Origin of the sequence: Oscillatoria nigro-viridis PCC 7112 (genome assembly GCF_000317475.1) — a bacterium.
In the GTDB taxonomy this organism is placed as follows: Bacteria; Cyanobacteriota; Cyanobacteriia; order Cyanobacteriales; family Microcoleaceae; genus Microcoleus; species Microcoleus nigroviridis.
The window spans coordinates 1,322,230-1,379,900 of the sequence record NC_019729.1 but is presented as its reverse complement, the minus strand read 5'-3'; the positions used below and the strand labels follow the sequence as shown (position 1 = coordinate 1,379,900).

General features: G+C 46.1%; 40 protein-coding genes and 1 tRNA gene (2 of these 41 only partly in view). 13 read left to right on the top strand and 28 right to left on the bottom strand.

Features of this window, described 5'->3' with window-relative positions; all coding sequences use genetic code 11:
- Positions 1-511, top strand: the 3' portion of a protein-coding gene (locus OSC7112_RS05920) for a DUF3598 family protein (RefSeq protein ID WP_015175051.1). It extends 338 nt beyond the left edge of the window; 511 of the gene's 849 nt are visible here — the last part of the coding sequence; the start codon falls outside the window, past its left edge; its stop codon occupies positions 509-511.
- A 200-nt stretch (positions 512-711) separates the two neighbouring features.
- Here the strand turns inward: OSC7112_RS05920 and OSC7112_RS05915 are convergent, their stop codons facing one another.
- From OSC7112_RS05915 to OSC7112_RS05905, 3 genes are all read right to left on the bottom strand, one after another.
- Positions 712-1,389, bottom strand: a complete 678-nt coding sequence (locus OSC7112_RS05915; protein ID WP_015175050.1) for a GIY-YIG nuclease family protein — start codon at positions 1,387-1,389, stop codon at positions 712-714.
- 282 nt (positions 1,390-1,671) lie between these two features.
- Positions 1,672-2,535 carry an aldo/keto reductase gene (locus tag OSC7112_RS05910; protein ID WP_015175049.1) on the bottom strand — a complete coding sequence of 288 codons (864 nt, stop codon included), beginning with the start codon at positions 2,533-2,535 and terminating at the stop codon, positions 1,672-1,674.
- Positions 2,536-2,761: 226 nt separating this feature from the next.
- A complete protein-coding gene (locus OSC7112_RS05905; RefSeq protein WP_015175048.1) occupies positions 2,762-3,556 on the bottom strand; it encodes an ABC transporter permease in 795 nt (264 codons plus the stop codon).
- Between the two features lie 352 nt (positions 3,557-3,908).
- Between OSC7112_RS05905 and OSC7112_RS39415 the strand changes: the two genes are divergently transcribed.
- Entirely contained in the window at positions 3,909-4,091 is a 183-nt protein-coding gene (locus OSC7112_RS39415) for a hypothetical protein (RefSeq protein WP_041622392.1), read from the top strand.
- Between the two features lie 47 nt (positions 4,092-4,138).
- Here the strand turns inward: OSC7112_RS39415 and OSC7112_RS41645 are convergent, their stop codons facing one another.
- The 5 genes from OSC7112_RS41645 to OSC7112_RS05880 all read right to left on the bottom strand — a co-directional run bounded on the left by OSC7112_RS41645 (position 4,139) and on the right by OSC7112_RS05880 (position 9,463).
- On the bottom strand, positions 4,139-4,261 hold the full coding sequence (locus OSC7112_RS41645) for a hypothetical protein (protein WP_263053585.1): 123 nt from the start codon (positions 4,259-4,261) through the stop codon (positions 4,139-4,141).
- Positions 4,262-4,285: 24 nt separating this feature from the next.
- On the bottom strand, positions 4,286-4,504 hold the full coding sequence (locus OSC7112_RS39410) for a hypothetical protein (RefSeq protein ID WP_190274335.1): 219 nt from the start codon (positions 4,502-4,504) through the stop codon (positions 4,286-4,288).
- 124 nt (positions 4,505-4,628) lie between these two features.
- On the bottom strand, positions 4,629-4,826 hold the full coding sequence (locus OSC7112_RS39405; RefSeq protein ID WP_015175047.1) for a hypothetical protein: 198 nt from the start codon (positions 4,824-4,826) through the stop codon (positions 4,629-4,631).
- Entirely contained in the window at positions 4,826-6,643 is a 1,818-nt protein-coding gene (gene ltrA, locus OSC7112_RS05885; RefSeq protein WP_015174099.1) for a group II intron reverse transcriptase/maturase, read from the bottom strand. The genes OSC7112_RS39405 and ltrA overlap by 1 nt, the downstream gene beginning before the upstream one ends.
- An 849-nt stretch (positions 6,644-7,492) precedes the next feature.
- Positions 7,493-9,463, bottom strand: coding sequence for a calcium-binding protein (locus OSC7112_RS05880; RefSeq protein ID WP_015175046.1), 1,971 nt, complete (start codon positions 9,461-9,463; stop codon positions 7,493-7,495).
- A gap of 641 nt (positions 9,464-10,104) precedes the next feature.
- Between OSC7112_RS05880 and OSC7112_RS39400 the strand changes: the two genes are divergently transcribed.
- Positions 10,105-10,275 carry a hypothetical protein gene (locus OSC7112_RS39400; protein WP_190274334.1) on the top strand — a complete coding sequence of 57 codons (171 nt, stop codon included), beginning with the start codon at positions 10,105-10,107 and terminating at the stop codon, positions 10,273-10,275.
- Between the two features lie 369 nt (positions 10,276-10,644).
- Here the strand turns inward: OSC7112_RS39400 and OSC7112_RS05875 are convergent, their stop codons facing one another.
- The 5 genes from OSC7112_RS05875 to OSC7112_RS05855 all read right to left on the bottom strand — a co-directional run bounded on the left by OSC7112_RS05875 (position 10,645) and on the right by OSC7112_RS05855 (position 21,347).
- Complete coding sequence (locus OSC7112_RS05875; RefSeq protein ID WP_015175045.1) at positions 10,645-12,234, bottom strand: glycoside hydrolase family 57 protein; 1,590 nt, start codon at positions 12,232-12,234, stop codon at positions 10,645-10,647.
- Between the two features lie 450 nt (positions 12,235-12,684).
- On the bottom strand, positions 12,685-13,776 hold the full coding sequence (locus OSC7112_RS05870) for an RNA-guided endonuclease InsQ/TnpB family protein (RefSeq protein ID WP_015175044.1): 1,092 nt from the start codon (positions 13,774-13,776) through the stop codon (positions 12,685-12,687).
- A gap of 266 nt (positions 13,777-14,042) precedes the next feature.
- Positions 14,043-17,252, bottom strand: coding sequence for an EAL domain-containing protein (locus OSC7112_RS05865; RefSeq protein ID WP_015175043.1), 3,210 nt, complete (start codon positions 17,250-17,252; stop codon positions 14,043-14,045).
- A gap of 370 nt (positions 17,253-17,622) precedes the next feature.
- Entirely contained in the window at positions 17,623-20,898 is a 3,276-nt protein-coding gene (locus OSC7112_RS05860; RefSeq protein ID WP_015175042.1) for a PAS domain S-box protein, read from the bottom strand.
- A 98-nt stretch (positions 20,899-20,996) separates the two neighbouring features.
- Positions 20,997-21,347 (bottom strand): hypothetical protein, encoded by a 351-nt coding sequence (locus OSC7112_RS05855; protein WP_041622390.1) that lies wholly within the window; start codon positions 21,345-21,347, stop codon positions 20,997-20,999.
- Positions 21,348-21,440: 93 nt separating this feature from the next.
- Here OSC7112_RS05855 and gatB point away from each other — a divergent pair, with 93 nt between their 5' ends.
- From gatB to OSC7112_RS05830, 5 genes are all read left to right on the top strand, one after another.
- Positions 21,441-22,931 carry an Asp-tRNA(Asn)/Glu-tRNA(Gln) amidotransferase subunit GatB gene (gene gatB / locus OSC7112_RS05850; protein WP_015175041.1) on the top strand — a complete coding sequence of 497 codons (1,491 nt, stop codon included), beginning with the start codon at positions 21,441-21,443 and terminating at the stop codon, positions 22,929-22,931.
- A gap of 374 nt (positions 22,932-23,305) precedes the next feature.
- Positions 23,306-24,472, top strand: a complete 1,167-nt coding sequence (locus tag OSC7112_RS05845; protein WP_015175040.1) for a pentapeptide repeat-containing protein — start codon at positions 23,306-23,308, stop codon at positions 24,470-24,472.
- Between the two features lie 39 nt (positions 24,473-24,511).
- The gene (locus OSC7112_RS05840; RefSeq protein WP_015175039.1) at positions 24,512-25,096 is read left to right on the top strand and encodes a Uma2 family endonuclease; all 585 of its coding nucleotides are present in this window, start codon (positions 24,512-24,514) and stop codon (positions 25,094-25,096) included.
- 195 nt (positions 25,097-25,291) lie between these two features.
- On the top strand, positions 25,292-25,930 hold the full coding sequence (locus OSC7112_RS05835) for a Uma2 family endonuclease (protein WP_015175038.1): 639 nt from the start codon (positions 25,292-25,294) through the stop codon (positions 25,928-25,930).
- 107 nt (positions 25,931-26,037) lie between these two features.
- A complete protein-coding gene (locus OSC7112_RS05830; RefSeq protein ID WP_015175037.1) occupies positions 26,038-27,270 on the top strand; it encodes a pentapeptide repeat-containing protein in 1,233 nt (410 codons plus the stop codon).
- Positions 27,271-27,343: 73 nt separating this feature from the next.
- On the opposite strand, the gene OSC7112_RS35395 is transcribed toward OSC7112_RS05830, so the two are convergent.
- From OSC7112_RS35395 to OSC7112_RS05775, 13 genes are all read right to left on the bottom strand, one after another.
- Positions 27,344-27,541: a hypothetical protein gene (locus OSC7112_RS35395; RefSeq protein ID WP_015175036.1), complete on the bottom strand. Its 198-nt coding sequence runs from the start codon at positions 27,539-27,541 to the stop codon at positions 27,344-27,346.
- A 220-nt stretch (positions 27,542-27,761) separates the two neighbouring features.
- Entirely contained in the window at positions 27,762-28,088 is a 327-nt protein-coding gene (locus tag OSC7112_RS05825) for a response regulator (RefSeq protein WP_015175035.1), read from the bottom strand.
- Positions 28,089-28,466: 378 nt separating this feature from the next.
- Entirely contained in the window at positions 28,467-28,847 is a 381-nt protein-coding gene (locus OSC7112_RS05820; protein ID WP_041622944.1) for a response regulator, read from the bottom strand.
- Positions 28,848-28,948: 101 nt separating this feature from the next.
- Positions 28,949-29,407 carry a hypothetical protein gene (locus OSC7112_RS05815; RefSeq protein WP_015175033.1) on the bottom strand — a complete coding sequence of 153 codons (459 nt, stop codon included), beginning with the start codon at positions 29,405-29,407 and terminating at the stop codon, positions 28,949-28,951.
- 116 nt (positions 29,408-29,523) lie between these two features.
- Positions 29,524-29,904 (bottom strand): response regulator, encoded by a 381-nt coding sequence (locus OSC7112_RS05810; protein ID WP_015175032.1) that lies wholly within the window; start codon positions 29,902-29,904, stop codon positions 29,524-29,526.
- 184 nt (positions 29,905-30,088) lie between these two features.
- Positions 30,089-33,520 (bottom strand): PAS domain S-box protein, encoded by a 3,432-nt coding sequence (locus tag OSC7112_RS05805; RefSeq protein ID WP_015175031.1) that lies wholly within the window; start codon positions 33,518-33,520, stop codon positions 30,089-30,091.
- 261 nt (positions 33,521-33,781) lie between these two features.
- Positions 33,782-35,710, bottom strand: a complete 1,929-nt coding sequence (locus OSC7112_RS05800) for a response regulator (RefSeq protein WP_015175030.1) — start codon at positions 35,708-35,710, stop codon at positions 33,782-33,784.
- A gap of 152 nt (positions 35,711-35,862) precedes the next feature.
- Positions 35,863-36,033 carry a hypothetical protein gene (locus tag OSC7112_RS39395; RefSeq protein WP_190274333.1) on the bottom strand — a complete coding sequence of 57 codons (171 nt, stop codon included), beginning with the start codon at positions 36,031-36,033 and terminating at the stop codon, positions 35,863-35,865.
- Positions 36,023-39,358, bottom strand: a complete 3,336-nt coding sequence (gene dpdE, locus OSC7112_RS05795) for a protein DpdE (RefSeq protein WP_015175029.1) — start codon at positions 39,356-39,358, stop codon at positions 36,023-36,025. Before dpdE ends, OSC7112_RS39395 begins: the two co-directional genes overlap by 11 nt.
- A 357-nt stretch (positions 39,359-39,715) precedes the next feature.
- A complete protein-coding gene (locus tag OSC7112_RS05790; protein ID WP_015175028.1) occupies positions 39,716-40,372 on the bottom strand; it encodes a glutathione S-transferase in 657 nt (218 codons plus the stop codon).
- A gap of 588 nt (positions 40,373-40,960) precedes the next feature.
- Complete coding sequence (gene trhO / locus OSC7112_RS05785; protein WP_015175027.1) at positions 40,961-41,908, bottom strand: oxygen-dependent tRNA uridine(34) hydroxylase TrhO; 948 nt, start codon at positions 41,906-41,908, stop codon at positions 40,961-40,963.
- Between the two features lie 54 nt (positions 41,909-41,962).
- A tRNA-Gly gene (locus OSC7112_RS05780) sits at positions 41,963-42,034 on the bottom strand.
- Positions 42,035-42,309: 275 nt separating this feature from the next.
- The gene (locus tag OSC7112_RS05775) at positions 42,310-44,877 is read right to left on the bottom strand and encodes a calcium-binding protein (RefSeq protein WP_015175026.1); all 2,568 of its coding nucleotides are present in this window, start codon (positions 44,875-44,877) and stop codon (positions 42,310-42,312) included.
- Positions 44,878-45,184: 307 nt separating this feature from the next.
- Between OSC7112_RS05775 and OSC7112_RS05770 the strand changes: the two genes are divergently transcribed.
- Both OSC7112_RS05770 and OSC7112_RS05765 read left to right on the top strand, forming a co-directional pair.
- Positions 45,185-47,884, top strand: coding sequence for an O-linked N-acetylglucosamine transferase family protein (locus OSC7112_RS05770; protein WP_015175025.1), 2,700 nt, complete (start codon positions 45,185-45,187; stop codon positions 47,882-47,884).
- 581 nt (positions 47,885-48,465) lie between these two features.
- The gene (locus tag OSC7112_RS05765) at positions 48,466-49,827 is read left to right on the top strand and encodes a chemotaxis protein CheB (protein ID WP_015175023.1); all 1,362 of its coding nucleotides are present in this window, start codon (positions 48,466-48,468) and stop codon (positions 49,825-49,827) included.
- Here the strand turns inward: OSC7112_RS05765 and OSC7112_RS05760 are convergent.
- Entirely contained in the window at positions 49,814-51,013 is a 1,200-nt protein-coding gene (locus tag OSC7112_RS05760; RefSeq protein ID WP_083888119.1) for an ISAzo13 family transposase, read from the bottom strand. The two genes, OSC7112_RS05765 and OSC7112_RS05760, sit on opposite strands and share 14 nt — an antisense overlap.
- A 46-nt stretch (positions 51,014-51,059) precedes the next feature.
- Between OSC7112_RS05760 and OSC7112_RS05755 the strand changes: the two genes are divergently transcribed.
- Positions 51,060-53,522, top strand: a complete 2,463-nt coding sequence (locus tag OSC7112_RS05755) for a PAS domain-containing protein (RefSeq protein WP_223300768.1) — start codon at positions 51,060-51,062, stop codon at positions 53,520-53,522.
- A gap of 414 nt (positions 53,523-53,936) precedes the next feature.
- Here the strand turns inward: OSC7112_RS05755 and OSC7112_RS05750 are convergent, their stop codons facing one another.
- A complete protein-coding gene (locus OSC7112_RS05750) occupies positions 53,937-55,724 on the bottom strand; it encodes an efflux RND transporter periplasmic adaptor subunit (RefSeq protein ID WP_015175020.1) in 1,788 nt (595 codons plus the stop codon).
- A gap of 526 nt (positions 55,725-56,250) precedes the next feature.
- Between OSC7112_RS05750 and OSC7112_RS05745 the strand changes: the two genes are divergently transcribed.
- On the top strand, positions 56,251-57,462 hold the full coding sequence (locus OSC7112_RS05745; protein WP_015175019.1) for an RNA-guided endonuclease InsQ/TnpB family protein: 1,212 nt from the start codon (positions 56,251-56,253) through the stop codon (positions 57,460-57,462).
- A gap of 100 nt (positions 57,463-57,562) precedes the next feature.
- Positions 57,563-57,671: the start of an AI-2E family transporter gene (locus OSC7112_RS05740; RefSeq protein ID WP_015175018.1), read on the top strand. The gene runs 1,025 nt beyond the window's last position; only the first 109 of its 1,134 coding nucleotides appear in the window; the start codon lies at positions 57,563-57,565; the stop codon falls past the right edge of the window.

Below are 57,671 nucleotides of genomic sequence, written 5' to 3'. Positions count from 1 at the left end.
GTTGCGCTTCGTTCAGCTCTACAATACCGGCGGCAATTTATCAAATCTTACCTTAATTCGGGAAAAGCAGCTTGATAAAAATGTCCCCGAACGTCCGCCTTTAACAGTTGACGATTTGCTGGGAGAGTGGCAGGGCGAGGCCGTGACAATGTATCCAGATTCGCGTTCTCCTGACTTTTATTCTACCAAGATGCAATTGCATTTAGAAAGTAGGGATCGCCTAGTGCAGAAAATTACTTTTGGCAGTAATGCTACTGTTATCACTTCTAGCGCCACCATAGACGGTTCAGTTCTGCACTTTAACGAAGGTGCTTCGCCGGTGCAAGTTGTGCTGGTTCCTGACGGCGGTTCTTGCACTTTACCTGTCAAGATTGAATCCAGAAAACCTATATTTTTCGAGGCCGGTTGGTTGGTAGAACCTGACTTGCGGTTTCGGATGATTCGCAGCTACAATGAGCGGGGTGAATGGGTAAGTTTAACTTTAGTTACTGAACGCAAAGTTAGTCCTTAATTTTGTAGGGGCGGGTTCACCAACAATTTTTAATTCCATCCCAAATATTAATAAACCCGCCCCCACCCAACCAATAAATTTTGATTGCGGAACAGGTTTGTCGGTATCTAGGATGGGTGGGGCGGGTTTGTTAATTCTGCTATTTCATGATATAAACTTTGGTGAACCCGCCCCTACCAATCTGGGTATTTTTGCGAATGTTATTCGGCGGATTTTGTTTCCTGGGTTTGCGATTGAATCACGGCACTCCAGTCATCATTGTTAACAGCAGCTTCCAGATGTTGGTGTCGTTCGCCGTCACTTTTGGCGGCTGTTTCTAACTCTTTGGTAAGAGTGGAATCTGCCATTGCTTTCCGCAATTTCAGCTTCTTTTCCTCATAAGCTTTTTGTTCATCCGCAGACATTGCCGATCGCGCTGCTTGGCCTACCGTAGCCGCCCACATTTCACTTTCCGCACCGTTTCCAGGTGGAATGCTGCCAATTTCTGCTATCCAAGCATCCCGCAAACTTTCCATTTCTTCCCGCTTCGGGAATTTGAAAGTTTGCACGCGCAGGAAAGCACAATTTTCGGCTCCGTTTTGGGCGATGTGACCGTTGATTGAAAGCAGGATATTTCGCGAATAACCTATAAATTGAGTGTTGCGGGAAGTGTCCATTACAGCGTAAACACCGGCGACTTTCGCGTTAGTTGCCAAATCGCGCCATGTATCGATCGACATTACTTGCGTGCCGTCATTTTCTAATTCAGAAATAGCGACCGCTGCGCTGTGTTCTGAGTCGGAACTGTATAAAAAATTGTGCAGTCCTTCATGGGCGACAGGTACGTTTTGATGTTCAATTGCTACGTCTCGCTCGGCATTCACTTGATTAGCTTCCATTAAATTCAATTCCTCAAAAGATGTCAACTTTACTCATTAAATCCCGCTTTCAGAGGTGGGCAAGATGCCCAACCCCTACTGCCCACAATCAAGTTCTGTTTGTGGAACAGGCATCTTGCCTGTTCTATTGTTTTTTTGCCCTTATATAGCAATCCTCGCATCATTTGTGTGTGTAATTTTTGTAGGGTAAACCGCCCGTGGTTGCCCCCATAAGGTCGGGGTAGGCAAAGAAAGGCACTACCCCTAAATCTTTGTACGACTCCTGCAAGGATTGCTATATACTTAACTTACGGCAATTTGTTGCAATTCCTCGTCAGTCAATTTAACTTCGAGCGCCTGCACAGAGTCTTCAATACTCGATACTTTTGTCGCACCGGGAATCGGAACGATGCAGGGCGATTGGGCCATCAACCAAGCTAATACTATACAGTAAACTGAAACGTTTTTTTCTGCTGCTAATTTGGCGATCGCGGGCATATCTTGCAAGCTGGTGGCGCGGCGGCTTCCTCCTAAAGGGCTCCAAGGAAAAAATGTCAGTTTTTCGGTTTCGCAATATTCCAAAACGCCGTCTGATTCTGGCTGTCTGTGCCAAGGATTGTATTGATTCTGAACAGAGACAATTTCTACTGTATCGCGGGCGCGTTCGATCTGCTCTACAGAAAAGTTGGAAACTCCAATAAATCGAATCATTCCTGCTTCTACTGCTTCTTTTGCAGGTGCTAGGGCTGCTTCGATGGTATAAGCGGGATCTGGCGAGTGATATTGCCAAAGGTCGATCGGTTTCTGGCCGCCCAATGCTTCAAAACTTTCCCGAATTGTCTTGCGTAAATGGTGGGGGTTGCCATTGCGCGTCCACGCACCTTGAGGCCGCATTAAGCCGCCTTTAGTGGCCACAGTAACTGCCCGAGTATCTCCGGTGTACTGTTCCAAAGCTTTGGCAATCAGTTGCTCATTGTGGTGTTTGTCGAATTCATCCTGGCAGTAGGAATCTGCGGTGTCAATTAGGGTGACACCCAAATCGAGGGCGCGGTGAATTACTGCAATTGATTGCGATTCTGGCGGCCGGTTGCTTAAGGACATTGGCATACCTCCAAGACCGATCGCGCTGATAGTAAAATTACTGTTCCCCAGTTTTTTTCTTTTCATTGGTTTGCCTTCATTTGCGTAGTTTATTTCCAGTTTACCTTTCCAGGATAGGTTGAAATCTTACATTTATTTAACTATCTAAGTAAATAGAAACAAATATTTTTTAGATAAGCTGTTTGGCCTTAAAAATGTATATTTCCATTCCCTATTCCCCCCGTGTCAAATCCTCTCCCTCTCAAACATAATAGACAATCTAGATGTGCAGCAGCCAACCCTACCTACTTCACTAGCTGGAAGCGCTGGTGTAAAAGCGGAGTGCAAACTGCCAGAAGTAGCGGGAGAAAAATAACAGCCCGATCGCCAATATTCCCGCCCCTGCGATCCAAACGATTTCACCTCTTCCCAGCATGGCTTCTGCCGGCACAGTCGTCAAGAAGGCAACGGGAACTACGAAAGTGAAGAAAAATCGATAAGCAGCAGGATAAGCTGCCATGGGAAATCTACCCGCTTCTAACAATCCTTCGAGAACTTCGGTGACATTGTAAATTTTGACAAACCAAATGCTGGTTGCCCCTAACATAAACCATATACTGTAAAGAGTAATAGTTCCGAATAACAGCGGTATTGCTGTTAAAAAATAGTTGCCGATTGCTACTCCCAATTTGTTAGCAGCATACAGCAGCAATACGGTGCCCAAGATTAAATCGGGGATTCCCCAAGGCGAAACTGTGTTTGCAGACAGCCAGAATTGGGAACTGATGGGTTTGAGGAGTACGAAATCGAGAGTACCTTGCTGGACTCGATCGACAATACGGCTGAGATTAGGTGCTAGAAACGTTGACGAAAACCCCTGCAAAATCGTAAAAATACCTAGTATAACTAAAGCCTCTTCCCATTTCCACCCAGAAAACGTGTAACCGGTACGGTAGAACAAAAACAGCCCAAACAAGCTGCCCGCAAGATTGCCGAGGCTGCTGATGGCCGCGAGCACAAAGTTGATTCGGTATTCTAGTTCCGCTGCGATCGCCGCACCCCAGAACAATTTCAGTACGTGCAAATATCGTCCCATGTTTGTCGCCATTTTTTGCCGTGTAAATGCTTAGATTTCATCCTATTGTAAAGCTTGTGTGAAGTTAACTGCTGTACTGGCCGATCTTTTCACTATAATTTTAAATTATTGAGATCCCTTAGTTAAGTAGTTTTACTAACACGCCATATTAACTTATATAACAATATTTAAACAAAAATTACCATAAAAATTACAATTATTAATTTCAGTCCATCTTAAGCCAATATCTTTTGGCAATTATTAAGAATAATTGATTTTTTCACACCAAGAATCGCTTGATTAATTGGAAATACTAATATGTTAAAGTTCTTAAGTTTATAAAGATTTGACAAATATCTAACCCTAGGGTGGGTGACGGTGAAAAATGATTGTACCGCAGCCCTTTACTATTGACTCTCACGCACCGCTTTACCTGGGGAATATTTTTCTTACCAGCAGCAGGATTCTGGGGGAGATTTTTCTCGCCAGTGGCAGGATACGCAGTATCAACAGGCTGAATATTAAACCGAAAAGCAAACTCCCGATCGTCGTTGCCGCTAAGGGATGAAGCGGGAGGAAAAAAATCAGGTTGCCATTTAATCGGTGTATCTTTGATTAGGGGATAGCCGGCCCAAAAGATTTGTCCGCAGCCGATCGCAGTTCCGACAAAAAGATGATATTCTCAAGTTGGCGAGATCGCTTTTTCTCTTTGTCTTCATTCTTCCTGCCGATTTCCATTTGTTCTCGATCGCGCTCTTTCTGCTATTGTTCCTTTTGCTTGTATAATTCTATTTGTTCGCGATCGCGCTGACCTTCCCTCTCTTCCTGTTCCCGTTTCAATTCCACCTGTTCGATTGCCACCATCCCGCGAATTGTGGATATTGTCTGCTGGAACAAATCTTGATTAGCAATCAGGTAGTTTAAGAATTTTTCAATTTGGCTTTGATATTTGCGCGATCGCAAACTGAGGAACTTCTGCAAAAACACCAGTTGCCGCCTTCAATGGAGAGACTTTTAATTTTAACATAACTTTAGACCTAATTTTCCGCATTAACATCAACAGTATTGCGATCTGCCTCCCCACAGCAAACAAGCTTCCTATCATTTAAGGAGATAGTGGAAGAAGCGAGTCAATATTGGCTAGGGCAAAATTGAGAAAGTATTCTGTCCGCGATATCAGTTGTTCGGCATCGGTTTCTGTTATAATTAAAGTCAGTGAAGGAGTCGCCTCCTCCACTGCTCTCCAAAACGGAACGTGATAGTTTCCCATCATTCCGCTCCTCAATAAAACGGCTGTTGTCATCAGTACGTCATTACCAACATATCGTTTTCCCAAGCCCAAAGGCTTGGTTCCACTGGTGGCTTAGGTTTAGCACTTTTGCAGCTAGATTTGTTACCAAGACTGCCATCATTGGCAGTCTTTGTGTCGTGGCAATGTCGATGGAGTAGCTGCCAATTATCATACGATTCCTTTCCACCTTTCGATTTGGGGGCGATGTGGTCAACCTCTATCGAATCTCCATCTTTGAAGTAGTTATCGCAGTGAGCGCATTTCCCTTTTTGTCGCTTGAGTAGTTTGGCTACTCTTACGGGTATTTCTGGGTGTACTCCCATTCTTGAACTCCAATATATCCAGTCACCGTCATAGGGTGATGCCATCCCTTTTACTTTTACATAGCGCTTTATTTCAGTGGAACTATGTTGTATGAGCTTTAGAGGATTGTTACCCTCTCCGGTTGCGAACACCCAGTTATTGCCTTCTACGGTTTTGAAGTATTTAAGGCGTGTCCATCCTCTGCCCTTGTTCCTATGACGATGGCGACCCCATTTGAGAAGCTTCCAAACCACTAAGTGCCACAGCCTATCAAATATTTTCTTGCTGACGACTGTTGAGAAGTAGTTACACCAACCCCTAATGATAGGATTGAGATTTTTTATTAAAGTCGCTTGGTTTAACCCACGCGATTTATTTATTACTTCCGCAACTTTTCTGTAGTGCCTTTTCTGACTTTCCTTGCTAGGGCTGATAATAGTTTTAAAGCCCAATAAAGTGCCTCTAGTTCCCTTACTTGAGTTGTGTTTTCCTACTGGAAACTGCCTGATGTTGAATCCTAGAAAGTTAAATCCAGGTTTTTCATCATCTAGTTTATTCAGGGTGTGGGCTAATCTTGTTTTACTCGGCTTTAATTCTAACCCAATGTCACTTAACCACTTCTCTATCTCAACCTTACACAGCTTCACAACTTCTACATCCTCATGGAGAACTACGAAATCGTCCGCATATCGTATCAGTGAAATCGATTTGATTTTGTCTCGTAATCCATAAGTATGACCACGAGAGTCTCTCATCTCGAATTTTGGGGCTAAACCCATAATCAATTCCTCAATCCCATGTAAGGCGACATTGGCAAGTAGAGGTGAAATCACCCCGCCCTGTGGTGTCCCTTCATCAGTTGGGAACAGCTTGTTTCCATCCATAACACCAGCTTTTAACCAAGCCCGGATTTGTCTCCGTAGGGTAGGATAGGTATTTAATTTTGAGAGAAGTACATCATGGTTAATGCGGTCGAAGCATTTACTGATATCGGCATCCAGCACATATTTTGATTTCTGACTTACCGCACTGAATATTGCTCCTATTGCATCGTGGCACGAGCGTCCTGGTCTGAACCCGTATGAGTTAGGTTCAAATCGCGCTTCCCATTCTGGTTCTAACACCAGTTTGACTAACGCTTGCAAGGCTCGGTCTTCCATTGTCGGTATGCCTAACGGTCTTTCCTCATCTGTCCCTGGTTTGGGTATCCAAACTCGGCGTGTTGGCTTAACCTTTGAACCCAATGATATTTTATCTATCAGTGCGAGACGTTGCTTTGGGGTCAGCGATTTAACACCGTCCACGCCTGCCGTCTTCTTTCCTTGATTATCTTGTGTTACCCGACGAACCGATAATGCTTTTGCTGCCCAAGAACTTATCAACAGTTTCTGGAGTCTGCGTACTAGCTTGACATCACCACGATTAGACGCTTGATATATCCGCTTTTGCAATTTAAAAACGTTACGCTCTAGCTTTCGCCAGTTGATATCGTTCCATTCATACATCGGTTTTTCTACCGTGTTCATAACATATTCATTGCTACTTGTAGCTATACCATCCGTATTACCGTAAGTCCGTTAGCATATCCTCACCATTGCAGTGAGGCGTTGGCTTTTGACTCAATCTCTACCACCTGTTACCTGGAAGTCCAGATGTTTCGTCTTAGCTGACTGCTCGAAGTATTCGACCTCTTCGAGAGTAATCAGGTGGGTTACTTCGTTCCTCATAACCATTGGTCTGTTCCGTTAGGATGTCACCTCTTCACCGAGTTTTTGGGTAACGTAGGTATGTCGGGCAAAATTCTCATACCACCCTGTACTAATGCCCTTTTGGGACTACCAGCGCATAAAGCCTTATTTCGCTGGTTCGCCGTAACGGTGATTCAGGCAGTGACTTCGCATTTGCTATCCGTAGGAACTTGCTCACGGGATACCACTTTTAGGCTAGTGGCTCTTTCCGCTTTTATCTCCGCTTCACCGATTGATGGCTAGTCTCTACAGTGGGAGATATGCTTTCACCTCTACGTCTGAGGGGCAGGACTTATCGTTTTCTAGGATACTAACGCTCACCTGCAAGGTTATGAAGTTGTCATCTACAAGGGATTAAAGTGCGAACTCAATCCTCATGGATTACCCTGTAGAAGCCAGTCATCCCCCAATTTCTCGGTTTCGACTGAACGAATCGCACTTTGGAGCGACATTATAATCCAATGCGGTTCAGTTAAGCTCGATCTCCCTGGCGCCTAGGGCGGGCACGGGGGCACCGCCCCTACAAAGGGGGGGACAAGAACTTACTCTTGCGTCCCCTTTCTTAAGGGGGATTTAGGGGGATCGGGTGTTTGGTACAAATCAGAGAACCAGTGAGTCTCGCTCCCCTTAGACGAAGCGCAAAGAGTTGCTGTCAATAGCCAGGAAAGAAACTGATTGGACGATCGCAATCAATTCATCCGCGCCCGAAGTCTTCTTGAAAATAGCGGTACCAGCAGGCAATCCTTCGGGTGAAGCACCTAACTGATAAGTGCTAGGAGCACCTTGAAGTTGGAGGATATCTTCACTCGGGTTAAAACCGACAATCAAAGCGTAGTCGCCGCCGCCCGTGGCGGTATCGACACCATCGTTGTAATAGAACTTGGTGGCATCTCCCAGCAAGAAAGTATCATTGCCTTCAGCGCCAATCAGCGTATCGATTTCGCCTCGCCCTGGATTAGCAGCAACTCCGTCAACGCCAGTCAGAATGTCATTGCCTTCTTTGCCGTAGAGGAAATCGTTGCCAGTACCGCCGAGCAAAGCATCGTTATCTTTACCGCCGTAGAGGTTGTCGTCTCCAGCTTCGCCGGCTAAAGTATTGTTGCCTAGATCGCCGCTGATGGCATCGTTACCGTCGCCGCCATACAAAACGTCCTCACCTTTTCCTCCTAACTCGATATCGTTACCGTCGCCTCCAATCACGGTGTCATTGCCGTCGTTGCCAAATAGGAGATCGTTGCCGTCGTCGCCAAATAAGGCATCGTCACCTTTGCCTCCGAAGAATGTGTTGTTTTCGCTATTGCCGATTAAGGTGTCGTTGCCTTTGTTGCCGTAGACGGGAATGTTAGCGTCGATCGCCACGATCGCGTCATTGCTGTTGCTGCCGATATTCCCTGACGCTGAGCCTGTCGGTGCGGGTGCGTTGGTGACTGTGAGTGCGATCGGCAGTGCGATCGTCACAGGCGGTGCGGGAGTGAAAACGGGTGTGGGTGCAACCGGTATCGGTGTGGGTGTTGGCGCCGTGGGTGCAACTGGTATCGGTGTGGGTGTTGGCGCCGTGGGTGCAACCGGTGTCGGCGTAGTTGGTGTCGGCGCCGTGGGTGCAACTGGTGTCGGCGCGGTTGGTGTTGGCGCCGTGGGTGCAACTGGTGTCGGCGCGGTTGGTGTCGGCGCCGTGGGTGCAACTGGTGTCGGCGCGGTTGGTGTCGGCGCGGTTGGTGTCGGCGCGGTTGGTGTCGGCGTCGTGGGTGTTGGCGTGGTGGATGCGTCTGATAAATTAGCCGCGAGAATCTCGGTACCAGAGAGGTTTTTGATGGTTTCGATGAAGCCCGTACCCGCGAGGGTTGGGGAAGTACCAAAGAAGTCTAAAATTACAACTTCTTTTTCAACATCCGTAGCCAGCGCGATCCCGTCTTCGTTAGTGTCAATCACTAAACTCGTGCCTTGTCTGGCCAAGCCTGTATTTCCCCGTGACAATGACAGGGAGAGGGTAGGGCTGGTAGTGATTCTGTAGCCTGTAAAATCAGTAAAGTCTAAGCGATCGATCCCACCAGCATCCTGAATTTGCAGTTGATTCGCCCGCTCAGTATAGATTAGATAGCGATCGTTACCTGCACCGCCTCGCAGCACCGAGTCGCGATATTGGTTGCCGCCATATACGTCATTGAGCGTATCATCGCCAGCACCCCCTTCTAAGGTGTTAGCACCACCTGATGTGAGGCTGTCATTGCCCGCACCGCCATCCAAAGTTTGATTGGCGCCACCACCTTGTAGCGTGTCTTCGCCATCGCCACCCGCGAGACTGGAATTGCCACCGAAAACTCCACTGAGGCTGTCATTGCCAGTACCGCCATCCAGGGTGTCCTTGCCACCGCCGGCGGCATCCAGGGTGTCATTGCCCCCACCCCCACTGAGACTGTTGTTTCCTGTCTCGCCATACAAACTGTCGTTGCCCTCAAGGCCAACGAGCGTGTCATCGCCATTGCGGCCATAGATGTCGTCCTTACCGGCCGTGCCTGTGAGGGGATCGTCGCCGGGAGTACCGTAGATTCTATAGATGCCGTCCGTATAGGATACAGAGATTGCTTCGGGTGTTGCCATATTTTTTTCCTCCTTTTGGGGTAGGAAAGAAAGCAAACAGCCAAACTCGCAAAAGCTTAATACCAGTAGAAATAGGTAGCCCTCTATAAATTTGGCTATCTAAAATAATTATAAATCCGTGCCACCAGACTATGTTGCCAAACTGGCAGAAATTGACAATTATTTACCTATTAATTTTATTAGATACCCAGGCGAACCGCTAAGATGTAAAAAGCCACATTCCGCACCCACTACCTATAGCGGTGTCACATGGTCTTTATGGGCTATCTATAGCGTAATTCTAAAGACTCAATTGCTATAGATAGCGGACAAATAGTTTGGCTTCCCCTATATAGCAATCCTAAGTGATTTTCTAGATACGTAAAATCTGAAAGTTTTGCTATACAACAAGTTTAGGAAGAAAAGAGGGCGTTGTGCTGTGAGACTCAGATCGGATTGCTATAGATAGCGTATGTGACACTTTAGGGTGAGGAATGTGGGTAAAAACATTGTTACAACTGGCTGATATCTATCTAGATTCCTATCCCTAAGCCGGTGCAAATTCGACGGTAGATCCCTTAGAAGTTGGATTACCAATAGTAGTGAGGGAGGGCAATAATTTGCGTTCCCGACAAGGGGCGGCAATCCTGAGAGACATCTAGTTGTTTGATTTAATTGCTGACAGCGAAGAGTCTTATATTAACTTGAGTGTCGCACTCGGAATTAATGGGGAATTGAAAGCAAAAGCGCGAGAAAATCGAGCAAAAGATGCAGCAGCAACCGAGGTTTCTGGACAGTCGCGCTTATTCGGCTGCTTTGGGTTCGGTATTTGAAAAAATGCTAATAGTCAATCAACTTTAGAAGTCATGTTACCTACTCAACTACGAACGGTCAAAAGAGAGGAAGGTCGTCCTCGCTACAAAGGGTTTTTTATGAGAATGGGTATTCTCTTTGAAGCGATCGCCCGTTTAATCTTTCATCAGTAGTGAATTTTGTCAACTTTCTTGTTAAGAAAGATGTCGATCGAGTATAGCTGGAGAAGGGGGACTTGTTGGGTTTGAGCCCTCGTCATAGTTGGGTTTGAGCCCTCGTCATAGTTGGGGCCAGATCCCCCCTAACCCCCCTTAATAAGGGGAGTAGGGGGTGGGACAGGAATCTTCTCAAAGTCCCCCTTCTTAAGGAGAATTTAGGGGGATCTCGCCTTAAAGCGATCGATAAACGCGATAGTTAATTTCAGGGAAAATATTATCAATCTCCTCAACCTTCTCCAACCAACCCGAATCAACTTTCCCTTCTTTCACTTCATCGTAAAGCTTGTGAAAGCGCATTAAGTGCGATCGAGTCCGCCGCACTGCATAGGGCACCATCGTCCCTGTACGCATGATAAACGCCCAGTCAGAAGATTGAGCTAGCAGCACTTCCCGCGCCGCTTGGTTCAAAGCGCGCCACTGCAATTCATCCGCAGGTTCCATGCTTCCCAACTCAATCATCCGTTCCGCTGCTTTGTGCAAGTGCGGGTAAATCCAAGCATTGGTATCGTTGAGCCAATATTCGTGGAAACCCCGGAAACCCCAGCTAGACTGAGACGGGCGGCACACTTGCTGAGTCGGATTTCCCCGCAAATAATCGGCTAAGTGCGTCATGTCGTAGGTATTTTGGTCGTACCAACTCTTGCGGAACAAGTAATCTAAGAACCAAGGCCCTTCGTACCACCAGTGACCGAAAAGTTCGGCGTCGTAAGGCGAAACAATAATCGGCGGACGCTGCATAATGCCGTTGAGGTGTTCGACTTGGCGTTCCCGGTTAAAAGCAAAGTTGCTGGCGTGTTCGGCTGCTTTTTCCCTTGCCCAGTAAGGATCGTACAACTGTTTATCGCCTAAACCCAATCCGCGACCGGTGATTTTGTGATATTTAATCCCGGTATTTTTCCGCTGGCCGTTGGGCATGATGTAGGGCTTAATGTAATCGTAGTCAGCTTCCCAGCCCAAATCTTTGTAGAATTCGCGGTATTCGGCGGCCCCTGGATAGCCGACTTCGGAAGACCAAACCTGCTGCGAGGATTCGTGATCCCGGCCGAAGGCTGCGACTCCGCATTCGGTGAAAATTGGGGCGTAGCTGCCGTAGCGGGGACGCGGGCGGGCGTAGAGGATGCCGTGACCGTCTGTGAGAAAGTAGCGGAGGCCGGCGTCGGCTAACATCCGCTCTAACCCTTCATAGTAGGCGCATTCGGGCAGCCAAATACCTTTTGGTCGGCGGCCGAAGTTGGCTTCGTAGTTGTCGCAAGCTACTTGAATTTGTGCCCAAACTGCTTCGGGGTACATTTTCATCAGCGGTAGGTAGCCGTGGGTGGCACCGCAGGTGATGATTTCGAGGTTGTTGGTATCTTGGTGTTCTTTGAAGGCTTTGACTAAATCTCGATCGTACTTTTCCCAAAAGTTGCGGACTTGAGAGAAATGGGCGGCGTAATGTTCTGCCAAGTAGCGGAGGTGACCGTTGCCGCTATTGTGTTCGATTTCGAGATCCGCTAATTCTTCGAGTTTAGCCAAGTGGTCGTCGAAACGGTCTTGCAGCAAGGGATCGCGCAGCATGGCAACCAAGGGCGGCGTCATGCTCATGGTAATTTTAAAGTCGATGCCGTCGCGCTTGAGCCCCTCAAAGACTTGCAACAGGGGAATGTAGGTTTCCGCGATCGCCTCAAACAGCCATTCTTCTTCTAAAACGTAGTCGCTTTCGGGGTGGCGGACAAAAGGCAAGTGGGCGTGGAGAACGAGGGCGAGGTAGCCAATAGTCATAAAAAAAATCGGTAAGTGGGTTCCTCAGCGTCTTTAGGGCTGAGAGGGAAACGGGTCGGCGGTTTGAACCGCCGTGAATCTTTCCATTACACGGGGATTGCTAGATGGGAGTGTACTTTTGTAATGTACTTTCAGTGGGACAATTACCACATCAAACCTCGCAATCCTGTACGCATAATGTGCGCTCCATCCGGAGCCTCTATAAGATGGGTAATGTTAGCTTGTGCCTTAGTTAAGGGCCGATACTATATTTAGGACACTGATTTAACCCAATAAGTCTATTTAATCCTAAATTTCGCTTGGCAAGGAACTAGCTTCGCATTCCCTGGTAGGTCTTTAACTGCTTCGTAAAACTTGCCTAAACTTTTCTAAAGTCGTCTTTAGTTGTTCAGTGTTCACTTCCTACGCTATTGGGTAGTCGGCTATCCCAAGATAAGTAGGCTATCCCCCTCAAGCCGAGGGTTCCCAATTTAAAATGTTGATACTTGCGTTCAAATCGCGGTCAATCGATATACCACAAACCGGACAATCATAAGTCCTAACGATTAGTGGCATATCTTTTTTGTTGCCACAATTCGAGCAAATTTTAGAACTAGGAAACCACTGGTCTACTAGCACCAACTTCGAGCCATACATTTTGCACTTATAGTCGAGCTGACGCTTGAATTCATAAAAACCTAGGTCAGATATTGCCCCAGCCAGTTTGTGGTTTGCCATCATCCCTTTTACATTCAAGTCTTCAATCTTAATCAGCTTGAAAGTTTTAGCTAAGTAAGTCGTCAGCTTGTGTAAAAAGTATGAGCGAATGCAAGCTATCCGCGCGTGAATTCGACCGATTTTCTTGTAGGTTTTGCGCTGGTTGTTAGAACCTTTTACCTGTTTTGAAGCTTGGCGCTGCAATCTGGCAAGCTTGGTTTTCGCTTGCTTCAGGGGTTTTGGTGCCTCAAAAACTTGCTGGTTTGACAGAGTGGCCGCATATTTAACCCCTAGGTCAATTCCTACCGATTCTTGAGTTTGCTCAAATGGTAAGCGTTCTGCGTCAACACAGAACGATACAAACCAGCGATTTCCTTCTTTTGACAAAGTGAAAGTCTGAGAAACGAAACTGCATTTCAGCGGTTCGTGCAGTCGAAATGTTCCGAGCGTGGGAATCTCGATCGTATTTCCAGCACTTAGAAGAACTTTTCCATTAGATGAATCAACCCTAAAGGATTGACCGTCTCGGCGGCTTGCAAACCTGGGATGACCCGACGCACCTGAACGATACCGACTAAACGCATCTTTTAAGTCAATTAAAGCATTTTGGTAGACTCGGCTCGATAGCTGATTCATCCAAGCAAATTCAGGTTGTTTTTTGACGTGATTTGTCAAAACCTTTTTAATTTCATTAATTACTTTAGAGTCAGAAAGCTTGCTTTCGCTGTACATTTGAGTGCGAAGGCTTAACCCAAAGTTAAACACAACCCGCCTAAATCCCGCGTGTTTTGCCATCAAGGTCGCTTCGTTGTTATTTAGTTTTAGCGCTCTTTTGATGGCAAACACAATAGAACTTCCTCCGGGAAATTAACTATGGATAAGTTTAACAAACTATTTGGCGATTTAGTCCGGCTCTTACCGTTAACGTAGTAGGCAGGTACGCATCTGGTCAACTATGGTTTAAGTCAAAGGCCCGAAGCAAGCGTGTCTTGAGACTTGGGTCGTTGACAGTGATTTGGATGTCGTACTTATTAACTGACGCCATTTAGGGACAGCTTTAAAATATTTTAAGATTTTATGCTGAAACGGGACTCACAAAATGCGGTGTTTTTTTAATGGCCTTTCTCTAACAAACTAAATGTCAGCAAATTCTGATTTTCTGCTTGCTGTCGGATTAGGGCTGCTGCTGTTTGAGAGTCTACTGCCTTTGAGAAAAAGAATCCCTGGGCGTACTCACATTTTAACCCTTTTAGTATAGATAGTTGCGAAGCTTCTTCGACTCCTTCGGCTACTACATCCATGCCTAAATTGTGGGACAAAGTAACGATCGAGCGCACAATTTCTGTCGGGTCAATGCCTCCTTTACTGAAATCGAACTCACCTCCCATCCTGCTAACAAAAGAGCGGTCTATTTTTAAGGTATTGGTGGGGAAGCGGTGCAGGTAGGAGAGCGATGAATAGCCGGTGCCGAAGTCGTCAATGCACAAGTGTATGTTTCGGGTTCTGAGCTGCACCAGCATTGCTGTTACTGATTCGGAATTTTCTATGAGTACGCTTTCGGTAATTTCTAGTTTTAAACTGCTGCCGTCGAGGTGAGTTTCTGCGAGAACTTGGTCGATGTATTCGATTAAATCTGGCTGAGAAAATTGTTTGACAGAAATGTTGACGCTAACGCTCAACGGGGGGTTGCTGGGAAATAGCTGCTGCCACTGGCGGATTTGGTGGCAAGCTGTGCGGAGTACCCAGCGGCCGAGGGGTACGATCAAGCCGGTTTCTTCGGCGATGGTGATGAATTCGCCGGGGGAAACTAAGCCGCGTTCTGGATGCTGCCAGCGCACTAGGGCCTCAAAACTGGTAATTGTGTTATTGGCGATCGACACGATCGGCTGGTAGTGAATAATAAACTGGGGCGCTGCGGATAAGGGAGGTAAGGCTGATTCGGGGGATGGGAGAAAGTCTTCTTCTCTGGCCGGCTCTTTAATTGATTCGATCGCCCGCCGCAGGTCGTTTTCTAGCTGCAACAGCCGCAAAGCGTGGGCGTGCATGGAACTGTTGAAAACTTCGTGTCGGGCTCTGCCGAGTTCTTTGGCGCGGTACATTGCTGTGTCGGCATCGCGCAGCAGGGTTGTCGGTTCTTGGTATTGGCCAGAACTCAAAGCTATGCCGATGCTGGCGGTGATAAATACTTCGTGTCCGTCTAGAAGGAGAGGGGAGGTGATTTTCTTTTGCAGGCGGTTGACAATGGTGGTAGCTTCATTGATGCCATCGATGTCTTCTAGCAACAGCACGAACTCGTCTCCTCCGAGGCGGGCCACTGTATCTCCGGGCCTCATACAAGCTTCCAGACGCCGCGCGATCGATACTAGCAATTGATCGCCGATGGCGTGGCCGAGGGAATCGTTGACTACTTTAAATCTATCTAAATCGAGAAACAGCACCGCAAACAAGTAGTCTTTGCGCCGTTGGGCCAGCCTCAGAGCGTGTTCGAGCCGATCGGTAAATAGCGATCGGTTGGGCAATCCGGTGAGGGCGTCGTGAAAAGCATCGTGCAGCAGTTGTTCTTCGGCGAGTTTGCGCTGAGTGATGTCGTGACAGTTAATCACGATTCCCTTGACTGCGGGATCGTACAGCAAATTGGTGGCTACAGCTTCTACATAACACCAGGAACCGTTGCGGTGGCGGACTCGGTACTCAACTGGGTTCTGGCTTCTTTTGGGGTTGTCAATGGCTTTGTGGAGGGTTTCGGCGATCGTGGCGCAGTCGTCGGGGTGAACTATTTCTAAGGCGCTGCGCCCGATCGCCTGGTGGGGCGCGTATCCTAAAATTCGCTTGACGGAAGGACTGATGTAGCGGAAGATTCCTTCGGCGTCGAGAATGATCGTGATGTCTGTGGCGTTTTCAATCAGCGAGCGAAATCGCTGTTCGCTTTGGCGCAGCGCTGATTCTGCTTGTTTGCGATCGCTGATGTCGAGGGCTACTCCGTCTATAATTACGTCGCCGTTTTCGTTTTTGGAAAATTTAGCGCTGTCTTGTACCCACTTGACCTCCCCAGACCTCAGAACGATGCGGTACTGGCGATCGCACGGCAAAAGACTCGCTCTCGATGCTGCTACGCGGCTGTGACACGAGCTTTTGTCCTCTGGATGGATGATTTCGGTCAACAGTTCCGGGTGCGAAATCACTTCTTCGGCCGCGAACCCAGTAACTTCGCGCACCCCCGGACTGATGTAGGGCATGGACATTGTGCCATCTGGATGCAGCACGGTGCGGTAGACTGAGCCGGGAATGTTGGCTGCCATTGTGGCTAGCTGCTGCTGGATGCCGCAGACTGCTGCTTCGGCGCGCTTGCGTTCTGCAAGTTCGGTTTGGGCTTGTTGGTAGAGTTCGGCTTGGTGGATCGCGATCGCGCACTGATCGGCTATGGCTTTGAGTAGCGACAGTTCTTCTGCGCTCCAAGAGCGCGCCCGATCGCACTGATAGAGGCTAATTCCTCCCAAAAATGACTGCTGGTAGAGCAGCGGGGCGATCGCGACGGCGCGAAACCCTACCAACTCTGCTGATTCTTGCAGCGACGCGCACAGTGTCGATAACTCGTCGATGCTCAGGGTTTCCCCGGCCGCGAGTCCGGATTGGTAGTGCTCGGCCACTTTGCAATTTAGCCCGACGAACCGTTCTCTGTCGGATGCTTTGCTGATGTAGCGAACTTTGATGCCGCCTTCAGCATCTGGCTGCAAGATGGCGCAGGCGCTGATTTCGAGAGCTTCGTGCAGTTGATCTGCGGTGGTTTGCAGCACTTCGTCGAGTACAAGGGTGAAGCGCATGGCTTGGAGGATGCGGTTGACGATCGCTTCTCGCTGAGCTTGCCGCTGAATTTTGGCGATCGCTTCTTGTTGCTGGCGCCGCATTTTGTATTCTTGGAGCGATCGTTCTAAGACTGTTGGCAACCTAAACAGCCGCCCTTTTAATACGTAATCGGTCATTCCGGCTTTGATGCACTCAACTGCCGCTTCTTCTCCCAAACTTCCCGTTACTAAAATTAAGGGTATGTCTTGCCCTAATTCCTGCATTAATTTCAATACTTCTAAACCGTTGAAGCCGGGGAGGCGGTAATCTGAGAGTACAGCATCGTACTGGCAATTTTCGAGCAGTTTTCTGCACTCTGTTGCTGTTTCGGCAGTGTCGCACTTAAAATTTACCCCCCCCGATTCTAAGGCGAGCACTATTAATTCCATATCTTCTGCCATGTCTTCGATAATCAACAGTTTTAATGTTGATTCCGCTACCATTTTTAGTAGATAGTTTGTCTGATTTATATCTAACATAAGGTATTGGGTAGGTTGTCAATTGGTTATTCGTGTTTTTGCTAGTATTTTTTAGACTGAGTTTTGTTGTTAATTTTATCTCGATTTTTTTAGTAATTTTTAGCAAAATCAATTCTCTACTCTACTCGCAAGACCTTTATTTAGCACCGGCAGTCGAGGGCTGACCGAACCGATTGGGGATCGTCCCAATTTTTAAAACAGCGTTTTTTAGGAGTACGAGCATCTTGCACAGCCAGACCCGGATCTTTCGCTTCCATGCCTAACAGTGAATACTCCTGTCACAACAAAATTCTCACGCTCTCACCGATTGTGACTTATTTAAGTGTATAAGAGTTTTAAATTCAGAATTTAAAACTCTTGTACACTTAACTTATGAATCTATATTACCGTTTGAGATTGTTTGCCCTAGTTTAAAGTAAAACGTGGCTCCTTGACTAGGTAGGCTTTCGGCCCAAACCGTGCCGCCGTGGCGGTGAATAATCCGCTGGACGATCGCCAAACCGATCCCCGTACCTTCAAATTCTCTCTGGGAGTGCAGCCTCTGAAAGGCTGCAAACAGGCGATCGGCATATTCCATCGGAAAACCCACGCCGTTATCCTTGACAAAAATCGTCCCATCAGGTAAACCCTCAATAACTATTGTAGCCGGAGTGCGTCCGCGGCTGAACTTGACGGCGTTGCTAATCAAGTTGCTGAACACCTGTTGCAGCAAGGTTGGATCTCCCATTACTGTGGGCAAATCTCCGACGACAAATTCAACGCTGTGGGGAGTTTGGGCCGGATCTGCGACAGTTGGTGGTTTAGTCAATTTAATCGCATTTTGTACCAAACGGCTCAGATCGATCGGAATTTGCCTCAACTCGGTGCGAGTCACCCGCGACAGGGCGAGCAAACCGTCAATCAACAGGCTCATTTTTTGGCTGCTGTCTTCAATTATTTCCATATAGTGAACTATTTTGCGATCGCTCAAAGCCTCAGTTAATTCTAGCCGCTGTTTCAACGCTTCTACAAAACCTGTAATGTGCCGCAAAGGTGCGCGCAAGTCGTGGGAAACTGAGTAAGAAAAAGATTCTAATTCTTGATTGGCAGCTTCTAATTGCTCTGTGCGTTCTGACAAAGCTTGTTTTGTCTCTACCAACTCAGTGATATCGCGAGAAGTGCCAATTAAAGCATAAACCTCACCGTCGAGATTTCTGAGGGGAATTTTAAAAGTATCGTAGTAAGTAGTGCCACCCGACCTCACAAATTTATCCTGCAAGTGCAGAGTTTCGCCTGTTTCAAATACCTGCGAATTTTCCCGACAGTATTGTGCGGCTCTTTCTGGGGAAAAACATTCACAAACCGTTTTACCCTGCATCTCTTTTCTGCTATTTAATCCAGCCGTTTTGGCAACAGATTGGTTGACAAAAGACAGGCGCATATTCTCGCGATCCACCACAAAAATGTGATCGGGCAAAGCATCAAAAAAAGTCTCTAACTCTGCGGTACGCTGCGCGACTTGAGCTTCTAAAGTTTCGTTGAGTTCTTTAAGTTCAGATTCTACTCGTTTGCGTTCGGTAATATCTTGACCAATGCCGATACACCTGCCGTCGGAAAGGCGAACATTTGCCCAAGAAGTGTCGATAATTCGCCCGTCTCTAACTTGTGTTTTGAAGTCGCTCCAGTTCTGATTTGCTGCTTGGATTTCATCCCAAACATATTGACGGTATTCCGGCTGCGGATAAAATTCCGCCAAGATATCGCGGTCTTTGATTTCTGCCAAACTCCAGCCTAGCACTTGTTCCCAGTGGCGGTTTACCCAGTTTATTTGACCGTTTTTATCTAAGAAAGCAAGCATGATCGGCACGTTGTCGAAGATAGTTTGCAGCAGTTCTTTTTGCTGTTTTAATGATTCTTCGGCTTGTTTGCGATCGCTGATGTCGAGTACGGAACCGATAAATTGTAAAATTTGTCCGTCTGGGGTTTTTTTGAAGATTTTAGAGCGAGCGTGCACCCAGCGCCATTCCCCATTTTTGTGTTTGATTCTGTAGTCTCTGTCATCCGTTTCATAGGGATTCCTGCTGTGTTTTAGTCGCTCCATACCTGTAGTTAGCTTTAACAGATCATCGGGATGAACTAAGTTAGCGATAGCATGTGTACCCAAATCTTGCAATTCTTGGGGAGTGTAGCCGAGTATGGCTGTGACAGATTCATTTGCATAAATATTTTTGTTTTTTACTGCATCATAAATGTAAAGAAAGTTGGGGATAGTTGTCAGGATGCTCTCTAAAAGTTGCTGATGTTTTTGCAGTTCCAATTCGGTCTGTTTGCGCTCGCTTAAGTCCAGCACAAAACTGACGCCTAACTGCTTAGTTCCTTCTAAAAATGTGCTGCCCAGCATCACCGAAACGCGGCTACCATCGGAGCGTATAAATTCTTTTTCAAAGGGAACAACCGTATTTCTAGCCTTCAGTTCGACAACTTTTTCTGTATCTAAACGCACGTATTCTGGTGGTGTCATTTCTTGCCAGTTAACTCTTCCGGCAAGCAGATCGTCCCGCGTATAATTTACCGTGTTTAAAAAAGCGGCATTGGCATCTGTAATGCTGCCGTTAAGATCCCAAAAAATTAGCCCGATCAAGTTAGAATCAACTATGGCTTTAAATTTGGATTCGCTTTGTCGCAACTGAGATTCGACTTGTTTTAGTTCTGTGATGTCGCGGGCGATAACTAAAATTGTTTCGACTGAATTGTCTTCAGCAAACTCGGGACTGATTCGACTTTGGTAGTATTTGATACCGTTAGGAGTAGCCAATTCAAATTCTATAGTTTCTTGTTTACCAGTACCGAAAACTTTTGAAAAAGCCTCATCCCACAAGTTGCAAAGCTGTGCCGGCATTCCTAATTCTTTGTTACTTTTGCCGATGAATTCGCCCCGGAGTTTTCCGGTAACAGTTTCGACTGCTTGGTTGACGTAAAGGTGGCGAAATTCTCGATCGAACCGGGCGATGATATCGGTCGCATTTTCCGCTAGGGTACTGAAAGCTTTTTGGCGCCGATGCAGTTCTTCTTGAATGCGGTGGCAATCGGTTATGTCTCTGGCAAAAGAGAGAATTGAAACTACTGTTCCCGATTCATCTATTAGTGCAGAATTGTACCATTCGCAATGAATTACCGAGCCATCTTTAGTATAATTTCGGTTGCGGCAAACGTTACGGGGTTCTCTGTTGTGTAACAGTTGATGTATGACGGTGTACACTTGCTCGAAGTCTTCTTGATAAACTATTGACCATTCGTGCCAGTATTTGCCGATTACTTCTGCTGCACTCCAGCCAAATATTTGTTCTGCCATTGGCGACCACCGCACTACCCGAAATTCTTTGTCCCATTCTACAACTGCCATTGGTGAGTTTTCTAGGTGAAATTCCCGCCGCGAGTTGGCTTTTTTTATTTGAGTTTGAAGTTGCTGCCGGAGTTGCTTCGCCCTGGCAAAGCAGTCGCTAATTTCCTGTGTGTTTGCTGAGCCGGTGTTGGCAATGCGAGCAATGGTTTCTGCTGTTTGTTTTTCGAGTTCGTTCCAAGCGAGTTCGAGGGCTGATTCCGCCTGCTCTAGCTCAGTGATGCTGTTCTGAAACAGTGCGGCACTTTTAACTGGAATTTCAGGCATAGTTTTGACACTTAGGCAAGTGTTACTTTTAGAATGCAAAATAAAAGCTTAAAAATTAAAAATATAGAATTTCCTGTTAAATTATACATTCTTAATTTTTAGTTGGTGGGCGGAGCAGATAGTTGGAGGCGGCGGGCATTATTAAAGACTTCCAGTAAAAGGATTTGGGGTGTAGATCGATCGGCAATCGTAGTCGATCGATCTAAAACTCTCCTGGGTAAGGGAAGGGTGCGGGCAGGAGCAGGCGCTAAGTATATTTTTGCACAGAGTTGTTGTTTGGGGGCGCTCAAAAGGAGATTGGCGTGGCTGCGGGCTTGGGTCGATCGCGAATCTGTAGCAGGGCTTTGCCTGTGCAGATCCCCATGAGTCTCAACTAAACACGCTTTCTCAAAGTCCGGCAGGTTTAAACCCCTGCCGGACTTGGGGTTTGACGCGCTTGTTGGCGCCAATGAAACCGGCCCTAGCTACAAATAATCTCCCATCAGTTTGGTCAATAAAAAGCTAAAATAAAATCTAAAGTTATTCAGTCTTGTAGGTCGCTTATGACTGCTGCTGCACCAGTTAAAACTCAGTACGAAGCCATTATCGGTCTTGAAACTCATTGTCAATTGAGTACGAATACTAAAATTTTCTCCAGTTCTTCTACAGAATTTGGCAATCCCCCAAATACTAACATTGACCCAATTTGTATGGGAATGCCTGGAGTATTGCCAGTATTAAATCAAAAAGTTCTGGAGTATGCGGTGAAAGCAGGGCTCGCTCTCAACTGCTCCATCGCACCTTACAGTAAGTTTGACCGCAAGCAGTATTTCTATCCGGATTTGCCGAAAAATTATCAAATTTCTCAGTTCGATTTGCCGATCGCTACTAACGGTTGGCTAGAAATTGAACTGGTGGATGAGACAGGAAATTCTACTAGAAAAAAAATCGGGATCACTCGCTTGCACATGGAGGAAGATGCCGGAAAATTGGTTCACGGCGGCAGCGATCGGTTGAGCGGTTCAACTTATTCAATGGTGGATTACAACCGCGCCGGTGTGCCTCTAATCGAAATTGTTTCGGAACCGGATTTGCGATCGGGTGCGGAAGCTGCCGAATACGGTCAAGAATTGCGCCGGATCGTGCGCTACATCGGCGTTGGCGACGGGAATATGCAGGAAGGTTCGCTCCGGTGCGACGTGAATATTTCGGTGCGCCCCGTTGGCCAAAAAGAGTTCGGCACGAAGGTGGAAATTAAAAATATGAACTCTTTTAATGCGATCGAACGGGCGATCGATTACGAGATCGAGCGCCAAATTCAAGCTCTGGAAAATGGCGAAACCATCGTCCAAGAAACGCGGCTTTGGGATGAAAACAAGCAGTGTACTTTCAGTATGCGGGTTAAGGAAGGTGCGAGCGATTACCGGTATTTCCCGGAACCGGATTTGCCTCCGATCGAAGTTTCGGCCGAGCAATTGCAGGATTGGAAAGCTCAACTGCCGGAATTGCCGGCAATGAAGCGCAATCGCTACGAAACTGAGCTGGGTCTTTCTCCCTACGACGCGCGGGTGCTGACTGACGACAAAGCGGTAGCGGAGTATTTTGAAAAATCGATCGCCGCCGGTGCTGTGGCTAAACAAGCTGCGAATTGGGTGATGGGCGATATTACTGCTTATCTGAAAAATGAAAAACTGGCGATCGCACAAATTCCTTTCCAACCGCAGGATTTAGCCGAACTGCTGGGGTTAATTGAGGCCGGTACGATCAGCGGCAAAATCGCTAAGGATATTTTGCCGGAGTTGCTGGCAAACGGTGGTTCGCCTCAGAAGTTTGTTGAGAGCAAGGGTTTGATTCAAATTTCGGATACTGGGGCGATCGATCGGGCGATCGATGCGGTGTTGGCCGCCAATCCCAAGGAGCTCGAACAGTACCGAGCCGGTAAAACTAAGCTGCTGGGCTTTTTTGTCGGCAAGGTGATGAAGGAAACGGGCGGCCGCGCCGATCCCAAATTGACCAACGAGCTGCTGGTGGCGAAGCTTAACGCCCCAGGCTAAGCAGTCGTTAAGGGGCTCGTGTAGCGGATACAGCGGCGGGCGATCGGTTTTTCCCGAGCTCGCCGCCCTCTGGCCCTTCTCTTTGGATGGTAACTTTATAATTAATATAGATTTCTTTACAACATCTTTACGTTTGGGGGTGACACCCCTCATACCAATCGTGTTATATTGTGTTATGTAGATGCACCCTGATGGCAGAGAGAGTTACTTAGGTAGCTCTCTCTTTTTTTTGTCTTTTTTTTTGCACGGACGTGAAAATACGGATGGGGGAGAGGAGGATTGGCCGTACCGATGCCCGATTACCGATTACCGATTAGCAATTACCGCTTTGAGTCGATTAATATCAACTTTAGTTATTAACTAATTTTGACATTATGAGCGAACAAGCTAGCGAGCTAATCAAGCAGGGGATTTCGCAATATCAGGCGCGCCAATTTGAGGCGGCGCTGGGTTCTTGGCAGCAAGCGCTGGGGCTGTATCGCTCAATGGACGATAAGCGGCGATCGGGTGCGGCGCTGGGTAATATGGGCGTAGCTTACGAAGCGCTGGGAAATTACGCTCAGGCGATCGACTGCTACCAGCAGCATTTGGTGTTAGCGCGGGAAATTCGCGATCGCCGGGGTGAGGCAAATGCTTTGGGAAATCTGGGCAATGCTTGCTGTGCTCTGGAGGATTTTTCTGGTGCTATTGATTACCAGAAACAGCGTTTGGCGATCGCGCGGGACACTGGCGACGGGCGCTCTGAATTGGAAACTTTGGGCAATTTGGCGCTAGCTTACGATGCTAAGGGAGATTTGCCTGGTGCGATCGAATGCTATCACCAGCAGTTGTCGATCGCGCGCGCCTGCAAGGACGATCGCATTGAGCGCAATGCTCTCAAAAATTTGAAGCTTGCTTACAAGTATCTAGCAGATTACGAGAAGGCTAACCAGTACCGACAGCAGCAATTGGCAATCTTCCGGGAACAGTTTTTAATTAATAAAAATAATAGTTTTGTACAACTTGCAGAAACAGTTGGTTTGAATCCGATTGAGGATTTTGCCGGAGCTAACTTAAGCGGTTTTGACTTGCACTACGCTGATTTTAACGGTGCGGATTTGCGCGAAACCAACCTCCGAAGCGCAGATTTGACTTTGGCCGATCTCAGCGGTGCTTTGCTGAGCGCTGCTATTTTAATTGATGCTAATTTGTGCAATGCTAATTTGCGGGATGCTGAACTCAGCAGCGCCAATTTGAGCGGTGCTGATTTGCGGACAAAGCTGCCCCGCGCGAATTTGAGCGGTGCAAATTTAACCGGCGCCAATTTGAGCAGTGCTTATTTACCGAATGCGATTTTAGTAAATGCAAATTTAACAAATACAGATTTCAAGAATGCTGATTTAAGTGGTGTTAATTTGAGCGGTGCGAATTTAAACGGTGCTGATTTGAGCCGCGCTGATTTGAAAAATACGGTGGTGAAAAATGCGAACTTTTCTGGTTGTCTGGGAATTTCGGAAGCCGTGAAGGTTGAATTGACCGCACGGGGTGGAATTTTTGAGTAGAATTGGAAATGTTGGTAATTGTAGAGGGTAATAAAAGCTATGACTGCCGTAACTGCAAAACGATTCTCGATCGCCGAATATCACCGTTTGGGAGAACTGGGATTTTTCGCCCCCGATGACCGAGTTGAATTGATTCGCGGAGAAATTATTATGATGGCTGCTAAAGGTACGTTTCACTCTGTTTGTAATTCGCTGCTGTTAGGAGAGTTGTACCCGCTGCTGGGAAAAAGGGCGATCGTGCGCGGTCAAGAACCCATTATTTTGACGGATGATAGCGAACCAGAGCCTGATGTTGTTATTGCCCGCAATCGTTCTGACAATTATTTATCTTCTCACCCGGAGCCTGCTGATATTTTGTTGGTAATTGAGGTTGCCGATTCTACGTTGAAGTACGATCGGAGAACGAAGTTGCCTCTCTATGCTGAAACAGGGATTCCTAATTATTGGATATTTAATTTGCTTGACAACCAACTGGAAATGCACAGCGAACCTTATCAGAAACAAAACGGGAGTTATAGTTATCAATTGCAACGAGTTGTTTTGCCAAATCAGACGGTGGTAATTCCGGGTTTTCCCGAGTTGTCTCTAGATTTATCTTCGGTATTTCCGGCGCAGATTGGTTAGTAAAAAATCTGGCTCGACCGCACATATTTTAACTCAGTAATTAAACAGCGATCGAGCTTTTTTCGATGATATAATATAAAATTGCAAACGCGATCGAGCATAAAACTAGCACTCTCCTCCCAAACAATTTGGTTTCTGACCCGGGATTTATTCGCGGGAGAAATCTAAAATCTAAAATCTAAAATCTAAAATCAGATGACTGCTCAAACTCTCTCCCCGCCCGAACAAATTGTCCAGCTATCGGGTATCAGTTGGCAAACCTACGAAACTTTGCTTGCCGAAATCGGCGATCGGCAAATTCGACTGAGATATAATCGCGGCAATCTTGAAATTATGGTACCTTCTCCAGAACACGAACGCTTCAAAACAATAATGGGTCGATTTGTTGAAACCTTAGCGGAAGAATTAGAGGTGAGAATTGAGCCTCTTGGTTCCACAACTTTCAAACGTCCTGAACTTAGCGGTGCAGAACCGGATGAATGTTTTTACATCCAAAATATTAGTGCAGTTAAAGGCAAAAAAAGAATCGACCTGAATCAAGATCCGCCGCCGGATTTAGTGGTGGAAATTGATATTACCAGCCGTTCGGAAAATAGCTTGCAGGTTTATGCGGATCTGGGAGTGCCGGAAGTTTGGATTTATAATGGATCGCGACTCAGAATCAACAGATTAGAAAATGGAGAATACCTTGAGGGCGAGATCAGTTTAGCATTTCCCAGCTTACCGATATTAGAGATTGTCAGATTTTTGGAACAATCAGAAACAATGGACTATTTGGAATTAGTAAAAGCATTTCGGAATTGGGTAAAAAGCCAAATTCAGCAAAACCAATGAAGGGCGGAGGAAGTTAAACAAAATTTACAAATTTATCCAGGATAAAAAGCTGTGTTGTGATAAAATAGAGACGATAAACTAATTTAAATATCAATTACAGGCTGGTAGTGCCAGCAATTCTACCCGATATGCGATCGCTAGATTCTCACAACAAATACCCAGATTGCTTGTGGATGCAATTAGAAGCAATTCCAGTGCCATCGGTTGCACCCCAAACCCAGCAGCTCGACATTCACTTGAGCCTGAATTTTAACGAGCATTGGGAACCCCTGCTAGGTGGTCGCGTCAAATTTGGTCTGCAAGGCGGGACGCTCAAACTCCATCTAGAAAACTGCGAAATACCCGTAGCATCACGTCAGTTAGTCGGTTCTTTCAAGCTTTTGCCAATTGAAGAAACCCTGCCAATTCAAAGCAGTGCAGAAATTTTAGTGAGCGAAAGTCAGCGGGGAGTTCAGGGCGGCGAGAAGGCGGAAAAAATCAAGGAAACAGAGAGCATATTTTGTCACGTTTCCACAATCAGCGATGATACGACGCCAGCTTGGATTTTTGCAGTAGAACAAGGCAAATCAGTATTAAAAGGTTTGCTAAAAAGTGCTAAGCTGGGAGAAATTACTGCCAAAGAATTTCGGATGGCGGCGGCTTTTGAAGTGGCTAAAGAAGATATTTATCTCACAGATGCTGAGGGTTTGTGGCCGCACGAAATTACGCCCAATCAACATTCGGTTTTAGAAAGAATCCTGACTGTATACCTGCACGCAAATAAACTCAAACCTGCTCTCAGTTGGGCGCTATTATCCTACAATTTGCCTCCGATTGAACAGCCTAAAGAAGAAAGTGTCCCAGAAGCTGAATCCCAATTGCAGGAAATGGTCGATCGCATTATTTCCGCTGAAACGGACAACTTTGCAGAGTTGGCAAAAATCGCCAATCTCAATCCCGCACTAGATTTCGCGGGTAGCAGCTTGCGCGGAACGACTTTAAGTGCAGTGGATTTTAGCAGCGCAAATCTCGATCGGGTCAATTTCCGGGGTGCAACCTTAAACGATGCCGATTTCAGCGACGCCAACCTGCAAAATGCCAAATTCGGCGGTGCAGATTTGAGTGGGGCTTTCTTAGGAAATGCTGATTTAAGCGGCGCAGATTTGCACAAAGCAAGTCTGGCTTTAGCTAACCTCAGCGGTGCCAATTTGAGCGGCGCTAATCTGCTGGAAGTGAACTTAACAAATACTAATTTCAGCGGTGCGAATGTCGAGTCAGCCAGATTCGGGAACAATTCAGGAATCGATGAGGAGATGCAGGTGAATCTACAGCAGCGAGGCGCAATTTTTGAAGAGGTTTAGCCCGTAAGTGCGATATCCCTTTTATTCTTCCGCCTCCATTGTGGCACGGGCGTGACGCCTGTGCGATGGAATTTCACCTTAAAACTACCGCCTCTGAAAAAAGTTGCTTCTTAATCCTTAACTCTCTAACTACATTTATAGAGGGCGATGAACCGTAGCTGTTAAGAGGGTAAACAGGCATTTCTTGCCAACACTGACGGCAAAACCAGTATACTTGACTGTGGCGAACGTGACGCAGCATTTGATTCGTGCAGCAAGGACAGCTTGTCATAAAAACCTCTTTTTTATCGACCAAAGTGTATTTGTCTTTTGTTGCCAAGTGCTGTAAGCTGTGTTAAAGCAGCAACTCTATGAATGTAGAGATAAAAAATAAAGATTTGGTAAAGAATACACTGTTGTTAAGGAATTGATGCAAATCGAAAGATTTCGTAAAAATAGCAATAACTGAGAGAAATTGTATCCAACAATCCCCAGCTTCCCAGAGACGATACTCAGTCTAAATCCCAACCCAAAACCTTCGCAATCTCAACGGCAAGCATAGTTGGATCGAGAGGATTGACGATCGCTGCTGCAAGTTGAGATTTGTGGAACCAACTCTGTTGTAAATCTGACCATTTGGCTTTGAGAGTTAGCAGCAGAACCGGAATCCCTTCGGTGTCAGGTTGGCTTTTTAGTTGTTTGACAAATCGCAATCCATCTATTTCGCCGATAGAAACCTCCCAAAGAATCGCATCTGGCTGATAGGAACTTGCTTGTCGCAATCCTTCTAAAGTCGAACCCGCAACTTTGACCAATAATTTCTTAATGGTACCCGCCACGTGATTTATCCGTGGAATCAATCCAAAATCGAAAATCGAGAACCCTCAAGAAAGAGCATTTATCTCGCGCAAGTCAATCTAAAATCTAAAATCTAAAATCGCGCAATCGATTGACTTGCCAACCTACAACATCAGTCAAGCAAGCCTGGATTACCCTCCGCTACAGTCAGATTTTTGTGAATTAATAAAAGTCTTTTTGTAGTCATACCAATAACTTACAAAGGCTTCTTTTTTTTTTTGAACAGCCTGTAAAATAGTAACCCTGTCTGGGTTTTTGGGGGGATTGCCACGCCCCCAGGGTGAGTTTGGGAAGCCTACCAATAGGGATACTAAGATTGTAAATTCTTAAGAATCCTGCGTCTGCCATACCGGGGAGTGTCAATCATCCCATCCCAAAATCTCTGCCACTTTTCCCGGCAGGGTGGTGGCTTCAAATGGTTTGGGAATTAGCCCAGCAACACCCATTTTGGCAAATTTAGCCATGTCGGTTGACAAAACTCTTGCTGTCAGCAGAATCACTGGAATCGATCGAGTAATCGGATCGGACTGGAGGAGATCGTACACGGCAAACCCATCCATTCCCGGCATTGATATATCCAGCAAAATAGCGTTAGGTCGTTCTGTTTGTAGGATTTGTAAACATTCTTGTCCTGATGCGGCCACCAGGGTGTTCCATCCCGCGAGGTCTTCCAGGCACAACTGTATCAGTTCGCGGAGGTGTTCTTGGTCATCAACGATGAGAATTTTTTTCCCTATCATCTTGTTTTCGGGCAGGAGACTGTCCTCATAATTAGCTAGTTGCAAAGCGTTCATTTTATTTGGGTTGATGAGAAATGAATTTTTCGATTGCCAATTGGGTCTCAAATATACATTTTTAAGCAATCGCTCAAATTTGCAGTTGAGAGTTGAATCCGAACTTGGGATGGCGGAACTCTCAATTCTTTAGCAAGCTGAAGTGTTAAACCATCCGAGTGTATTTCATTTCCATAGGTTTCAGGATGTACGCGGTGGGGCAACGGGATGAGACTTTGAAATCCACTAGGAAGGAAATCACCTTCTACTCCCGCAGCTTCGGTAGCTTTACTTTTAATTAAAACAGTTTCTGGAGTGATTTGGAGATTCAATTTGACAAGATGAATGTCAGAAATGTGAACTTTAAGGATAAGTGTCATATCCTTTTCTTTAATTTTAATACCTGGGATCGGTGTTTCCTCTGTCTGAGCAATCCCAAGTGTGGATTGCTGACAACCAGCGGGCCAACCGGAAAATGAACCTGCCAGATCCTGATTTACATTATTAAAAGCCTGAAAAGCATTCATTGAGTCTCCTCTTAATGCAAAGAACTGTTAGCTGCATAACAAGAGACTAAATAGCAACGGTAAGGAATTGGTAAAGATGCCGTTATTGTTACAAAAATTCACAAAAATGGTGAAAGTTATTCAACCCATCCCAAAATCTCTGCTACTTCTTCCGTCAGGGTGATGGGTTGGATGGGTTTGGCAATTACCCCAGCTACCGCCATCTGGGCAAATTTAGCCCGATCGCTGGGCAAAACTTTCGCTGTCAGCAGAATCACTGGAATCGATCGGGTAATCGGATCGGACTGGAGGGTCTCGTACACATCAAACCCATCCATCCCCGGCATAGATACATCCAGCAAAATAGCGTTGGGTTGTTCAGTTTGCAGTATTTGTAAACATTCCTCTCCCGATCGTGCCCCCACTGTTTCCCATCCGCCTAAATCTTCTAAGCAGGCTTGCACAAGTTCCCGAAGGTGTTCTTCATCGTCAACAACTAGAATTTGTCTGTCTGTCATGGGATTTTGGATTGGAGATTTTGGATTTTGGATTGATGCTGCAGATTAATTTATAGCGGTTCTCAATAAAATGAGGTACACACCGATCGCAACTGATGCCCACTCCAGCCCACGGAGGCCGCGGAGGCCACGGAGGCCTACGCCCGCGAGAGCACCTCATGTTACGCTCGAAAGGCTATAAGCGTTATTCTACGGCGGCTAAGGGTAGGGTGAAGCAAAATGTGCTGCCTTCACCTAAGATACTTTCCGCCCAGATTTTGCCGCCATGCCGCTCAACAATACTGCGACAGATTGCTAAACCTAAACCTGTGCCTCCTTTTTCGCGGGAGTCGGAGGCATCGACTTGCTGAAATCGCCCAAAAATCAGTTCGAGTTTATCTGCTGGAATGCCTCGTCCGCGATCCCTAACTTGGAACAGCACAAAGTCTGTCTGGTTTTCGGCACTCAGATGAATTGTGGAATCGGCAGGTGAGAATTTAATCGCATTACTGAGCAAATTAGTTAAGGTTTGGACGATCGCATCTCCTGTTACCCAGACTTCTGCATCCGTGGGGGTAACGATTAATGATATCCGCTGTTGAGTAGCGATCGCCTGGATGCTCTCTACTGCTTGCTGCATCAAATCGGCCGCTTTGCAAACGGTTTTCTCGACAATTGCCCGCCCGGATTCTAGGCGCTCCAAATCTAAAATATCATTCACCAGGTTCACTAATCGATTGGTATCGAGGAAAGCAATTTCAATCATGCGTCTAGATTTTTCGGGCTTTTTATCGTAAACCCCACTTTTTATTAGTCCCAATGACATTTGAATTCCTGCCAAAGGAGTGCGAAGTTCATGGCTGACAATACCAATGAACTCATTTTTTATGTGGTCTAGCTTTTGTCGTTCGGTAATATCTTCCCCCATGCTGATAGTTCCAATGATGTTTCCCTCTGAATCTTGCAGCATGGTATTGTTCCAGGCAATAAATCTTTCCTCGCCGGATTTTGTCAAGATAGAATTTTGATAATAGGCATGATAGTTATGGTCTAAAACTTCAGCAAAAACAACTTTAATTGATTCTTGAAAAGAACTGGGTAAAAATTTTTCAAACCAGTTTTTTCCTAAAACTTCTGGGTGAGTATATCCTGTGAGTTTTAAGAAGAAAGGATTAACGTAATTAATATTTCCCTCTATATCAAGTCCGACAACAATCAACTGCACGTTATCCAAGAGCGATCGCCAGCGTCGTTCGGCTTCTCGGATCGTGGCTTCGGCTTGCTTGCGTTCTTGCAGTTCGACCTGAAGTTGTCGGTAGAGTTTGGATTGCTGAATGGCGATCGACAATTGGGTGGCAATCTGTTCAAGTAATTCTATTTCCCACGATTGCCATTGACGAGGTGCCCTATTTTGGTAGATAGCTAACAAACCCCAGAGCTTTTCTCTCAAAAATATCGGGAAAACAGCATAACTTTTTGCTTGAAATTGTTCCACTAGCTCGATATGACATGGTTGAAGATCGGCGCTATAAATATTATTAATAACCAACTTTTCATGATTGCGGAATCGACCGCCGTGAGTTTCTTGCAGATAGGTATCTACACAATTTTTTTGAAGCTCGCTTCCTATCAGTTTTACCCAATCCTCACCAACTGACTCCACGACAAAATCACCACTCCAATCAGGATTAAAGCGGTAAATGGCAGTGCGATCGGTTTGTAATGTCTGCCTGATTTCAGTAACAGCAGTATTTAGAACCGCATTCAGATCCAAAGATTGGCGAATCCCTTGAGTAATCCTCCATAGCAAATGTTCCTTTCGGGATTTCTGCAGTAAGGCTGCTTCCGCCTCTTGTCGAACTTCTTCGAGGTACTTCGCTACTGTGATATCTTGATGAACGGCCACCAGAACATCGCCGTAGTCGGAATGATTGAATACAGAGCAAGTGGCACTGCACCAAAAGGGAGTGCCATCTTTCTTGACATTATGGACTTCATAGCTGAATTCACCCCTGTGTAAAACGGCAGACCGAATGGCTTGATTTACATCTTCAGGACTGACCGATTCGGTGGCATAGTTGAGAATCGAAACGTGCTGACCGTTGAGTTCGCCAAAGTCATAGCCAAACATCTGCTCAAATTTAGGATTGGCATAGACAATAACTGCATTATCTGCTCTTACTAAACAAATGCCTTCGGCCATGTTGCGGGTAATGACAGCCTGAAGCTCCAGCATTTGTTCGGCTTGTTTAAGTTTAGTCAGATCGCGCAGACTAACGATTACCCCTACAATATTTTCGCCTGCATCACGGAAAGGCGTATAGGTAACGCTCAAAAATTGCGGTACTAAATTGGGAGAGTCAAACCACTTTTCATACTGAATTGTTTCTCCAGCCAAACATTTATCTAAGCGAGGTTGAATGAAGTTATCGAACAACTCTGCACCCAGGATATTCCTCACCGAATTTCCGATTACTTCGCTTTCAGATTTGTTGCACCAAGTCAAATAACCTTGATTGGCTATTTGATAAATATAGTTAATATTCATCAGCGCAATCCCATCTCTTGTACTGAATACGATGCGTTCATATTGGCGGAAGGCTTCTTCAGTACGTTTGCGAGCGGTGATATCAAATACGCTAGAACGACTCATCATGAAGTTACCTGCTTCATCATAAATTGCTGTAGCATTTAAGTTAATCCAAATTAGTTTTCCGTTTTTAGTCAATATCTGAAACTCTAAATTTTCGATCCAGCCTTGTTTTTTAAAGACGGGAAAGTTTTGATAAAAAATATTTTTACTTTCAAGGGTCATTAAATCGACATATTTTTTGTGCACAATTTCATCGCGGGTATAGCCTAACCACTTCAGTTCGGTATCATTAATCATAATTATTGTTCCTGCTGCATCTAGGGAATGATACCCACAGGGAGAATTATTATAGAGGTCTTCAACTTGATTGATATATTGTTGCAAGCTATGGTTGACTTCAGTGAGTTCTGCTGTCCTTTCTATGACTCGTTGTTCGAGTTCAGTATTGAGTTGTTGTAGGGCAATTTCTGCTTGTTGCCGCTCCCTTAGTTCCGTTTGTAATCGATCCAATAAATCAGCTTGCTGAATGGCTATTCCAGCTTGAGTTGCTACCTGTTGCATGAGCTCAATTTCTGATGGTTGCCATTCGCGAGGTTTGGCACACTGATGGGCAATCAATAATCCCCAAAGTTCTTGTCCCTTAAGGATAGGAATAACTAGGTTAGCTCTAACTTGAAAAGTTGCCAGGAATTCCCGGTGACAAGTATCAATTCCGGCATGATAAATATCTGATTGAGAGGTGAATAAGCCTTGTTTGAAGGGTTCTATATAGCTTTCACCCAAGCAAGGATCGTGTATCTGAGTGGATAAGATTGCTGTCCATTCTGAACCAACTGACTCTACGACAACCTTTCCGCTCCAGTCTGGAGCAAATTGGAAGATAATTACGCGATCGCATTGCAGAATGTTTCTGAGGTCTGTTACCGTAGTGTTAAAAATATCTTCTAGTTTGAGGGATTCGGGGAGAGAAACTGCTGTTTTAGCCAGGATTTGCTGTGGCTGTTGTTGCCATTTTCCATAATCCTCATCAGTATGTTCTATCATGAATCTACTTAATTAATTACATTTTTTAGATTGATGCAGAAACCGGGTTTTTAGCCCTCGTGCGTAAGTTCTATTTAAGTATTTTAGGACTTAATCTGTCGCGCATTTAAATTGTATATTCAGGGCTTGTATATTCAGGGCGGGCGGGACGCCCACCCCACAAGACTTTAATTTTTTTTGACATACAATTTAAATGCCCCAACAGCTTACGCAATCATCCCAGGTATGGGGCAACCACGGGGGGTTCGCTCCTATAAAACACTATATATTCAGGCTATGGGTAAGTCCTATATTTCTCGGCTTAAGTAAAGGACGAGCGCGCTTGATTCGGCTGAGTACCCGCGTGACTAATTCAGGCCCTAGTACCGGCTTGGTAATAAAATCATCGGCTCCCGCTGCAAAGGCTTGTTGGAGAGATTCTGGATCGGTATGGGCTGTCACGACCAAAATCGGTAAATTTTCCCATTTGATATCCTGTCGGACGACCTGACACAATTCTAAGCCGCTGACGATCGGCATTTCTAGATCCAGCACTACTAAATCCGGTTCAGTGCTAATTAACACCTCCCAAAATTGCTGTGGTTCTTTGAGATTTGTCACCTCTATTCCCCAAGGAGTCAGTAACGCTGATAATAGAACCAGCATCACAGGGTCATCATCTACAATTAAGACTTTGGCTTCTGAAGTTTGGGGACTGGGTAGAACACGGGCGATCGCTCGAAAAATTTGCTCGCTGGTTGCAGGTTTGTGGAGAAATTGCTTAGCACCTAAGCGCGATACTGCCAAGCGATCGGCAAGGCTATCTCGTCCGGTAAAGACAATTACAGGCAGGTTAGGCGATCGCTCGTTGAGCTCTCGCAGTAGCGTCAATCCATCTTCCTCTGTCTCTGGAAAGCTTAAATCTAGTAACATCACATCGGGCATTGACAAAGCAAGACGCGATCGGGCAGCAGTAATATTCGGCGCAATTTTCATCCGCAATCCCCAAGCTTCGGATTCTACTTTCAATCGCTCCGTTAATGCAGCATCATCATCAACTACCAAAACCCGATAGTTGAAAGTAGAAATAGTAGCAACTCGTGCAGCCGCTGATGTAATCCGTGTTTTGGCTAATTCCTGCTGTAATCCTGTCACCAATTCCGAGAATTCGGTAATTTCCTCAGCAGTCAAAGAGCGATCGTTTATTAGCAAATTCTCTGCTGAGCGTGCCAAGTTCGACCCTTCGGGATAACCAAAACAGCCCAGAGAGCCGGCCAATTTATGAGCTTCATTTTTTGCCGCTTCCTGTAATTCTGTTTCTAAATTTCCTGCTAATAGAGCAGTTTTTGCCCGATCCAATACAGCAATTTGTTGGTTGAGGTCTCCCCGAAACCGCTCTAACAATTTGTCGCTCTCGGACTTATATACCCGGCGAGATTGATGTTTTTCGGTACTCTTTGCGGCCAACTTGTTGAATTTAAAGGGCGCCGATTGGGGGTACGCTTTCAGCCGATAGCCCATGCCATAAACTGTTTCGATGATTTCTTCAGTTAAGCCGCCTGCCCTCAGTTTCTTTCTGACATCTTTAATATGAGTGGTAATGGCGCGATCGGTTGGTGCTTCATCAAATCCCCACAGACGATCCAAAATAGCACTGCGACTAAAGATGCGATCGGGATTTCGCAGCAATAATTCCAGCAGATTATATTCTGTCGCTGTCAGTGAAATTATTTGTTCGCAAAATGTCACTCTACCAGAATCTAAATCTAAACAAAGATTTCCCCAAGTCAATGTATTAGCCGCTGAATTCTGAGTACAACATCCTGGGGAAAGTGCTTTACTGCGTCGCAATAAAGTTCGGATTCTTGCCAGTAATACTTCCGTAGCAAAAGGCTTGCTGACGTAATCATCGGCTCCCGCATCGAAAAGAGCCACCACATCCGCATCTGAATCATTTGCAGTCATTAACAGGATCGGTTTGTGGTAGCCTTGCGATCGCAGTTGCCGACATAGACTAATTCCATCTAGTTTGGGAACCTGCACGTCTAACAAAATCAGATCGTACTCAATTGCTGCTGCCAAGTCTAGCCCCACTTGTCCATCATTTGCCAGATCGAACCCGTAATGATTTGCGTCCAACACCTTTGCCAGTGTTGCACTCAGCCATCCATCGTCCTCTACTAGCAGAATTTTGATCGGAGACTTCTTCATTTTGGCTGTGCGGTTCAATTCCCGTGCGATGACGCGCTTTGATGTCAGGCTGAAGCGTGGCTTTTAACTAAATCACTGGTAGTCGTTACTACTGCTTCTATCTTACCATTGTTGCAGTCCCATCACCTCAAAATAGTTGTCACTTCCGCACGTTACATAAGACTGATCCCCATTCCATTCATCTGCGTCCATCCCCGTTTATCTGCCTGCATCTGCGGTTCAAAAAAAGCTTGCAGTGAACCTATCTTCCCGCAGGGGTTTCCGAAGGGTAGGGAATCGCCCTCCACAAGAGCGATCGCCATCCCAAACAAATTATCCTTCATCCTCCGACTTTACCGGAGGACGCCCAGAAATCACAATAAAACCCACAGACTCAAGAGTCATGTGCGGGCGGCGAATACCAGCTAAAACCGCGTCACTCAACAAACTTTCCGTATTGATTTCATCAGCTAAAACCGATTCTAAAAGTTGTTCGGATTTAGAAAGTCGATTCAAGCGCAATTGCAATTGATTCACCCGGTTTTCGAGTTGGATAGCAGCAGTGACAGCAGATCGATCGCACATTTCCACAAAAGCCGATCGCCCGCGCAGCAACTCCTCCGATACCACCCGTCCCTTTTGACAAAAATCATCCCATTCTAGGGGATCGACAAAACTGTCAAGCAGCGACGTGCGATTTTTCGACAAATTGTAATCCCGATTCGGCCCGCCTTTCCCCTTATAAGCCCGCTGCAAAATCGCCAGAAGTTCCGCATCTTCCACCAGAGACATCCGCTCGCTGCGAGCATCTACAAACACAGTTTCAAAACAGGGGAGAAACAGAGCATCAGCGCGGCGCTGCAAAGCTTTCAAGTTGTAATTTTCGATGTTTTGTGCTTGCAAAACTTGCTCGGCCGGCTGCACATCAGTCTGGATGGAATAATTAAACTGGAAGCCGAACCACTCCTTTCCAGGCTCCGCATCCCAACTTTCATCATGCCGCCACATGGCAAAAGCTTGACCGCGATCGTCCCAGCGAATATAAGAGCCAAGTGCATCGATCAATCCCTCACCAATGCGGTAAAGAGCGACATCCGCATTCTGATGAGCAATACGGCGATTGTAACTGCCATATTGCTGGCAATAAGGAATCAATCTGGTTCTCAAATCGTTTGAGGGAATCAAAGTTTTTTGAGTAGGTTGATAGCGCAGCAACCCCGATATACTCGGATGTTCGATTTGTTTGAAGTGAAGAGCTTGGCACAACCAACCTTCAGTAGCCCGCTGCATTTCTTTATGCTTAGCATCGCAGTTGTCTAGAGATTCAAAATACTGAGATGCACTGTCATCAAGAGTATCAATTTCATCGAGAACGTACTGTTCGTCAATTTTGATTTTCTCTTGTTCGATTTCAGTTTTAATCGCTTCTATTTCGCTTGATAAGCCCTTGCCTCCCTCAGCAAACAACTTTTCTTCTAGTTTGAGAATTTTTTCCTCAGCATAAAACTGAAGGCTGGCAATAGATTTGTTGAAGATATTAAACCCATCTTTTAAAACTTGAAACCAAGCTTCGTGGGGACTCTCCGGCAAATCCGGGCCTGCAAACAAACAAAATTGCACTCCCATTTTGCTGCCAATGCGATCGACTCTGCCGAGTCTTTGTTCTAACTGGTTGGGAAACCACGGCAAATCGAAGTGAATTAACCAATCTGTCAATTGCAGGTTTACCCCTACTTCCGCCGATCGATCGCACACTAAGATAAAACAATGAGGCTGTGTCTTAAACCGCTTGAGACTAGCCTCAACATCATCAGCCGATTTGCTCGTGTCATGGCTGGCGATCGCATTTTTACCAAATATTTTAGCTAAATTTTCCGCAATCTCTTTACAAGTTGCAGTAAAACTGGTAAAAATCACAATTTTCGGGAAACGCTCCCCCGGAATCGGCCGTTTAATTTGCTGTTGAATTCTCGACAGCAAATCGCGAGGATTGCTGTGATACTCGCGCGGAACCTTCAAAGCAACTGCGAGAAATCGCAGAATCGCGATTCGTAACAAACTCAGTCGGTCGAGTCCTTCCTGGGGCTTTTCCAGGGTATTGAGCAAGGTTTCTAGTATTTCCCTTTCTTCGGGAAACAGCGCCGTTTTGGTCAAAATTGCCGTGTCATTTTGTCCGAATTCGCGATCGAGTTCTGGAGTTGATTTTTTCTGCAAGCGAGCTTTGACCACCCGTTCTAAAACACTCAGCCAAGTACCGGAAGCGCGGAAAAATAGCAGAAAAATTCTCTGATATTCGCTAGATTTTGGAGCGACTGTGCGCCATTGATCGAGTACGGTTTGAATTTCCGACCACTGTTCATCATTCAGATCGTACTCGGTTTTTGGGACAGCATCTCGATCGAAAATCACATCCTCAACCGCATCCCGGCGGTTGCGAAGGATGCGACGATGCAGGCGGTAGGTATCGCTAACATGAGTGCGAATAGTTCGGACAAGGCGAGGCTGTTCTGCGGTTTTTTTAGTTTTCAAACAACTTTCTAACTCTGTTGCTAATCCGATTAAATAATCATCTTTTGCAAAAATAGTGCGAAGTTGAGCGAGTGTTGTTTGCAAAACAGCCGGCTTGGCATTTTCTCGGAAATTTAGCAAAGCGCGGCCGATTTCCTGACGGTTTTGCACCTGTTCTTTGAAGCTTTCCAGGTCATCAATACGGTAAGTTGTGGGATCTAGCAAGTGCAGCATCGTTAGAAAATCTTGCTCGCGGCCGAGAACTGGCGTTGCAGATAATAACAATACATTTTTGCTTTTCTGAGCTAGTTTCTGACAGAGTTCAAAGCACTGCTGCTGAGCGCGATCGCTCGAATGTGCCATTGCCGCCACATCATGCGCTTCATCCACAATCAGAAAATCTAGGTTGGCGTTGCGGCTAATTTGATTGATGTCGCTAACAGCAACAAGCTGCACTCGGTCAGCAAAATGAGACAAATAGAATTTATTTTCCAACTCCTGCCGCCACTGTTCGAGCAAGTATTTCGGAACCAGTACCACAGCGCGTCCGTTGGGTTCATCTAGCAGAAATTGGCGGAGAATTGTCCCGGCTTCTACTGTTTTTCCCAGTCCTGGTTCGTCTGCCAATAAATAGCGCACGATTGGGTCTTCTAGGACGCGCCGGACGACTTCAACTTGGTGCGGATAGAGGTCTATGTTAGCAGAAATTAAACCGGTCATGCCGCGGCTGACGGCCCGCTGTTCGATCGCAGATTGAACGAATGCCAATCGGCGATCGTGAAAATACGGCGTTTCTTGGCCTTTGACTGCTAAAATGTCGATCGGATCGGCGATCGGGATATTGCAGCGAACGTACAGTTCGGTTTCAACAGCTTGCAAACTTTGGCTGTCGGGCAGGTCAATTTCGTACTCTAATTTATCTTCATCCCAGTCATAAACTCGCCCAATTATCCATCTTTCCTGAGTTGTGCTCCAGAGGTAGCAGCGGGTTTGGCGCTGAAGTCTGGCTTCTTGCAGCAAACCCAAGGGTACAGTTTTGCGGAAGCGGTTTTTTACTGAGCAAAAATATTCAACTACGGCATCGGTACGCGATACCTCGACAACTTTTCCAACTCCCAAATCGTTTCTGGGCGATCGCACTAACGAACCAACATCAATCATAATTACAACCTGACAATACTTACTAGATTACAATCAATCCTTTCCAGTTAAAAATTTTAGCAAAATGCGATTTTTGCCTGCGTCACTTTTCTAGTCAAATGACACTCAATCTTGTCTTCTGAAAAAAATAAGTTTAGCATGGTAACTCACATCTTGCACCATTCTCAAGAACGGGCTCTTCGGCCCGTTCCACAAAAGATAAATTTTCTTGCTTCACGGGCCGGAAAGCCTGTTCCTAAAATGCTAATTGAGAATGGTGCAAGATATAAGGCACGGTAACTAACATTAGAGAACGTAGTGCAACAATCTCAAACCATTGATTCAACGCCCTTGAGTGCGTAAGTCCTGAATAACTAATTACGAGGAAGGAAAAATTACACCTGGATTACCGGATTCCCATTTCGGGTATTTCTGCATAACATTAGTATAAATTTCAGACTCTGTAAACTCTACTAACCAAGCTTGTAGCCCAGGCCAAGGCTGTTCGTTGAACCAAGTTCGATCGGTATGAGCGAATTGACGAACAAAAGGTGCGATCGCCATATCAGCTAATGCTACATTGTTACCAAACAAATATTTAGTGGCGCTTAACTGTGAGTTGAGTTTTTCCAGGAATAAAGAACCTTCATAACGATGTACTTGAGCATCAACACCGGGATAGCGATCGGGGTACTTATAACGGTCAAGATGATATTTAAACCTATCATCAAATAGAGCGATTAGTTCCAGCATTTCTGTAACAGAACCTTGCTGTGGCATCAACCATTTTTCAGGATCGTGTTGTCTCAATGCCCACAGCATGATATCGATACTTTGATCGAGTACCCGCCCGTCAACATCAATCAATATTGGTACCGTACCTTTGGCAGATACTTCCAACATCTCTGGTGGTTTGTCTCGCAAAACAACTTCCCGCAACTCACACACCCGATTGCTAACCATCAAGGCCAAGCGTGCGCGCATAGCATAGGGACAGCGGCGGAAGGAATACAAAATCGGGTATGTTGCTGACATATAATATCAATTCCGGTTGCACCGGAATTATTGTTGACTGTTGACTGTTGACTGGGGGTCGAAAAACTGAATGGTTGAGTGTTAACTGTTGAGTGGATTTTATTATTCCGATGGAACCGGAAACGATATAATTAGTCGATCGCGCGATCGGGTTTTTCGGGTCAGAAACCCGGTTTATTCGTTGATTTCTCGTCGCCAAACCAGATTTTTCGTCGAAACGGGGTTTCTTTGAGCATAGTGCTAATCAGGTGGGAGCATCTCATATTTGTAAAAACACTGATTCTGGCTCCTGACTTCTGACTTCTGACTCTTTTCTCCTAGCTTCTGACTCCTGACTCCTAACTCCTATTTCTAGCGGAGGGCTGCTTTCATTGAGATGCTCCCAATCAGGTGAGGCGCATCTAAATTTTACAGTCAAGTTTGATGCAATTCTTGTGGGGTGGGCGTCCCGCCCGCCCAAAAAATACAACGCAAGATGCCCGACAGCTTACTACACGAGTCAGAAACCCGGTTTCTTTCTATATTTCTCGCCGCCAAACAAGATTTTTCGTATTAACCGGGTTTCTTTGAGCTTAGTGAATAATACTATTAGTCGCAGGACTCATCTACTTTTTTCTTCGCCTCGTAGCGCGCGCCTATATGTACTTGGTTGCGACGCTTAGCAAGCTCAATCTGACGTTGACGTTCAGATAAGCCTTGTTTTTTGGTTTCAGTTTTGGAGTCATGACAATGAGGACAACTCACACCAAGTACAAATAATTCAGAAGCCTTATCTTCCTGACTAATCGGGTGACGACAACCGCGACAAAGTTCATAATTACCCGGCTTTAAGCCCTGACCAACAGAAACCCGTTCATCAAAGACAAAACATTCACCTTCCCAACGACTTTCTGCTTCCGGCACCGTTTCCAAATATTTTAAAATTCCGCCTTCGAGATGATAGACTTCCTCAAAACCTTGAGTACGCAAAAAAGCAGTAGATTTCTCGCAGCGAATACCACCCGTACAAAACATTGCCACTTTAGGTTTATTGCGTAAAGCAGTTTCCCGCAGCACCCATTCCGGTAACTCAGAAAAGCTTTTTGTTTTTGGATTAATAGCGCCTTCAAAAGTACCCATAGATACCTCGAATTCGTTACGCACATCAACCACGACAACATCGGGATCGTCAAGCAGCTTATTCCACTCATCAGGCTTAACATATTTGCCCGCCATGAGGCGGGGATTAATGTCCGGTACTCCCATCGTGACTATTTCGCGCTTCAAGCGTATTTTCAGGCGGTAAAAAGGTGCTGTTTCCGAAAAAGATTCCTTGTGTACCAGATCCGCAAAACGCGGGTCACTACGCAAGAATGCCAGCACTGCGTGTACGCCCTCATCCGAGCCGGCAATAGTGCCATTAATGCCTTCTTCGGCCAGCAAGATAGTGCCTTTGACGTTGTTGTTGTTGCAACAATCGAGTAGCGGTGCTTTCAGCTCAGCAAAATCAGGTAGTTCAACGAACTTATATAAAGCAGCGGTTAAGAAATCAGCCATAGATTGAATTGATAGCACTAATTAATTTTCATACTTCTATGAAAATTCAGTCAAAGCGGACGGTGGGACTCGAACCCACGACGTTCAGCATGGGAAGCTGACATTCTACCACTGAATTACGCCCGCGCTTAGTGTTTTTTACTTGCTTTCACCTGCTTTCACTTTGGAGGTCGATCGGTAAAAAACGACTAGAAAAATATTGTACAACTATTTTCTGATTTTGAGTATAGCATTTTGACAATCAATTTTGGGCGGCAGCCGATCGCCCATCCACCGCACAAAAAAAGTCCTGCACCAAAGGCAGGACTTAATCTAACTTAAATTTCTTAGTCTCTTAGAGAGGGACTTCGTTTGAAAAGAAGCGGTTTCAACCGCCGATCGAGGGGGATGGAACTTTGCCGTTAGACGAAGCGCAAAGAGGTGCTGTCAATAGCCAGGAAAGAAACTGATTGGACGATCGCAATCAATTCATCCGCGCCCGAAGTCTTCTTGAAAATAGCGGTACCAGCAGGCAATCCTTCGGGTGAAGCACCTAACTGATAAGTGCTAGGAGCACCTTGAAGTTGGAGGATATCTTCACTCGGGTTGAAACCGACAATCAAAGCGTAGTCGCCTGCGCCCGTGGCGGTATCGACACCATCGTTGTAATAGAACTTGGTGGCATCTCCCAGCAAGAAAGTATCGTTGCCTTCAGCGCCAATCAGCGTATCGATTTCGCCTCGCCCTGGATTAGCAGCAGTGCCGTCAACGCCAGTCAGAATGTCGTTGCCTTCTTTGCCGTAGAGGAAATCGTTGCCAGTACCGCCGAGCAAAGCATCGTTATCTTTACCGCCGTAGAGGTTGTCGTCTCCAGCTTCGCCGGCTAAAGTATTGTTGCCTAGATCGCCGCTGATGGCATCGTTACCGTCGCCGCCATACAAAACGTCCTCACCTTTTCCTCCTAACTCGATATCGTTACCGTCGCCTCCAATCACGGTGTCATTGCCGTCGTTGCCAAATAGGAGATCGTTGCCGTCGTCGCCAAATAAGGCATCGTCACCTTTGCCTCCGAAGAATGTGTTGTTTTCGCTATTGCCGATTAAGGTATCGTTGCCTTTGTTGCCGTAGACGGGAATGTTAGCGTCGATCGCCACGATCGCGTCATTGCTGTTGCTGCCGATATTCCCTGACGCTGAGCCTGTCGGTGCGGGTGCGTTGGTGACTGTGAGTGCGATCGGCAGTGCGATCGTCACAGGCGGTGCGGGAGTGAAAACGGGTGTTGGTGCTGTAGCCGGTGTGGGTGTCGTAACCGGTGTGGGTATCGGTGGGGTGGGTGCAATCGGTGGGGTGGGTGCAATCGGTGTCGGCGCTGTGGGTGTCGGCGCCGTGGGTGTTGGCGCGGTGGGTGTTGGGGCTGTGGGTGTTGGGGCTGTGGGTGTTGGCGCTGTGGGTGAGTCTGGTAAATTAGCTGTGAGAATCTCCGTACCAGCGAGATTGCCGACAGTTTCGATAAAGCCAACACCTTCAACAGTCGCCGATGCACCGAAGAAGTCGGAAATTACCACGTCATCGGTAGCCCTGACGATACCGTCTTTGTTGGTGTCAATCAGTAAACTCGTGCCTTGGCGGGCCAAGCCTGTATTTCCCGATGACAGCGACAGTGACAGGGTAGGGCTGGTACTGACATCGTTGCTAAAATCAACAAAGTCTAGGCGATCGATGCCACCTGTATCCTGAATTTGAAGCTGATTCTGGCTAAAATCCCGCAGGAGATAGCGATCGTTACCTGCACCGCCTCGCAGCACATTCCCACTGCCAAATCCGGCACTGAGCGTATCATCGCCAGCACCGCCATCCAAGGTGCTATTACCACTACCACTGAGATAGTCATTGCCCGCACCGCCATCCAAGGTGCTAGGCCCAGTCCCTAGCAGCGTGTCATCTCCATCGCCACCAGCGAGACTATCATTGCCACCACCTCCATTGAGAACATCATTGCCGATACCCCCATCCAGGATGTCATCGCCACTGTCGCCAATCAGGGAGTCATTTCCTCCACCCCCATTTACGTTGTCGTTTCCTGCACCGCCGAGCAAGGTGTCGTTGCCATCTAAGCCAACAAGGGTGTCATTGCCTTCTAAACCTGAGATGTTGTCATTACCGATAGTGCCTGTGAGGTTATCGTTGCCTGCTGTGCCGGTGCTTGCACTGCTTCCGGGTACAGCCGTAGCCTCAGTCAAATTAGCCGCGAGAATCTCCGTACCAGCGAGATTGCCGACAGTTTCGATAAAGCCAACACCTTCAACAGTCGCCGATGCACCGAAGAAGTCGGAAATTACCACGTCATCGGTAGCCCTGACGATACCGTCTTTGTTGGTGTCAATCAGTAAACTCGTGCCTTGGCGGGCCAAGCCTGTATTTCCCGATGACAGCGACAGTGACAGGGTAGGGCTGGTACTGACATCGTTGCTAAAATCAACAAAGTCTAGGCGATCGATGCCACCTGTATCCTGAATTTGAAGCTGATTCTGGCTAAAATCCCGCAGGAGATAGCGATCGTTACCTGCACCGCCTCGCAGCACATTCCCACTGCCAAATCCGGCACTGAGCGTATCATCGCCAGCACCGCCATCCAAGGTGCTATTACCACTACCACTGAGATAGTCATTGCCCGCACCGCCATCCAAGGTGCTAGGCCCAGTCCCTAGCAGCGTGTCATCTCCATCGCCACCAGCGAGACTATCATTGCCACCACCTCCATTGAGAACATCATTGCCGATACCCCCATCCAGGATGTCATCGCCACTGTCGCCAATCAGGGAGTCATTTCCTCCACCCCCATTTACGTTGTCGTTTCCTGCACCGCCGAGCAAGGTGTCGTTGCCATCTAAGCCAGCAATGGTGTCATTGCCCTCAAGCCCTGAGATGTTGTCATTCTCAGGCCCGCCGATGAGATTGTCATTTGTCAATGTACCCGTCAATACTGCCAATGTCTTTTTCCTGCTTACTGTAAACAGGCGAGGGCTAATTTTACTTAGCTACTACGCCCTAATTATCTATCAGTGCTTTTTCCCAATAATTATGCAAATTTTCCAAAAAACTTTTTTTAGGCAAAATTTGTTTCATTGGCGACAAAAGATGCTATATATAATACCATCTTCTGAAAAAAAATACAATATTTTTGTCAGCGTATATACGTAAGTATATATCAGTTGAATAGACTAATTAACCACAAGTAAGTTTTTTTAATCCTAAAGAAAGTAATAAATTTTATTAAATAGCGGAACCAATTCTCCCGTGCTCATTATTACAGGAATGCACCGATCTGGAACTTCTCTGACTGCGGCATTCTTACAGAAAATAGGTCTTGACTTGGGAAACAATCTCCTGAAAGGCAACTATTGGAATCCCCAAGGTTACTTTGAAGATAGTGATTTTGTAGAATTTCAGCGAACAATTCTGCAAACTTGCTCTCGGTGCGACGAAACAGGTTTTCCCGATTGGGGTTGGACGGAAAGCGAACAGCTAGATGCCCAAAAACTTAACATTAATATAGAGCCTGCGAAGCAATTAGTCAAATCTCGATCCAATCACTCAGAACTTTGGGGGTGGAAAGATCCGCGCACCAGTTTAATGTTAGATTTCTGGAATCAAATCATCCCTAATGCTCGCTATCTATTTGTCTACCGCTATCCTTGGGATGTCACTGATTCAATCTTGCGGTTGAACATCCCATTTTTCTCACAAAACCCCGAATATTGCTTAAAGATATGGAGATTTTATAATCGCCACATCTTAGAATTCTATAAACGGCATGACAATCAATGCCTGCTCGTAAATTTGAATACCTTGCTAACATCTCCCGGCAAAGTGTTAGAATTATTAAAATTTAAGCTCAATCTGCCTCTGCAATCTCCCTACAACCAAGAACCAGATATCAAAAATACTTTGATGTCAGTTTATAACCCTCAACTGCTGAGCAGCTTGCACCTCAACCATCCCCTAATTCAAGTTCTCAATCTCACATCGGGTGGATGTTTTGAAATCCTAAATCAGCTAGATTTAGTAGCCGACTTGCCGAGTCCATTTTCCAGCTTATCCTTGCCGCGAAATCGCGGAACCCTAGAGCGTTTATCCCTCCGACTGCATCAGGAAACTATCAAAGTTCAGCTTAACCCAGAGTCGCCTCAATTTCTCAGTTGGCTGTCCGGTTGTATCGATCGCTATCATAGCACATCCCATGAATCTGCCTTAACAGATTTACGTCAAGCGCGCCATAAACTAGCAGCATTTTGGCTGTCTGCACTACCAGATAAACTGCAAAGCAGCTATTCTGGCTATGCGGGAAAAGCCCAGAAAATGCTATTAGCCAGCGGCATGAGAGACGAACCTCTGACTGATGTCGAACAGCGGGAAGTTGAGGAATTATCTCAATATGTTGCTAAAGGATTTGAAGCCCCAGAAGCTATCCAATATTTGTTGGCAGCCATGCTGTATAGGCGGGCAGATCGGTTGCCGTTACACTATGGCAGAACTGCTGTTCCCCAGTGGTTTTTTAACGATTTGCTGGAGTTTATGCTATACTTCCCCAGTTATTTTCAAGAAGTGGGAGATGTCGAGAACTATTGCAGCTATATGCAGCAATTAGTAGATTTAGTTCACAGTCGCGTTTTCAGCAATCCTGACTCCGAAATTTGGCAAAATGTTGCTTTAATCTTTGCAGATACCGTTAACTTTGTCCCGCTATATTTTAGCACCAATAACTTGAAAAATGTCTATACCAAGCGCTCGGATATTCTAGAATTTATCCTAAAAGCTAGGGGACATCAGATTGACTTCAGCTTTGACAAACGCCCCGCTAACAGAGGCAAAATTCGCCTCGGCATTCTCAAAGCAAGTTTCGCGCCAATTTCTGAAACTTTTACCACTATCCCGGCTTTTGAGCATTTAGACAGAGAGAAATTTGAGATTATTTTATATGTCCTCAACGCGAGCGATCGCCCTTTGGATGTATACTGTCAAAGTCGGGCAGACAAACTGGTGAAGTTACCGCAGGAACTGCACAGTCAAGTCGAGATAATTCGCGCCGATGACCTGGATATTTTGTTTGTAGGGTCGATCGTCACCAATGCCGCTCAAAACATCATATTACTAGCTTTGCACCGCCTAGCGCGGTTACAGACCACCTATTTTGCATCTCCTGTAACTACAGGCATCCGCAATATGGATTACTACATTTCCGGCACTTTGACGGAACCTTTGCAAGAAGCGCAAGCACAATATCGCGAAAGGTTAGTAATGTTAGATGGGACAGGATTTTGCTTTAATTATAGCATTCAAAAAGCAGAAGCCAGTATTAAAATTGAGAGAAAAAGCTTGGGAATTTCCGACACAGCAGTTGTATTTATCTCCGGCGCCAATACATTCAAGATTATTCCCGAACTCAGGGAAACTTGGGCAAAGATTATCGCAGCCGTGCCTAATTCAGTCCTGGTTTTATATCCCTTCGGCAATACCTGGTCGGGTGATTACGTCAAACAGCCGTTTATCAATAAAATGTCGGCTATTTTTGATAAATATAGTATCGATCGCACTCGTTTAATTTTATTAAATACCCTGGCGAATCGCGAAGATGTGAAAGCATTGTTACAACTGGCTGATGTCTATCTAGACTCCTATCCCTACGCGGGTGCAAATTCGACGGTTGATCCGTTAGAAGTTGGATTGCCTACTGTGGTGAGAGAGGGCAATAATTTGCGTTCCCGACAAGGGGCGGCAATCCTGCGAGATATCCAGTTGTTTGATTTAATTGCTGACAGCGAAGAGTCTTATATTAACTTGAGTGTCGCACTCGGAATTAATGCCCAATTGCGAAAGCAAAAGCGCGATGAAATCCAATACAAAATGCAGCAGCAACCGAGGTTTCTGGATAGTCGCGCTTATGCGGCAGCTTTGGGTTCGGTATTTGAAAAAATGCTAATAGTGAATCGGCTTTAGAACTCAGCCCTTTTTTGAAAAAAACACATAAAGTCCGATTCCCTACCCTACCCTTTGGGGTCTTTTGAAAGTAATCCTATTAAAATAGGATCGAAATGTTTTTTTTTGAGGGTCAGACTTCATAGTCCGATCGCAGAATGTGGACGGGAGCATCTCATATTTGTAAAAACACTGATTCTGGCTCCTGACTTCTGACTTCTGACTCTTTTCTCCTGGCTTCTGACTCCTGATTCCTCACTCCTATTTCTAGCGGAGGGCTGCTTTCATTGAGATGCTCCCATGTGGACAATGTACTCCAGCTCAACTTTCAAGAGTACAATTAGTAGAATTTATGAGGGATTTAAACCATCACGATTGTCTCCCTTGATGCAGGATGGCTCTCAATAATAATAATAATAATAATAATAATAATAATAATAATAATAATAATAATTTGAAAATCGCTCAATCGCCCACGCTGACTGCGCCTCAGTATATCCGCAGGTAGATGGCTAATCCTTCCTTTCATGATTGTCGATCGTGTATAATAAAAATAAAAACCTACCATAATACTTACTTAAAAAATCAATTTGGTATAAAAAATGACTGATAAAAAGAAGTCCAAGAAATCTCAACCTAAAGCTAGTATCAAAGCCGATCGCAAGCAGCAAAACAATCAAAACGACTTATTTCCTGTAGTCGCAATAGGAGCCTCCGCAGGTGGATTGGAAGCCTTTATACAATTACTTAGCCATTTGTCGATCGATACGGGCATGGCGTTTGTAATAATTCAGCATATGTTGCCAAATCAGGGAAGTGTGTTGAGTGAGATTCTGGCTCGATCGACCCTGATGCCCGTGCATGAGGTGACAGATGGGATGCCAATAGCACCGAATCAGGTATACGTCATCCCCGCGAATTTCAGCATGACCATCGAGCGATCGGTGTTCAAGCTCAGGCCTCGCGGCAGAGGACTCGGGCTATTTATGTCCGTCGATACTTTTCTGTTTTCCCTCGCCGCAGAACGGGGGAACAAAGCCATCGCCGTCATTTTGTCCGGGGGCGACAGCGATGGTGCCCAAGGGTTAAAAGCGATTAAGGCCGCCGGCGGTATTACTTTTGCCCAATGTGAAGAATCGGCACAAGTCAGCAGTATGCCGAATACTGCGGTGGCTACGGGTCAGGTAGACTTTATCTTGACACCGGAAAAAATTGCCCAGAAAATATCAGAGATCGGCCGTCATCCCTACATTGCAGAGGGGCCTGCGACAGAATTGACAAGCAGCGAAAATGCGATCGAAAGTAAAGATGCGATCGCCACGATCTACAGTTTGCTGCGGGCGGCTACAGGAGTTGACTTTACTCACTACAAGCAAACAACCTTGAAGCGGCGGATACATCGGCGGATGTTGCTCTACAAGCTCGAACGCATCGAGGATTATGCCCAATATCTCCAAAACACCCCGACAGAAGTAACGGCGCTGTATCACGATGTCTTAATTCATGTCACCAGCTTTTTCCGCGACCCCGAAACCTTTGAGGCCTTAAGCAGCAATGTTTTTCCCGCAATCGTCCAAGATAAATCGCCGAAACAACCGATCCGCATTTGGATTGCCGGCTGTTCAACGGGTGAAGAAGCTTACTCGATCGCCATTTGCTTGCTAGAGTTTTTAGCAGCTCGATCTATTAATCTGCCGATTCAGATTTATGCCACAGACATCAGCGAAAGTGCGATCGCGATCGCCCGCAGTGGCTTTTATACCCAGCCCCAAGTCGCGGATATTTCACCCGAACGCCTGCATCGGTTCTTTGTCCAAGTCGAGGGCGGATACCACATCGCTAAGCCCGTGCGCGAACTCTGCGTCTTTGCCAGACAAAACCTGATCGGCGATCCGCCCTTTTCCCGGATGGATTTGATTAGAGACCTCCACAAAAAGAATGATCCAATAGCTATGTGGGTTTAGCGAAAATTTCTACAAACCATTTGTGAAGATTGGGGAGACGATGAATCTGGGTTTCAATTTCTGCCATAGCTAACTCCGAAAGTTTAACTCCTGTGGAGTAAATTGTTTCTACCAATGTCACCACTGGATTTTTATCCTTAAATGTGAGAGTTTTGGCGAAATTTACAACAGTCTCAACAGTGTCAAGTAAACTACCATTCCAATGCTTTTCTAACCAACCAAAACAACGTTCTATTGGGTTATATTTACTATGATAGGGCGGATAATAAGCTAATTGTAACGTCAGTTGAGATTGTTGGGAAAAATCTAAAATTCGTTTCATAAACTGAGTACGACGAGAATGATTTTCCGGTCCATTATCCTGATTGATGACCAATTTTTGAATGTGACTAAAACGGTGTTTAACAGTTTGCCACCAACTTTCAAGTAAGTCAACTATACAATCAGCCGTCAACTTAGAAGTAACGAAGAATAAAAATAGCTCATTGTACTCAGGCAGAAAAATACCATAGGGAATCACACTTGATTGAGTCGAAAAATCGTGGTCAACTGCAATAGTTGGCGTCCGATTTTTACCACCTCTATCAAATTCTCCAATCTTGACGGAAGCTTTGGCATCAATGGAAATTCGGAGAGTATTTGGGTTATTATCGGCTGCTGTATTGACTTGTTCAAGTTGTTCAAAAATGGCTGAGGTCTCGGGGATTTTTTTGACTGGTTTAGTTTTCAAAACTCGTTTTAAGGTATAACCCAAATCATTCAATCTTCTTCTAATTGTTTCGGCGCTCGGTAGTTCTTCATCACTATAACCAAATTGTTTAATTAATTGACGACGGACTTCATTGGCAGTCATGCGCGTATATAATCGTGTACTCTTAAAGCTAGGATCAGTTTGACTGTGTGGGTCTACTAACGATGTAATATCTTTCAATAAGTTGGGTAATTTTGTTTCAACCCGCTTTCGTCCACTGCGCTTGAAACCATCGACAATTGGCTCACCACTTTTCAATTCTTTCATCCCTTTACGGATGGTCCGTCTATTCCATCCTAACTCCCGTTCTACTAACGTTTGTCCACCTATTCCTAAATCTTTGACTACCGATGCCATGAATTGTCGTCTGTCTGTCCCCTTGAGTTTTTTAGCTGTTTCGATGTAAAGAGATTTGGCGTGTTCGGTCAGTTTCATGATAGATTTTAGAGACATAAGATAGGCTGCACACTGAAATTATATTTTGACTATTATAGGATCAATCATTCTGTGGCGTTCTCTTAGCTGTCGGAACGTGCTGATCTATCTGGGGCCGCTGTTGCAGAAAAAACTGCTGCCAATGTTGCACTATGGACTTCGGCCCGCAGGCTTTTTGCTCTTAGGCACTTCGGAAACGGTGGGAGACTTTTCAGAATTCTTTGCGCTATTCGACAAAAAGAACAAAATTTATACTAAAAAACTGCTGTCGCATTGGCTCAGCATGGATTTAAATGCTAGCAACTATTCTCTGACACCCCTCAACCCTCAACCGCAGCAGACAGAAAAGTTGGACGAAATCGAAATGGAGAAACAGGCCGATCGCATTGTTTTGAATCACTATGCCCCTGTCGGGGTCGTGATTAACACAGCCAGCGAGATTCTTCAATTTCGAGGACAGACTAATGCCTACCTAGAACTGCCTCCCGGTAAAGCGAGCTTTAGCCTGCTGAGAATGGCAAAAGAAGGATTGCGCGCGGAACTGCGAACTGCAATTCAAGAAGCATCAAAGCAGAAGCAGCCGGTCGCGCGGGCAGGCTTGCAAGTTAAAGAGGGCGAGATCGTCCGGCAGGTCAGAATTAATGTGGTTCCATTCCAAGCTGGCGCTGCGGCAAAAAACTATTTTTTAGTGTTGTTTCAAGAGGAGTCCCCGATATATGCAATGCCTGCTACTGATACTGACGACGGTAGAGTCAACTCCGATGCTTCACAGGGTGAAAGTCTGGAGATTGCAAGGCTGCTACAGGAACTGAAAACCACAAAAGAACATCTCGGAGCGATCGTCCAAGAACATCAAGCCGCCAATCAAGATTTGAGAGCCGCCAACGAAGAGATTTTGTCCAGCAACGAAGAGTTGCAAAGCATGAATGAGGAACTCGAAACGGCGAAAGAAGAGATTCAGGCAACCAATGAAGAACTCAACACGATTAATGACGAATTGCAGCGGCGCAATGTTGAATCGACTCAGGTAAGCAACGATTTAGAGAATCTGCTCGCCAGCATCAATATTCCGATCCTGATGCTGGGAGGCGACCTGCGAATCCGCCGGTTTACTCCCGCAATCGAACGCATCTTCAACATGATTTCTACTGATATCGGGCGGTCTTTGAGCGACATCACTCACAAGTTGATAGTGCCGGACTTAGAGCAACTGATTTTAGAGGTGATCCGCACGCTCAATTTGAAAGTTCAGGAGGTTCAAGATCGAGACGGTCGTTGGTACGATCTGCACATTCGACCCTATCGGACGATCGACAACAAGATTGATGGGGCTGTGGTGATGTTGGTGGACATCAACGAGCTCAAACTCAGCGCCCAGCAGTTGATGGAAGCGAAAAATTACGCCGAAACGATCGTGGAAACCGTGCGGGAACCATTGCTAGTGTTAGATCTCAACCTGCGGGCTATCACTGCCAACCGTTCTTTCTACGAGACGTTTCAAGTGATGCCGAGCCAAACTGAGCAGCGCTCATTGTTCGAGATGGGTAATGGACAGTGGAATATTCCCCAGTTGCGATCGCTCCTAACAGAAATTCTGGCAGGAAATCCCCAGTTTCAAGATTTTGAGGTCGAGCATGACTTTGAACACATCGGGCATAAAATAATGCTGCTCAATGGCCGCAAAATGCCTCCGATCGGCGATACACAGATGATTCTGTTGGCGATCGAGGATATCACCGAGCAAAAACAGTTCGAGATAGAACGCAGCCTTCGGATGCAAGAACAATCGGCTCGTGCGGCTGCTGAGGAGGCCAATCGCGTCAAAGATGAGTTTTTGTCCGTCCTCTCTCACGAACTGCGGACGCCGCTCAATGCGATGATTGGCTGGGCACAGTTGCTCCGCATGAAAAAATTTGACGAGGCTAAAACCGAGGAGGCGCTAAAAACGATCGAGCGCAGCGCCAAAGCACAAAACCAGCTCATCGATGACATCTTAGACGTTTCGCGGATTACCACAGGCCAATTTCGGCTCAATCCTTCTGAAATTGAGCTGAATCCTCTGCTTGAAAATGCGATCGGAGTGATTTGTTTCGCCGCAGAAGCCAAAAACATTCAACTTGAATCCAGGCTAAGTCCTTTAAAACCAAAGATTTTAGGCGATCCCAGCCGCTTGCAACAAGTGGTGTGGAATCTACTTTCAAACGCGATTAAATTCACCCCAGCCGGAGGAAGAATTGACATCACATTAGACTACATGGATGGAATGGCTCAAATCCAAGTTAGCGATACTGGTAAGGGCATTCACCCTGATTTTCTCCCCTACGTGTTCGATCGCTTCCGTCAGGCGGATAGTAGCTACTCTCGCAGAGACTCAGGATTGGGGCTCGGACTCTCGATCGTCCGTCATTTAGTAGAACTCCACGGCGGTACTGTTAGTGCAACAAGTGCGGGTGAAGGACAAGGGGCAACCTTTACCGTGAGGTTGCCGCTGCGAACAGATATCCCATGACTGTTGACTGTTGACTGTTGACTGTTGATTGTGAGTCAAAAAACTGAAAATTGCGCGAATTATTTGTTGGCAGCTTGATTCGACTTTACGCGCGACGATGAAGCGCGAATTTGATATCATTCCCGCGCAGCCGGAATTGATATTATTTCTAATCTTATCTCCCGATCGGATATCGTTTCCGGTTGTATCACAATCATAAAATCGAGTCAACAGTTAACACTCAACCATTAAGTTTTTCCACCCCTCCTTCTACAGTCAACAGTCAAAAATAATTGATATTATTTCTAATCTTATCTCCTCATCTGATATCGTTTCCGGTTGCATCACAATAATAAAATCGAGTCAACCGTCAACAGTCAACCGTCAACCGTCAACCGTCAACAATGATAAGGAGTGTAACCGGAATCTATATAACTATTTAGCAACCTTAACCCGATCGCCATCCTTCAAAAAACCAGCCCCAGTAACAACCACCCGATCGCCCGCCTTCAAACCCTTTTTAACCACCACCTTCGCAGCAGTCAAATCGCCCACAGCACCCCCGGAAATTTCCCCTACTTCCACCCGTTGAGCCTGCACCTTGTCCTCGCCCACAAGTTTATAAACAATAGAACTGCCGTCAGATTGGGGTAAAATAGCTTTAGCGGGGACTTTCAAACCTTGAGCCGTTGCCGTCGAAATGGATGCGCGCAAAAACATTCCCGATCGCAAAAACTCGCTTGCCGGCAAATCAATCTTCACCGTAGCTTGCCGATTTTGCGGGTCAACTAGCGGCAAAATATCTCGTACAGTTCCTGACAACTTAATCCGCTTGTCAGAATCCGAAGTAATTTGCACTGCTGTTCCCGGCCGCACTTGCGAAAGCTTAGTTTCCGGCACTTTCAATTGCAGTTCCAGCTTGTTTCCCCGAATAATCGAAAATAGTTTTTGACTGCCCGAAGAAACATCGCCAACTCGACCAATTCTTTCAGCCACAGTGCCGCTATCCGGCGCTCGAACAATTGTTTGTTCTAGTTGAGTTTGTAACTGTTTGACTTGTGCATCATTGCTGCGGACACTTGCTGCGTTATTTCCCACATTTGCTCTGGCACTGCTGACACTCGCTCCGGCCGTATTCACTTTAGCACGAGCGCTGCTGAGGGCCGCTCTAGCCGTACTGATATTAGCTTCAGCGGTAGCTACTTTAGCAAGAGAAGATCGCACTTCTTCCGCTGCTTTATTCTGTTCTTGCAAAGCTGTATTCAAGTCAGCTTTAGCTTTGTTCAAGTCTTGAACGGCCGTCTGCCGTTCCGTCTTGCGCCTTTCTAAATCTTGCTGACTAATTACTCCCTGAGCAGCCAAATCTTGGGTGCGATTTACTTCTCTTTGAGCTTGATCTAATTTAGCCTGAGCCGAGGCAATGCCGGCTTTAGCTTGAGTCACACCGGCTTTAGCTTGTTCCACACCGGCCCTTGCCTGCCCGACGCCTGTTTTGGCTTGCGCTGCGTCAGCGATGGCTTTTTCAACGCCCGCTTGGGCGTGATCGACGCCGGCTTGAGCTTCTTGTTGGGCTGACTGGGCTTGCTGTACCTGAGCTTGGGCTTGTTCTACCGTAGAATTGGCTGATTCTACTCCCGCAAGCGCTTCGGCAATTTGCGATCGTAGCACCGAATCGTCCAAAACCGCCATCGTCTGACCTTTTTCTACCGCATCCCCTTCATTTACCAACACCTGCTTGATTTGCAAACCGTTGGCCTGTGGCAGCACTGGCAGCAAGTCATAGGCTGCCACGGTGCCCGTCGCTTCCAGAGTTTCACCCACCTCGGCAGATTCTACAGCCGCCACTGTCACAGTCTGATCCGTCGCCTGCTGAGTTGCCGGTGGAATTGGAGGTGCGGGACGCGAACTCTGATTGCCCCCAGTCAAGTTGACTGCTAGCAGCGTTGCAGCCACGCCAATCCCTGCGCCTGCCAACAAGGCAGGCCACCTGATTTCTTTGCGGGGCCCAACTTCAGTTGCTTCTGGTTCCCAAACTTGTTCCCCCTCGATTTCTGGAACTTCCAGCGCAACTTCTCGTTCATCTTCCTCACCGGAGAATTGCCAGCGAGAGTTGTCTGAGACTTCACTTTCAGTTACATCCACTGCTGAGTTCCTGTCCCGCCCGCTCTCCACGGGGGGAAGGGGTTGCTTTTCTTCGGCTTCTGAAAAAACTTGATTGGTCACGGTAGTTCCTCTCGCCAGTATGAGCTTTTCGTTTTTTATATTGTAAAGAAAGATTACGATAAAATTTAGTTCATTTTAGCGGAGATCCTCTGGAGTAGCGCTTCCTCCTTTTGGGTGAGTGTCGCGCCGTTTCACCCTACAATGGCGCTTTGGATCAAATTCGATCGAAGTTTGTTCGATCGACATTTAATTTGATCTGCTTCTGGGGCATACTGAATATTAGCGTGATTTCCGATCGTGGGGTCGATCGGGCTGGCATTGTCTCTCCCCAAGTGGCTTCGCCGTCACCTATCTATACAATGCTCAGAAAAGTCAGTCTAATCTTGAACTAATTATAAATAAAACCCTGAAAACCCCGCGACTTTAGTCCGGGGATGAAAGGGGTAAGGAGCCTTTAGCCTCCCAGTCTATTTTCTGAGCTCTCAGGATGGCGCTGTCAAGTAAAACCATGTAAATCTTTGTGAACAACTAGAGGAATATTAAGCCGACTCTGGTAGCATAAGACTATCGTGATGAGGTCGAAGTCATGTTAGTTTTTGAGTTCAAAGCATCGGGTAAAAAGCAGCAATTTGACGCTGTAGACGAAGCAATTAGAACAGTGCAGTTCATCCGAAACAAAGCACTGCGGTTTTGGATGGAAAACGAAAAAGTTGATAAATACGCATTGAACAAGTATAGCGCTGTTTTAGCTAAGGAATTTCCGTTTTGCGATGACTTGAACAGCATGGCTCGACAATCGAGCTCAGAAAGAGCGTGGTCGGCAATCTCCCGATTCTACGACAACTGTAAAAAGAAAGTCCCAGGAAAAAAAGGATTCCCGCAATTCCAGAAACACAACCGCTCCGTCGAGTACAAGACTACGGGCTGGCGTCTGGCAGACGACCGGAAATCAATCACTTTTACCGACAAGCAAGGAATCGGAAAGCTCAAGTTAAAAGGAACGCGCGACTTACATTTCTCTCAGCGCAGTCAAATCAAACGAGTACGCTTGGTAAGGCGAGCAGACGGATATTATGTCCAGTTTTGCATTCAAGTTGACCGTTCTGAAAAGATTGAAATCACGGGTAACACCATCGGGTTAGATGTAGGACTTAAAGAGTTTTACACTGACTCAAATGGCATTGCAGTTGATAACCCGCGTTTCCTCCGCAAGGGAGAACGCAGGTTGAAGAAAGCCCAAAAACGAGTTTCAAAACGAGTCAAGGGTTCGCAAAACAGAAAAAAAGCTAGAGCGATTCTAGGGAAGCGCCACCTCAAAATAAGCAGACAGCGTAAAGATTTTGCCGTGAAGTTGGCAAGATGCGTCATCCAGTCTAACGACTGTGTAGTCTACGAAGATTTGAGGATTAAAAATATGGTGAAGAATCACTGTCTGGCAAAATCGATTAACGACGCATCTTGGTATATGTTCCGAATTTGGTTGGAATATTTTGGCAAAGTATTCGGAAGAATTACGATTGCCGTACCAGCTAACGGAACAAGTCAAGAATGCTCTAGTTGCGGAACAATTGTTAAGAAAAGTCTCTCAACGCGAACCCACGCTTGTCGGTGTGGATGCGTATTAGATCGTGACTGGAACGCAGCTAAAAATATCCTGAGTCGGGGATTGAGTACGGCGGGGCACGTCGGAACTTGGATCTTAGATCCGAACGCTTGTGGAGAATTGACCGCTACCGATGTTGAAGTAATTCTGCATCGGCAAGTCGATTCTGCGAATCAAGAATCTCCTCGGCTTTAGCCAGGAGAGTGTCAATCCTAATCTCTACTCTCATGTGTTTATTGTATAATACGGCACATATCCTAAAAAAGTTGTGCCACTTTATTTAAAAAAAATCAAAATGAATACTCTATTTTCTCCCCTCCAACAGTTTCTAATTACTTGGCTGCTAGTGCTAGTGACGGGATGGTTTACCCTGACTGCTGTCAGTTATGTTGGGGAACTGGTCA

Coding starts and splice junctions, on each gene's coding strand:
- OSC7112_RS05790 (WP_015175028.1), bottom strand. CDS start 40,372: ATGTCAGCAACATACCCGATTTTGTATTCCTTCCGCCGCTGTCCCTAT.
- ltrA (WP_015174099.1), bottom strand. CDS start 6,643: ATGAACACGGTAGAAAAACCGATGTATGAATGGAACGATATCAACTGG.
- OSC7112_RS05840 (WP_015175039.1), top strand. CDS start 24,512: ATGACTGCCGTAACTGCAAAACGATTCTCGATCGCCGAATATCACCGT.
- OSC7112_RS05905 (WP_015175048.1), bottom strand. CDS start 3,556: ATGGCGACAAACATGGGACGATATTTGCACGTACTGAAATTGTTCTGG.
- gatB (WP_015175041.1), top strand. CDS start 21,441: ATGACTGCTGCTGCACCAGTTAAAACTCAGTACGAAGCCATTATCGGT.
- OSC7112_RS05745 (WP_015175019.1), top strand. CDS start 56,251: ATGTTAGTTTTTGAGTTCAAAGCATCGGGTAAAAAGCAGCAATTTGAC.
- OSC7112_RS05805 (WP_015175031.1), bottom strand. CDS start 33,520: ATGATAGAACATACTGATGAGGATTATGGAAAATGGCAACAACAGCCA.
- OSC7112_RS35395 (WP_015175036.1), bottom strand. CDS start 27,541: ATGACAAGCTGTCCTTGCTGCACGAATCAAATGCTGCGTCACGTTCGC.
- OSC7112_RS05860 (WP_015175042.1), bottom strand. CDS start 20,898: ATGCCTGAAATTCCAGTTAAAAGTGCCGCACTGTTTCAGAACAGCATC.
- OSC7112_RS05800 (WP_015175030.1), bottom strand. CDS start 35,710: ATGAAGAAGTCTCCGATCAAAATTCTGCTAGTAGAGGACGATGGATGG.
- OSC7112_RS41645 (WP_263053585.1), bottom strand. CDS start 4,261: ATGGAAATCGGCAGGAAGAATGAAGACAAAGAGAAAAAGCGATCTCGC.
- OSC7112_RS05865 (WP_015175043.1), bottom strand. CDS start 17,252: ATGTTAGATATAAATCAGACAAACTATCTACTAAAAATGGTAGCGGAA.
- OSC7112_RS05815 (WP_015175033.1), bottom strand. CDS start 29,407: ATGAATGCTTTTCAGGCTTTTAATAATGTAAATCAGGATCTGGCAGGT.
- trhO (WP_015175027.1), bottom strand. CDS start 41,908: ATGGCTGATTTCTTAACCGCTGCTTTATATAAGTTCGTTGAACTACCT.
- OSC7112_RS05845 (WP_015175040.1), top strand. CDS start 23,306: ATGAGCGAACAAGCTAGCGAGCTAATCAAGCAGGGGATTTCGCAATAT.
- OSC7112_RS39405 (WP_015175047.1), bottom strand. CDS start 4,826: ATGACAACAGCCGTTTTATTGAGGAGCGGAATGATGGGAAACTATCAC.
- OSC7112_RS05820 (WP_041622944.1), bottom strand. CDS start 28,847: ATGATAGGGAAAAAAATTCTCATCGTTGATGACCAAGAACACCTCCGC.
- dpdE (WP_015175029.1), bottom strand. CDS start 39,358: ATGATTGATGTTGGTTCGTTAGTGCGATCGCCCAGAAACGATTTGGGA.
- OSC7112_RS05765 (WP_015175023.1), top strand. CDS start 48,466: ATGACTGATAAAAAGAAGTCCAAGAAATCTCAACCTAAAGCTAGTATC.
- OSC7112_RS05910 (WP_015175049.1), bottom strand. CDS start 2,535: ATGAAAAGAAAAAAACTGGGGAACAGTAATTTTACTATCAGCGCGATC.
- OSC7112_RS05760 (WP_083888119.1), bottom strand. CDS start 51,013: ATGAAACTGACCGAACACGCCAAATCTCTTTACATCGAAACAGCTAAA.
- OSC7112_RS05880 (WP_015175046.1), bottom strand. CDS start 9,463: ATGGCAACACCCGAAGCAATCTCTGTATCCTATACGGACGGCATCTAT.
- OSC7112_RS05835 (WP_015175038.1), top strand. CDS start 25,292: ATGACTGCTCAAACTCTCTCCCCGCCCGAACAAATTGTCCAGCTATCG.
- OSC7112_RS39415 (WP_041622392.1), top strand. CDS start 3,909: ATGATTGTACCGCAGCCCTTTACTATTGACTCTCACGCACCGCTTTAC.
- OSC7112_RS39395 (WP_190274333.1), bottom strand. CDS start 36,033: ATGAAGGATAATTTGTTTGGGATGGCGATCGCTCTTGTGGAGGGCGAT.
- OSC7112_RS05915 (WP_015175050.1), bottom strand. CDS start 1,389: ATGGAAGCTAATCAAGTGAATGCCGAGCGAGACGTAGCAATTGAACAT.
- OSC7112_RS05810 (WP_015175032.1), bottom strand. CDS start 29,904: ATGACAGACAGACAAATTCTAGTTGTTGACGATGAAGAACACCTTCGG.
- OSC7112_RS05875 (WP_015175045.1), bottom strand. CDS start 12,234: ATGACTATTGGCTACCTCGCCCTCGTTCTCCACGCCCACTTGCCTTTT.